This window comes from Burkholderia plantarii, from assembly GCF_001411805.1.
GTDB classification, from domain to species: domain Bacteria; phylum Pseudomonadota; class Gammaproteobacteria; order Burkholderiales; family Burkholderiaceae; genus Burkholderia; species Burkholderia plantarii.
Window position 1 is genome coordinate 1 of sequence record NZ_CP007214.1, and the last position, 57671, is coordinate 57671.

A 57671-nucleotide genomic window follows, 5' to 3' on the forward strand; every position below is an offset into this window, starting at 1 on the left:
TCACATTTCACAAAAAATATCTTATGATGCGGCGTGACAACCAGATTCTCCACGTGGAGAACTCCTGGTTCGACTATGCCAGTTGATTAAGGAGAGCCGAATGGGATTGGTGTTCGCAGTCGCAAATCAGAAAGGTGGCGTCGGTAAAACGACCACGACGATGAATCTTGCCGGGGCGTGCGTGGCGGAGGGCTACAAAGTCTTGGTCGCCGACGCAGACGATCAGAGGTCCTGCATGAGCTGGGCTGCTACTGCAGGCGACGAGCCTCTTCCGTTCGATGTCGTAAGCCTGTCCGACTTGGACAAAATGATAGGGAGGCAGATAGCGTCACTCGCCGAGAAGTACGACATCACGATTGTCGACTGTCCCCCCAATATTGCCGATTTAACGACCGGTCGTGTGCTGGCTGTCGCCGACGTTACGCTCGTTCCAACCGACGTGTCTCCATTGGAAATGTGGAGCAATCAAGGGATGATCAAACTCGTCGAGCAAACACAGACAATCAATCCGAACGGAAAGGTTGCGCTTTTTTTAAATAAATTCCAACCTCGTTCAATGCTCAGTGAGCAGATGGTCCGATTGCTGGAAGAGGGAGGGGTAACACTTTTGTCAGAAAAAGTGCCCTATCGAGAGGTGTATCGACAAGCCGCCGCCCTCGGGAGAACGGTCTTCGACGCGAAAGGACTGAGAAATACGAAAGCAGCGAAAGCCGACTTCAAGAATTTGTTTGAAGCTGTTGTCAATCTCCATCAAGGGAATTCTGAGCCAGAGGAGAAAGCATGAACGCGAAAGGGAAGTTGGATTTGACGAGCAGGGTCCGAGCCGGTATGGACGATCAGCGGAGGTCGGCGACTGCGCGGCTCGACGCGGCGCAGGTCGTTCAGACGGCGCATCTCGAAGTGGCGGCACAACTGCCAAGTGACGTGGCAAGCAGAATTCCAGGGATCGTCTCGCGCGAGGGCATCACCAGGTCCGATCGCCAATCCGTAAAGATCCGGGTCGCGGACACAATTCCTAATCCGTACAACCCGCGGGTGTTTTATGACGAAACGACCATCGGCAATCTGGCCGAGTCGTTCGGATCGCAAGGCCAACTTGAGGCAATCAAGGTTACGCGCTTGCCTCAATTTCCAGACAAGTGGGTGACCATCGACGGCGGCCGTCGGACGCGAGCGGCCGTTCTTCGCGGCGATGAGTTCATTGACGCCGAAATTGTCGACGAATCTCTCGCAGCTAGTGCTTTATATCTGCGGGCCTATCACGCGAACAAGGACCGAGACGAGCAGACCGATTTCGACGACGCGTACGCTTGGAAGAAGTTGCTGGATGACGGTGTATTTCGCGACCAGAACGAACTTGCGGCGGCCGTGGGCAGCGACCCAAAGCACGTAAGCAAGGTGCTCCAACTGACGACGCTTCCGAAAGCACTCCTGGAGGCAATGGCAAAAAGGGCCGACGTCGTCCGTCTGTCACACGCGTACAACCTCAAATTGATCTGTGACCGGGCGGGGGCCGAGGTTGCCGAACGCTGGCTGAAAGAGGTTCTGGACGGTACTGCGAGCGTTCGCAAGCTCGAGCAGGTGGCGGCCGCCGAGCAGACGAAGGAGGCCGGGGCAAAGCGCACGAAGGTTCACTACCAGTCGAAGTTTCCATTCCGATCAAATGGCGGTGACGAAATTGGAATGCTGAAGCAGTTTGCTGATGGACGGACCGAATTGACGCTCACAGGAGTAACGGGAACCGCTCAAGAAGAGCTCGGCGAGAAACTGAAAGAGCTTGTAATGCAGTGGATCGCGGCAAATCCTCTGAGCGAGTCGCCTGAGTAGATAGCCGAGGGCCTCCGGCCACACAACGCATAAGTTGGGGCGCAAACGGACGTTCACAGTCACGCATACCTTGGGGCGCTTTTGGCCGCGCCTCTACGCATATCTTGGGGCAAACAGACGGTCGCCGATCGCGCATAAATTGGGGCGCTTTTTGCCACGTCTCCACGCATATCTTGGGACGAATGGACAGCCGCTAGACGCGCATAAATTGGGGCGGGTCACGTTAGACGTTCAATCCGGAAGTTGCAATCGACATGCAGTAACCACTCGATTTTTCGCGGAAGTAAGCACGAACAAGGGCGAGCTAGTACGATCGATTAAGAGGGCGCATAAGATGGGGCGCATCTATCTGACCTCCAGCGCATATCTTGGGGCGACAGGTTAGCCCGCGGTCACGCATAAGATGGGGCGGGTGACCGGCCTTCGTGACGACTCTCCGCTCGTGTAAGCCTCCACGTTCCCTGGGATACGGGGATCTAGAAGGCAGCCAGGAACGCGCATACGTTGGGGCGGTAGCTGTGATCTGAAGGCCGCATAACTCGGGGCAGAGACTGGGGACGTGCGTCTGCTTTTTGCACACGATCTGCCGTAGCGAGCCAAAGGCATGAATTTGACCTGTCGGGGGGAAGGTTTTCTTTCTTCTTCGTGGTCGAGAGGTCGCGAAGTGTGGGCAACCGAAGGTTGTCCACCGCAGCGAGCTCCTCTACAAGCAAATTAAAAGTAAACGTACCTATAAAAGCAAAGCTAGATGGGAGAATTCCTCTTTCTTATCATATGGTTGGCCGTTCTTTCGCCCCAGGATATGCGTGGACCGCCCCAAGGTATGCGCAAATGGCCCCGATTTATGCGTGATTCGAGCCCCAACTTATGCGAAATCCCGCCCCGAATTATGCGTGGATAACTTGTGTTATCCACAGGGTTTATCCACACCCAGCCCCGGCGCCCCGACATATGCGTGACGGGCGAGGGTGGCTATGTTTTAATCCGCGAAACTGAACGAGCACCATCATGGCTGAACCGACGAAACTCAAGGGCAAGTCGAGCAAGTCTGCAGAGCCGAAGTCGGCCGCGATACGGCCGAATGTCGCGAGCCGACTCTTCGAAGAATCGCTGGCCATCGAGCGTGAGGATGCGTTTCGGGCCGGTATGGCCGGCTTTATGGGGCGTGCGCTCGTGCAAGCGACTTTGCCATACCGCGAGCCTGATCGGGACCTTCCGGTCTGGGGAAGGAGGTCGGGCGAGATGAGCCTGATCATCAAGCCAGGCTACTACCTTGAGCAGAAGTCGAATCAGCTCGCCAGCATGGGGTACCCCTATGGAACGATTCCCCGGCTACTTCTCGCATGGCTAGGTACGGAAGCGGTGCGCACCAAAGAACGGCAGCTTGTTCTCGGGAAATCACTTTCCGCGTTCATGGATGCGCTGGGTATCTCGGCTCACACGGGCGGAAAGAACGGCTCCATCACACGTGTGCGTGAAATGATGAAGCGCCTCTTTGCGTCCGATATGGCTATCGTTCATGGTGGCGGGCCAGCGCCAGGTACGGATTTCGCAACACGCAAATTCAGTATCGCAGACGAAACCTGCCTCTGGTGGGACCCTCAGGCGCCGGAGCAAGCGGGACTTTGGCAGTCGACGGTCACACTATCCGAACGGTTCTTCAGAGAGATCCTCGAGGCTCCGGTGCCGATCGATTTGCGTGCGCTGAAGGCGCTACGTCAGTCGCCGATGGCCATCGATTTGTACTGCTGGCTGACGTATCGAAATTTTTCCCTGCGAGCTCCGACCACGGTTCCTTGGGAAGCGTTGAAACTCCAATTCGGATCGGGCGCCTCTGAGGACAAGAAGTTTCGAGAGACCGTGCGACGAGCATTGGTCCAGGTGCTCGAGGTCTATCCGGCGGCGAACGTCAGTCCCACGAAGGCCGGTCTCTACCTGGAGCCCTCCAGGACGAGCGTCCCGCGGGCGATCAAGATCGCGTAATGCGAAGAGAAAGCAGGCTTCCTCTCCGCATATCTCGGGGCAAACGCCTTTCACCACTACTCCATGAGCACCTGGTGCGGCGCTGGGCAGGCTTCCCACTTGGTCGACGTCGAGATCTACGTGGCACGGCAGGCTGTCAGCGACTCACCTCCTAGTGCCGCAGACAGCCGCCTCGGCCAGGCCAGCGCACGGCTCTGATTGAGCGTGTGCGGTGGGCAGCCACAGCGCATTGAGCGCTGCGGCAGTACCCAGGACCTGATCCACAGCGAGATCAACATGGTGGTGTCAGCTGCCCGCGCTCAAATGCCGCCTGCGGTTGGACCTGGCCCGCGGCTCGCCGAGCGCGCACGTCGCGCAACTGCGGCGACTCGAGTCAGGCTCGCCCCGATAACACCACCACGTCCACATCGAGGTCCGTGAACTGCGGCCGGGTAAGCCAGCCGGGCGAGCGCGCACGGTGCCAGCGCATCCTGGTCGACGGTTAGGGTCCACGCGGTATGTCCTGGCGGCGGCCAGCAGCCTACATTCTTGTGCCGGCGACGGTCACCTCGGCCAGGCCAGCGTGCGGCTCGTCGAGCACGAACGTCATGCACCTGCAGCGTGCCGCATCGACGGTGACTCTGGCGGCGCCGCGGCTGCGACCACGTCCACATCGAGGTTTTCATGGCGCCGCCGGACCGTGGCCAGCTCGGGGCGCCCCCGCGCGTGCAGTGGCCCGACCGGCTGCTTCTCGAGCGCGGGCTACACCGCCGCGGCGCGTCGCCGGCACCGCCACTGGGTGCTTATGCCACCGCCGCCGGCCGGCCGCTCGCCGAGCGCGCGCGTGTTGCACTGTAGCTGGGCTTCGAGTGCGCCACGACGGCGAGTCTGCGGCTGGACGGGCTCGCTGATGAGGCCGACCTGGCTCCTTGATGTCGTGGTGAACGGCTGATAGCCACACCTTGTTGGCTAGGGGTTAGGAGGGCGCGAGGTCGTTTGAGCGTAGGAATGAGTCGAAAGACCGTTAGTTGCGTACACTGCCCTTCCTTGCAAAGCTTGGCTGCGTCCGCGGCGCGTTCAGCGAACAGGCGGTCGGCGCGCACACGCGCGCGTTGAGCCCGGTGCCGGATTTATCCGGTACCGGGTGATTTACGCGCACTTGGCGGTGCGGCGGGCGAAGCCCGTCGCGGCGCTTAGTGCCAGCCGGAGGATGGAGACTGCGTCGCGACGCAGTTTCGTCTGCGGGCTTGCCCGCCCCTCTGAGGCGGAGCCTCAGCTCGATCTAGGGTAGATAGAGATGGGTTCTGACTAAGCTCCGACATTTAACGCCTTCCGACCCCGACATTTAACCGCATTTATCCACAGCGCCGCGCCGGCGACACCGGACTCCAGCGCGGAATTGCGGCCGCCGCGCGCGTTCTTCGGCCGATGAGGGGGCGGCCGCGCTGTCCTGGCCAGCAAGCGGCCGTGCGCCTCCCTCGCGGGGGCGATCGGAAGGCGCTACATAACGTCAGAGGAATTAGCCTGGCGGGGAGAGCTGGCTGCGCGCGACGCGGAAACACTGATCGCGATCCCAATCAGGGTTCGCTTCCTTCAGCTGGCCGACTCGGATCATTACCGCGCGCTCGAATTCGGCATGGTGGTCGGCGCTGGCCAGCGCGTCGCGCGACTTCGCACGTGCTCGTGCGGCCGCGAGTTTGGTCGTGAGCTGCTCGAGCAGCTGGCCAACGCCGGCCGCACCTGCGCCGCTCTTGCGCTCGCGCTTACGGGCGGCGTCGCGCCGGCGCTGCACACGAAGGTGCGCGCGCGTGCGCTCGTGGCGCAGCCACTTGCCCAGGCCGAACTGCTCGAAGAGCGCCGGCGAGAGGTAGCGGATCGCGGCCAGGCCGCGGTAGCGCGGCCCCTGCTTGTCGACCTGAAGCTCGCATTGCGGCCGGCTCTTGACCAGGCGCGCGGTGACCAGGTCGCGCAGCGCGCGCTCGGCGCGCCGAACGGGCAGGCCTGCCTGCTCGGCGAGATAGGGGAGGGTGAAATCGATCCAGGCGCCCTTGGACGGCACCGCGACGCGGAGCGTGGAGAGGTCGCAGAATTTGACCAGTGCGCGCACCAGCTGGACGCACGCGACACGGCGCTCGCTGCGCTGTTGCCGACGGCTGCCGTTGGCCGCGTTGAGCGCTGGCAGCCAGGCCTGCGGCGTGTCGAGATAGCGGCCGAGCCGCAGCTTCAGTTCACGCAGCAGCCGCGGCGAGTTCGCGGGCGCCGGGCAGGGGATGTCCGCAGGCCACACGCGCTCGGGGAGCGCGCCCGTGCGGCTCGGCGCGTGCGCGACCGACGTCGGCGGCACGTGGCCACCGGCGTCTGGCACTGAACATGGCGCGGCGGCCGGGTCTGCCGGCTGCGAGCGAAGGGGGAGACGAGTCACGTGGCGTCTTAGCGCGTGACGTTGCCCCTAGGCGCCCGGCGCCTCTCGTGCGTGATGGCCACCGCCTGCCATTCGCGTGTCCTCGGTGCTGCGGCGGCCTCTCGCTGGCCGCAGTTTCTCTCTGGGGCGTTCACGCCCGCTGTGCTCTCGTATGTCATCTCGTGTGTTTTTGTCAGTCAAATTTGGTCACACAGATGTCGCTTGACAGGGCAGTTTCCCGCTCTAGAATCCGAGCTTGGTCTGATGTGGCGGCTCGTTTTCCGCTCTGTCGCTAACATCTGTTACGCCCCGTCTATCCACGGGGCGTTTTTTTGGTCACGTTCTCTCTCGCCTCCTGTTGATCCGACGGCCAACAACATCCTTCGACGTTGCTTGGCAGTTCAGCGAAACCTTCCAGTTCCACACCGTTGTGCTCACAACCAATTCCTGGGCGAGTCCGCATCATCGAATTCGGGATCGGCGTATGGGCCTGACGGCGGAGCGGGCGGCCGATCGGGCGGTGGGATGTCTCGCGGCGCACGGTTTCGGCGCGCGGCGGCCGCCGCCCGTTCCTCGTAGGCGGTCAACGGCAGCGCCGGCATGGTCCCCGCGCCCACGCGCCAGACCCAGGCGTCGACGTCGCTCTCCTCGATCAAGGTGTCCAGGCTGCTCTGGTAGGACGTCGACGCGTCGGCCGGCACCACGAAGAGGGCCGTCTCCTTCTCGGCGTCGGTCAGCAGCACGTTGGCGATCGGACTGGTCGTGGCCTGGTTGTAGCGCAGGCACTTCAGGAAGCGGCGCTTCGCCAGGCTCTTCAGAAGGGTGTGCTCGGTAAGGTTCTCGAACGGAATCCAGTTTTCGGTCGTCAACATCATCGAGACTTCTTGAACCGTCGCCGTGCCGCTCGCCGACACGCTCGCCGTGGCGATCACGATCAGGTGCGTGCCTTCGGTGCTGGCCGACATTTCCAGCTCGGCCTTGAAGACCTTCTCGAGACGCTTCTTGGTTTTTTCATCGAGCATCAAACCGAAGCGGGGCAGGTGCTTGATGACCAGCTTGAAGCCGAAGCGGGTCTTGGCGATCTCCTTGAGTTCGCCGATTACGAGGATGTAGTGGGGCTTGCCGGCATTGGACGCGCTGATGCGCGCCAAGTGCGCCGCTCGGCGCTGCTCGATCAGATCCTCCTGGTCGAGCACGAACGTCTCAGGGATGTAGAGGAGGTCGATCAAGTCGAGCTTCTTCGACTGCTTGCCGGCCGCGGCCTTCAGCAGTTCGCGTCGCACCAGGCTCCAGCCGCGCTTGCCGGCCATCGCAGGCGACCAGCGATTGAGGCCGGCTTGCTCCCAGAGGTAGTGGAGGAGTCCCCGGAGCGTGAGCTTCTTTCCGTCCGCCTTCACGCTCTCCGGCTCGTTACCGGACGGCTCGGGCATTTCGCGCGAGGCGCCCTTAGCCAGCGAGAACCCGAATTTCAGCGTCACCATGCCGCTTTCCGGATCCTCGATGATGGCGCTGCCGTCGACATCGCCGTAGCCGCTGAGGCCTGCAGGCGGCTCGTAGGAATCGCACAAGGGATCCACCGAGTGCTGGCGGGCGGTGCCGGGCATCCGCTTGACGATAAAACGATCCTCGAAGCGGGCGATGTACATGGGAATGCCTGGGCTGCGGCAAAGGCAGAGCGGACGCTTCTTCTCGTCGTGCGCGGCCGGCAGCAACCCAAGGAAGCTGTTGCTCTCACCGTCGAATTCGCGGCCATCCAGTTCGAATCGTTGCATGGGGGCTCCTGGTCTAGCGCGCGGTGCGCGGCGCCGGGCCGCTGCGCGTGGTCATGGCGAGCGCGCGATGCGTCTCGAGGTCGCGCGTGTAGCCGGACAAGTTGCTCGTGAAGTCAGGCCGAACGCGGGTATCGACGTGGGCGTCCGGCGCGCGGCAGGTGCCGGCGAGCGAGTAGGTGCGCCCCTTTGATTCGGAGTGCATGTCGAAGCGCGCGATCGCGACGTCGGACGACAGAAGCTGGCGCATCGCCGAGATGGGCGCTCCCAACTTCTTCGCGAGTTGGCTCGTCGTGTACTTGACGCCTGGTCGCATCGTCGCAGCCACCTCGGTGACCGTGAGTGTTGCCCGCGTGGTCTTCGTGCTGCGGTTCATCGCGGCCTCCCCGGTATTACGTTTGGCGTGTTGATTGCGGGTCATGGTGGCGGTCCTCATTCCGAGCCCGGCGGCACCGGCCCGTACGTCGAACCGCGCGCGAGGTAGGCGAGGACGCGTCGGGCGTCCGTGACTGTCAGCGGATCCATGCTGACCAACACGTCCGCGCCGTACGGATTCGTGACCCATACGCCCTCATCGCTCACGTAGTCGAAGACGTGCCCGTGGACGTCGACCGACTCGCGGGCTGCCAGTGTTTGAAGGAATTGCTCCGGGGTGGGCAACCCAAGCGCAGCCCAGGCGCCCGCGGCGATCGCCGCCTCGGTTGCCTCTCGCCGCTCAGCCTCGGCACGCTGCTCGCCCAACTCGGCTTGCACCTCCGCGAGTGCGTCCTCCAGTTCAGCCCGTTCGAGCTGCGCCCAGTTGACCGAGTCCTCGAACGCCTCGCGCAAGGCCGGTACGTCGGCGAACAGGTGCGGACAGGACAGGTCGCTGTCATCGATCATCACCAGATCCCAAGCGAGGTCCCTGGCTTCCTCGCGCGCTCGTCTGAGCAGGGCTTGGCGCGCGACGCCCTCGTCGGTCGCAAACATGGCCGTCGCGTAATCGACACGTGCCTGCAGGGCGCGAGCGAACGCCACCGGGACGCCGTCTCGGGGCGGTGCCATCGTGACGCCACTGGTGAAATGCGTGAATCGAATCCGTTCCATATGTCGTCTCCTTCCCTTACCACGTGTAGCCGGCGCCGAAGCCAGCCGCGACGGTGCCGCGCGAATCGGTCGAGCCGCTCGCCTTCAGGATCCAGCGACCCGCATAGGTCGAGATGCCAAGCGCCATGGCCGACTGGCCGGCATAGGTGCCGCCGCCGATAGCGACCATGGTCTTGCCGGGTCCGGGTGCCTGCGGCAGATTCGCGATCGCCACGGCCGCTGCGATCCCGCCGTTCGCGTCCTGTCGGTTGTGCTCGATCTGGTTGGCCAGGCTCGTCACCGAGTCGTTGAGCTGCTGGACGTTGACGGCGTCCGTGGGCGCGACGCCCGGCGAGACGTTGCTGAGCACGCGAGTCATGCCCGTCGCGGCATTGCCGATCGATACCGAGTTGTCCTTGTCGGCGATGGACCCGGCGCCCAGCGCCACGGAGTTCGCCCCCGTGGCCGTCGCGGTATCGCCCAAGGCCACTGCGCTGGCACCGGCGCTCGATGCGCCCACGCCAAGCGACACCGCACGCTCGCCCGAAGCGACCGCCGAGGCGCCGATCGCGACGGCATCCGCACCCGTTGCGACGGCGCCCACGCCGGTGCTGTTGAAGGCGGCGTACTTGATGCTGGCGGGCGCCGCGTTCGCGGTCGTCTGGCTGAAGCTGGACGGCAAAATGGCGCCGAGCTGCGACGAGAGCGAGGTGATCGCGGCCGTGTTGGCCGCGACGGCCTGGTTGGTCGAGAACAGCTGCCCGCCGTTGATGGCATCGAGGCTTCCGGCCGACAGCGCACCGGCGGCAACGTTGCGCAGGGATACCGCCGCGCTCGCACCGAGACCGCCGAGGGTCACGCTGAGCTTGGTCGGATCGTCGTAGGTCAGCGCGCTCGAGGCGATCGCGCCCACGGTGCCGGCGAGTTGCTGCAGTTGGCCCACGTTGGCCGCGTCGGTGGCGTCGACGCCGGCGGCGACCCCGGTGATGCGCCTCGGGCCGGCGGTCCCGCTCACGTCGATGCTCGAGCCGCCGGTGCCGGCGCCGATCGTGAGGACCGCGGCGGAGCCGCCGAGCTGCTGCACCAAGCCGACGGTGCCCGCCTCGAGCTGGCTGGCCAGCGCGGAGACGTTCTGGTTGGTCGCGAAGAGTTGCCGGCCGGTGACCGCATCAGTGCTGGCCGCGGAGAGGGCGGCGTCGGCGACGTTGGTGAGGGCGACAGGGGCCGCCGCACCGGGCGCGCCGAGCGTGATCCGGGTGTGGGAAGCGTCGTCATAGCCGACGGCGTTGGCACCGCCCGTGCCGACGCTGGCGACGACGTCGTCCAGTTGCTGCAGGTTCACCGCGTCGGTGGCGCTGGTGCCTGCCGCGACGCCGGCGAGCCGGCGCGGGCCTGCGGTGCCGGCGATGCTCACGAGCGAGCCGCCAGTGGCCGCCCCAATGGTGATCGCGCCGTTGGATGCCCCGGTTGTTTGCTGCGTGAGTCCCACGGTGCCGGCCGAAAGTGCTGTGGAGAGATTCGCCAGACTGTTAGTTGCGTTTGATATTCCGGTAGAGAGCGAGGTCAGGGACGAGCCCGTGCTGGCGGCCAGATCCGAGAGGGCCGCGGCCGTGGCCGTTGCCGCCGCGTTGGTGGCATAGAGCTGCCGGCCGGATACGGCGTCAGTGCTGACGGGCGAGAGTGCGCCGTCGGCGACATTGGTCAGCGCAACGGGCGAGCCGGCACCACCGAGCGTGACGCGCGTATGGGACGCGTCGTCGTAGCTGATGCCGCTCGCGGCTGCACCGCCGGCCGCGGCCGCCACGGCATCGAGCTGCTGCAGGTTGACGGCATCGGACGCGTCCGTACCGGCCGCGACGCCTTTGAGCTGGCGGGGGCCGGCCGTTCCGGTGAAGTCGATGGCGTCGCCGCCCGCGCCGGCGCCGAATGTCAGGATGCCGCCGCCGGCGGCACCCGCCCATTGCACGAGACCAACGGTTCCCGATGCGAGCCCGGACTCAAGCGCCTGCAGATCGGTATTGGTTGTGGCGACCCCGGTCGAGAGCGACGCAACCGATTGGCCCGTCGACGTCGAGAGCGATGCGAGCGCGGCCGCGCCGGCGGTCGACAGGCTGCTGACCGCGGTGATGTTTCCGGCGAGAGCGCTGGACAGCGAGGTCATCGACTGGGACATGCCCGTCGATAGCGAGGTCAGCGCAGAGCCGGTCGCGCTCGACAGCGCGGAGACCGTGCTGGAGGTACTCGCGAGGCCGGCCGCGGTGCCCGTCGAGAGGCTGGCGATCGCGCTCGCGTTGCCGGCGACCCCGGTGGAGAGCGACGCCAAGCCGGCCGCCGTACCCGTCGAGAGGTTAGCGATTGCGCTCACGTTGCCGGAGACCCCGGTGGAGAGCGACCCCAGGCCAGCCGCCGTACCCGTCGAGAGGTTGGCGATCGCGCTCACGTTGCCGGCGACCCCGGTGGAGAGCGACGCGAGGCCGACCGTGGTACCCGTCGAGAGGCTGGCGATCGCGCTCACGTTGCCGGAGACCCCGGTGGAGAGCGACCCCAGGCCAGCCGCGGTGCCCGTCGAGAGGCTGGCGATTGCGCTCACGTTGCCGGCGACCCCGGTGGAGAGCGACGCGACCGACTGTGTGACGCCGGTCGAGAGCGTGCCGACAGCCTGACCGACCTGGTACAGCTCGGACCCGTTGACGGCGTCGAGACTGGTTGCCGTGACCGCGCCGGCCGAGATATTGGACATCTGGCGAGGCGAAGCCGCGGTACCGAAGCTCACCACACCGTTGGTGCTCGTACCGGCGACTGCATAGTCCTGGCCGGCAACGTTGATGGTCGAGACCGTATGCGGTGCGCTCGTGCTCGAGCCCGAGCCGATCGCGATATCGCGGGGATTGAGGGCGATGGTGTGATTGCCGATCGCGACGCTCTGGAGACCGAGCGCGCTCGCGGCTGTACCTAGGGCGACGGCGTTCGCCGCCGACGCGCTCGCCGTCGTGCCGATCGCGAGCGCGCCCCCTCCGGGGCTGCCGAGCGATGCCGCATTGGCGCTCGTTCCGATCGCGATGTTGTTGCTGGTGACCCCGCCAGCAGAGTCAGTGCCCGCGTTGGCCGCGCTACCAATGGCAATGCCCGCCTGGCCAGTTGCGGCCGCGCCCGGCCCGAGCGCGGTGGCGCCAGTGCCCAAAGCGGTGGCCGCGGCGCCGAGGGCAATGGCACTGACGGCCGTTGCCGATGCAGCTGAGCCGATCGCCAGCGCGTTGCTTGCCGTGTTGGTCTGCGTGACGGCCGCGAAGGCGCCGTTGCCGATCGCGACGTTGCCCATGCTGACGCCGTTGCCGGTGGCCACCCCCGCGTTTGCGCTGTTGCCGATCGCGACGTTCTCGAGGCCGACCGCCGATGCGGTGGATCCGATCGCCGTGGAATTCCCGCCCGCGGCCGTGTTGCTTCCGATGGCGACGCCGCTCGAGTCGGCGCTCACCGCAGCGCCAATCGCGATCGCGTTCGCTGCCGACGCGGTGGCGAGATAGCCGATCGCGGTCGACGCGAGGCCGAGCGAGCTAACTTCGTTACCGATCGCGATGGAGTCGTCGCCGCTTGCCTGCGCGTTCGTGCCAGTCGCGATGGCCTGATTGCCCGTCGCACCGTCTGCGAATGCGGCACCAGAAGTGGAGGCAAGCGTCGCCGCGATCGCTATCGAGATACCCGTCCGTTTGGGTCGTTTCATCACTTTCATTACAATCCCCGCTTACATCGAGATCCCGGCTCACGGGACGTTCACACCTGCGCAAGCAGGCCCTTGGTGCCCTCTGTTCCTGTCCTCCGCCAAGATTCCGGGAACAGAGGGGGTTCTTTTCAGTTCGAGCCCGCCGGCGCCGATCCGCCGGCAGCGGGCGCCGAGACGCTCGCGTCGGCCTGCAGGCTCTGGCCGCGGTCGATGAGCAGCAGCAGCGCGTCCTCGTTACCGGCGGCTGCGGCGCGCCGCACAAAATCCCGTCCGATGGCTTCCTTCTGCGCCCGGGTCATGCCCACCGAACGCGGGTAATCGCGCGGCGCAATCGCGCCCCGCATCAAGGCACGCCCCACCAGGTACATGGCGCCCGGCTCGCCGGCGTCGGCTTGTGAGGCGAGCAGGCCTGGGTAGTCCGTTTCGAAGCGCGCGCCGAGCCAGGTCGCCGCGCCGGGATTGCCTGCCCGCATGGCCGCCTCCATGCTCGGCCGCACCGCGCGGTCGGCGAGATAGCGTGGCAACGGCGATTGGGAGAGCCCCTGCATCAACATGAGGCCCGCGAAGGTGGCAAGGATCACGACGCCCGCGCGATCGCGAACAGAAGGGTTCGGATTCACGAGAAAGAGTGTCTTGGCCGGCCACTGAATCGACGCAGCGGCTTGGCGGCGGGCCAAGGCTCGCGCGCGCGACGCATCAGTACCGTATCGCCAGGCGAAGCAGAGGCGCGTGAAGGTAGCTTTCATCGTGAAGACTCCAGGAGGTGAGGGGTGGGATCGTTGGCGGCAGCGGCGGTGACAGCGGCACTGACGGCCGGAGGCTGTTGACGAACGCTGGCCACCGCCTGTTCAAAGGCGGTGCGCAGCATCGGCACGTCGCTGAACAGCGCGGGGCATTCGCAAAGGTCGGCCGGATCGAGCGCGCGGGTGCGGCCAAGCGCCATGGCGTGCTGGCGTGCCTTGGTCAGGTACTCGTGCCATGCCGCGGAGCCGGCGTCCGTGGTGCAGGTCGCGTAGGCGTAGCTCACGCGCGCCTCGAGGGCACGGGCCAGATGCGAGAGCGGGCGATTCATCGCGGCGCTCCGGACTGGTCAGCGGCGCCACCGAGCAGCGCCGCGGCGATCACCGGAAACGTCCGATGCATCGGCGGGTAACAGATCTCGTTCGTCGCGCACCCCTGGTACGTGACGGTCAGTTCGAACATCTCGCTGGCGTTCACGGGCACGCGCAGCGTTGCAGCGTGCTCGAAGACCTCGACGGGGTGGCCCGCGATCGCATCCGGCACCATGCGGCCGGGGCCGCGCTGGATCGCGCCGAGCCGCGCCAATTCGTCGTCGCTCGTGACGTGGAAGCGATCGCCGTACAGCCGGTAGCCGTCGGCGATCGCGAAATGGAGGACGACCGCGCCCGGCGCCTCGGTCATGCGCACACGGAACGCCTGATCTGGCTGCAGAAATTCGGGCGCATCGGCGCAAGCGGCGCCGGCGAACGCGAGCGCGGCCGCCACGATCATGTGGGGCAGCAGCTTGGGGAGACGGGCGAGCCACGCGATCATCGCGAACCCCGCCGGCGGCATGTTGCGTCGAGCCACGACACAAATCGAACGAACGGGAGCGTGAGGAAGCCCCAGAGGTAGATGAGGCCCGCATGCAACACGGTTTGCACACAGACTTGAGGTCCCATGTGGGTGCCAGCGATCCGCAACGAGGCAAATCGGATGGAATACCAGGCCAGTCCGACCAGAGCGACGCCGTATACGCACAACCCGAAGTTCTTCATGGCTCGGCGAGCGCCGAATAACAGCTCCCAATCCGCGTCGTGACCATTGAGCGCACGCATTGCGGGCGCCCAGAAAGTAAAGGCGATCGCGACCGTAGCGCCGATCGGCAAGATTTCGTCTGAGAACCAGTCACTGTCCGCGCTCGCGATCGGCACGAGCAGAACGCTGGTGGCGATGACAAGCAGCGCGAATGCGATGAGCACGTGGGCGGGCTCGACAGGCCGCGGGACGGGTCGTGATCGCATACGTGGCACTCCTTCAATCCAATAGAAATTCGGGAAAAAGGCCAACCGGCACCGCCGGTTGGCTCGAAAGAAACGCGGGGTAGGTGAGCCGCGTCTCTGGGGTAAACGGATTACTGGCCGATGCCTCCCTTGGCCACGTCGGTGGTCTCGGCAAAGGTGTATTTCTTGACCGTGCCGTTGTCGTCGAAGAGCACGGTGAGGGTCTTCTTGCGCACATCCGCGCCGTGCGCGAACGCACCGACGATCGGCACGAAGTTGATGGCGTGCGGCGTCGCGTGAGCGAGCTCGTAAGTCCAGATCTCGAGCCCGGAATCGGTGAACGTGGTCTTGTTGGGCGAGCCGAACGTGTCCTGCACTTCCTGCTTTGTGGTCTTGCCCTCCTGGATCTGCGCCCGGACGCTCGACTGCGAGGTGGCCTCGAGCCGCTCGTTACCCGTGGTGGCGCAGCCGGCGAGCACGACGGCGGCGCCGATGGTCGTGATCAGAAGCGTTTTCTTGGCGAATTTCATGGTCTGCCTCGTTGCGTTATCGATGGTGGAAAGTTCGTCTGCTGCTCAGTCAAAATGCCCCGCGCGCAGCTGCGCCTCGCGGAACCGGTACTGCCATTCGTTCATGTGCCGGCGCACCTGCAGGTCGATGTAGCTCACGTAGGGCTGCACGCAGGCCCACAGCGCCGTCACGGCAATGCCAGTCAGCACGTACATCCGGATCCAGTCGCCCGGAACGAACGTGATCGGCCGGCCGAGATCCAGGCGGTTGGCGAGCAGCTGCGCCCACAAGAAGAGGGCGGGCGCCCACGCAAGCCAACAGAGCACGACCAGACGCGCCAGATAGCGAAAGGCCCAACTGATCTCGATGCGAAGCAGCCGGGGGCTCGTCCACATGCGCCAGCGCGTGTGGCGCAGCTCGGCGCGGTAGAAGTGCGCCGGGTAGGGCAGAGGGCGAATGCGCGCGCGGCGCCGGAACGGATACACGGGCTGCCTCCTATCGCTCGAGCGAATGCTGGTGTTCGTGGGCGTGTCCGGCGTGCTCGATGTGCTGGTCGTGCTCCTTGACCTGGTGCAGCGCGCTGTCGGCCGAATACTGGATCGCCACCCGCTCGCCCACCTCGACGTCCCGCGAGAGGCGCTCGCGTGGGTAGACGATTCCGACCGTTTCGCCGATCTTGAGCAGAGCGTGGTTGGACGACTGCGCGAGCACCTCGCCCCGGTACGGGCGCGCCAATTCGCCCGCATCGCGCAGGATCAGGTTCTGCCGCGCGCCGGCGAGCCCGATGGCGTGCCGTGAGACTTCGTCCGGCACCGCGTCGCGCGGAAGGTCGCCGCGGCGGATCTGCGCGGACAAGTCGGCGCGCTCCTGCTCTGCGCCCGGCTCGGTCGAGAGGGCGGTACGCTCGGCGAGCCGGTGGTAGGCGGCATCCAGCTCGGGGAAGAGCGCGAGCGCCTGATCCCGGCCGAGCGTATCGAACGCCTCGCCCCGCTCGCGGTCGCGGGCTGGATTGGCCTCGGGCCTGCGCGGCGCGCGCGCCACGCTCACGTCCGGCTCCACGCGTGCCGTGTCGGTGCCGCCAAGCGTCGGCGATTGCCGCATCTTGCCAAGCAGCGCCTGATTGGCGGATTGCGGCTCGCGGGACGCGGAGGCGGACGCTTGCCTATCGACATCCAGCGGTTCGACGCCGCCCGGATCAATCACCACGAGGTGCCCGTCGACCACACCGAGGTTGTCGATCCCCTGGTCGCCCCAGCGGTACCCACGCTTGAGCAGGTCGGCTTCCATTCGCGCGACGTCCTTGGCCTGGACCCCGGCCGTGTCCGCGCGCGGCAGGATCTCGTAGCGCAGCGCCCCCTCGGTGCCGCTCAGAGTCGATTGCAGCACTTCGGGGATGCGCGGCCTCGCGGCAAGGTCGCCGACACCGAGGCGCACCACCTGCTTGCCGTCGTCGGCCGCGAGGACGACCGACGAGGCGCCGGCGCCGATCGGTTCGAGCCGACCGATACCCTGCGCCTGCAGCCGCGCCTCGAGCGCAGCAAGCGAGGGGGACGACGCGATCTGGTGCGCAATGGGATCGGGGACCGGCCCGCCGAGGATGGGCACATCACGAGTCATCGACAGCAGCGCGGCACGCAGATCTAACGGTGCCGCCGTGCGCTCGCGAGACTCCCGCTCCTCGACTCTCCGCTGAGCAGGCGCCGGCTGGCCTTGACCGAGGCCAAGCCGCTCGCCCTCTGGCTCCTGCGCCTGCCGCTGTTCGACTGCGAGTTCTCGGCGCAACCCGACCTCTCGCACATCCTGCGTCGGCGCGCCGCGCGCGATACGCAGCGCCATGACGTCGCCGAGCATCTGGACCAGTTGGCCGGCGTCCTCACGCGACAGCGGGCGATCGCGCTCGGCCCGCACTGTCTCGGCGGCCGCCGGCGCCAGCTGCCAGTCGCCCTGCCGGAGTTCGTTGCGATAGACCTCGCGATGCCGAAGGTCGAGGATCTGGACGCGGTGGACCGCCTTCTCGCGCTCGAGGAGCGCGATCGTCTCGACCATCCCCGCATACGCCTGATCGTGCTGCTCCGGGTTCACGACGCGACCGACGCCCGTCAGGGCGATTTCTCGCTCCGTTCGCAGTTGCGCCCTGGTCAGCGAGACGTCCTTCGGCATCGCGATGCCGCGCACCTCGACCGCATAGCCGCGCTCGGTAAGCCGCCGTGCAAGGTTGCGGATGCTGTCGGGATTGCGCATCGTGCCGTCGACGACGAGATGCCGACGAGCGGTCGATGCCGCGTCGGTCAGCCGGCCCGCCCACGCGCCGGCGGCCGCATGGGTAAGGTCCGCCGCGTGCTGCGGATCGCTCCGTAGCAACTGGCTGTACTGCGGCAGGTTCTCGCGCATGCGATCGGCGTCGATCAGCACTGCGCCGCCGCGGTCACCAAACTCGGCAACCGCCTGGCGCGCGAGCGCCGTCTTGCCGGTGCCCGGCTGTCCACCAAGCAAGACAGCGCGCGGGGCAGCCTGCTCACGGCTTGCGTCCAACGCTTCGCGCTCGACGCGCGCGTACGCCCTCTGGAGGACGAGATCAGGGATGGTTTCCATGTCGCCCCCGATCAGCTGCGGTCCGCGTTCAGCTGGCGCGCACGCGGCCCGAACTCGCTCAGCACGAACTGGATCGCCTGGCTATCGTACGGCTGTAGCGCATCGCGCAAGGTAACCAATGCTTTGCGCTCCGCGTCGGCCGCAGTCGCCCGCTCGATGTCCGGCTGACGCTGCATGTCCTCATGGGCAAGTACGGCCACCTGGTGCGCAATGAGTTGGCCAAGAATTTGACAGGCCACTTCGTAATCGACGGATGTCATCATGGTCTCCAACGTTGTGAGAGGTGCGGAAAGGGGAGTCATGGACGATCCTGATAGGGCTGGGATTCGTCCCAAAGCTTCGTCCACGCCGAGAGCGCCGCCGCGGCCACGGCCGTGTGATGCCAGATGACGAGGACGTTCTCGGCGTTGTGCCGCGCGCCGGCCTCCGTGTAGTTCATGGAGCCGGTCTGCGTGGTATCGCGATCGGCGACGATGAACTTGTCGTGCATGAGCGGAACCGCGAGATCGATCCGCACCGGGATGCCGGCGGCCGCGAGTTCGGGGAGCTTTGAGCCGCGGCCGTCGAGTTGAGAGCGATCGAGAACGACCCGCACCTGCACGCCGGCGCGCGCGCGAGCCAGGAGGTGGCTGACGATGTGGCGATTCGTGAGTTCGTAGGCCGCGACGACGAGTTCGGACTGGGCGCTGTCGATGACGCTGAGCACGAGTGCCTCGCCCTGCCCATCCGGGCAGGTAGCGAACTGAACAGACGCACGATCACCGGCCTGGCTGCCCTCGGAGTGGGCAACGCCACCGACATGGCCGTGCAGTGAGTCGGTGAGGTGAGTGACGGACGACGTGATTCCGCCCAGGCCCGGGCCTGAACCATCGTGCAGGATCAGGTAGCCGGCAACGCAGGCGAAGGCGAGGACGAGCAAGAACTTCATGCCGGCCTCCCCACGAGACCCGACTTTTGGGAGGAAGAGTACGGTGCGCCGCAACCGTAGAAGTCGGCATGACCAGCGCATCCCGCAAGGGAAAGCACCGGAAGCGTGAGCGCAGCAACGAACGCGCGCCTCACCGCTCGTGGCGGGCGATCGGCACTTGCCGGTGCGTCGAACGATTGCTTGATTTTGTTTTCGAAGAATGACTTGCTGCTACGCCTTTTTGGGCGTAGCGTCAACACTATCTTCGCCAGAGGACATCGCGCATGAGCCGCTTCCCCGATTACTTGTTTTTGGTAGCTTTCTTGGTCGCCTTCGGTGGACTGAATCTCATCTTCACGAACATGATCTTTCGGAATTCCGGACGCATTTACGTCCACAGCTCGAGAGTGTTCGTGATCGGGCTTGTCACCGCCGCTGGCTTGGGCGTGGCGATCGGCTTCGAACCGATGTTCGTCGGCTTGGGAAGCGCTTTCGCCAACATCGTTTGCGTCGGAGTCAGTATCGCGCTCGGGTGCCATCGTGGCGATATTCGACTTGTGCCGCGGACGGGCCGATATAGTCGTGCGGACGCAGACGAGTTTTTTGATCACCCCACTAATCGCGAGTTTTTCGCACCCAAGCACGACTTCCTCGCTGGCTCGATCGCCGACCCGAGTAGCCTCAGCTACCGAATGGAACATGAGTATCGAACCCGTCATCACTGATCTCCAGTAGGCCGGCCAGGCCCATTTTTCAATTGGTCTTGGAAGTTATGTTGAGGTGAGGGCGAGGTGGCGGGTGATTTCCCGCTCTCCTGACCGCCAAACGCGGACGGTCTCTGTGCGCCGTCGACAATTGGCAAATTGGCTGAATCCCCGACCCGCTCCGGCGGAGGCATCGCGTCTGTAGACCCGGCCGCCACGACAGGTGACGCCGAGGCGTTCACCTTGTGCGATGCCGCGGACGGCGGCCGGTCGACAACTGCACCGGCTGCCGCAGTTGCCTCGCCTACGTTCCCGCGAGGTGCCTCAGCTTGGCCCACCTCGACAATCTTGATGTCCGCGTCGGATAGTTTCTGCGGATTCATGCCGTGCGCAACGTCCCCGGGTACCTGCTGCGAGCCAGCATTTGGCGCATTGCGCGACCCGCCGCCAGCATTTTCGAGGCTCTCTCTCCTTGCAGCCGCGCGGTATGCATCCGACCTCGCGGGCAAGGCGCGCGCCGCGTCATTTTCCGGCTCCGTTAACCTCTGCATTGCGTCCGGAAGGTCGACCTTCTCACGGACCCGAGTCAATGGACGTTCGGCGTCGTTACCGATGCGGCTTTCCATCGCATCAACACGATCGTGCGCATCCCGTACGACTCGCGGTGCCAGGGTGTTTATCTCTACGGGCGTCGTATCAGTGCTGCCCACATTGGTAGCCATCCTTTCGAAACTCGCTGCGACATCGGAGCGCGGCGTACCTGCTCCCTGACTGACTACGGCGCGTTCTGTCGTGGGCAGGCGGCCGCCATTTAGCGCTCTCGTGGGCACAGCGGAGTTCTGGCGCAGGATCTCCCGCGTAGCCGAGTCGTCCGAGATGAGCTGTCTCAACTGGGTCTCGGGGAGGGTCATCATTCGGCTGTAGCTCATGCCGTTGCGCGTGGCGACGTCACGTAGATGCGCCGGGGTAAGCAGATTCTGTGTTTGCTCGAGACGCGAGACTTGTTGAGTCGAGCCTCTCTGACGAAGATCCGATGAACGGGACGTATCCGCCGAATCGCGCATTCCCGAGGACGCTTGTTCGGTCAGGGAGGCTGACTGCTCGTTCCGCGCATGCTGCCCGGATTCTTCAGCAGTAGCCTCCGAGTGGGTTTGAGAGCCTTCCCGACTGATCTGTTCGCTCGAGGTCTCGCCCTCTTGACTGGTGCGCTGATCGGCGAACCGTTGGGTATCGCTGTTCACGAAGCGCTGCGCGTATCCCCCACCCAGATCGAGGTCAAAGCCGAGCTTGCCGCCGAATCCTCCACGGCCCTCTCCCTCGCCGGCGATAGCGGCCGCGGCGCGAGTCTTGCTTCGATACCCATTACGCAGCGCTTCGATTTCTGTCGGAGACTTGCCGAGTGCCGTCGCGCGACGCACCAAGTCTTCTTCTTTCTGCAGGTCATATACTTCGCTGTTCGTTGATGCACTGCCGGCCCCCGCGGGCGTACTGCTCTGCCGGGTGGTTGGCGTACCGGCACGTCCATTGGAAGTCTGCCCTGGCGTTCCGGCAGTCTCAGCATTCGCCGGATTTCCTTCACCAAAGGACTTATCTGCGCCCAAACCGGCTCGAGCATCAGCTCCAAGGCGCCAGTTCGTCTCTCCTGACGTTGAATGCTCGTAGCTGTCGGTCGCCTGCTGCTCGACCGCCCGTCGACGATCAGTCGCCTCGGTCTGGGAGCCTCTCGTGCCACTACTCGCGTCGTCGCTACTTCTCTGGGTCGTCGCTCTATCAGAGCTATTTCCAACTGTATTGGTCGTAGAGGCTACCCGCTCGGAGCCCGCGAACGTAGAACTCGTTCGGCTGGCCGAGATGCCTGTCGATGTGTCGGTGCCGAGGGAACGTTCCGTCGCGCTCTGCGCCGTCGCGCCGAATCCAAAACTGCTCTGAGAGTCGCTGCGCGTGATAAGCCCGTTGGCGAAGTTCGTGAACGACGAACCCGTGCCCTGCTCGACGGTCACGGACCCGGCCCGATAGAGACCCGAGGTGTCGTATTTGTTCGCCGAGATCACATTGCGCGTCGAGTTGCCCACCGACGAATTGTCCAGGTGGCTATTACCGATGTTCTCGTCACCTTGGGCCTGCTGGCCGCCGATCTGCTGAGCCGGCGTCGTGAAGGCCCCTGTCGCCAGCGAGGCGAGGCGCTCTGCGCTCCAACTCGCGACATTGATGATGCCCCACGCGATGACGGGAGTCGTAACGATCATGTAGCCGAGCAAGGCTTGTTCGTCTAACAACGTGCTGCTGAACTTCGGTGCCATTCCAAACGGAACGCCAGCCTGCAGTGACATTGCCAGCATCTTGCTCCGCAGGTGGATCAACGAAAGCCCGTTGAGCATCGCGAAGATCACCGGCCAGAGCCCAATCCACAGGAGGATCTTGGCGTATGCCCCGAGGGTTCGCTTTGCCGCGTCTCCCCCGCCGATCAGGGAAAGGACGAGCACAATCGGAAACAAGGCATAGAGGATCGCCTCGATGTAATTGCGATACGTGGGCAGCGCTTCCTTCGCAAGAATCATCGTGGTCGTCATCGATCCGTTGGCGGCCACACCGGCCTGCGCCGAGCTGATCAGCGCGTTCACCTCGGCAACGCGGCCCGGGTCATTGAGCATCGCCGGCAGCTCGGCACCGGCTTGACGCCAGACGTTGTTGAACATCGCTTGGCGCAGCGCCGACGAAGCGTTCTGCGACGATTGCAGAATGAAGCCGTACGAGTCGCCAATCGCGTTGACAAATGCCGCCTTGGCGGCCGACGCGTCGCTGATATCGGGATACATCTCCTTGCCGTAGATCTGCTCTGCGTTTTGCTCCGCGTCCGTCACGCGGATCAGCAGCAGCGTTCCGGTGGCCGAGCAGGTGTCCGTCGTCGGACTCGCAGTCAGCGTGTTGGTCGTCACGTAGCGAGCCGGGCTCGTCTGGGTGAAGACGGTGTTGAACGGATCGGTGCCGCTCATGATCGTTTGGGGGTTGATCGCCCCGTCCTGGATGTCGTAGACGGTGCATTCCTTGAAGAATTGCATCAAGTCCGCCTGCAGGCCGGGGTCCACGACCTGCGCCTGGTTCACCTTCTGGAGTACCGAGACCCCGAATCCGAGATCGCCCTTCTGCAGCCCCAACGTGTCCGGCACGCTGAACACCGTCTCGTACGCCTGGGTGAGCGACCTCGACACCGTGGTGCTCGCCTGTGCGATTGCGGCCAGATAGGCGGGCACGTGGTCCACCTCGCGGGTGGGCTCGATACCGGTCACGTCCGTGATGAACACGTTCTCGACCGGCGCGACGACCAGCTGGGTCATGAGCATCGCGCTCGCGAACCACTTCACGATGTCGGTGCTCTTGCGCCCGATGGCCGCGACGAGCGCGATCAACAGGCCGCTCAGCAGCGTGAAGCGCATCAGGCCACTGAACGAGCCGCTGCCCATGAAGGATGCGACGCCGTTCAACACGTAGTAGAGCGTGTCGACGTTCCCGTACGTGTCGATTTCCATGTTCATTGCGTCGTCCCCGAGGTCAGGGTCTGGCCAAAGGCGAGCGAGTTACGCAGCGAGGGCGATATGCTGCTGTGGATCGCGCGCTCCATGGATTGAAGCTCCTCCACCAGCGACCAAGCGTTCGATGTCTGGCGGAAGGCCTCCATGACGACGTCACGTGCCTCGCGCTCGACCGAGTCAATGCTCTCGTTGATGCGCGTGGTCTGGTTCAACAGCGAGGTGCTGGTGCTGACCGTGCTGTAGCGCGCGATCGCCCGGCGCAGATCCTCGGCTGACCCGCGGATATAGGCTTCCGCGTACTTGGCGGCCATCAACGATTGGTAGGTGGCCAGCATCTGATCCGCCACGGCGCTGTTGTTAAGCCGCGTGCCGACCGCGATCATCTTGTAGACCGGCAGGTCGGTCATGCTCAAGAACTGGAACGTGTCGGTAGGGTTGGCCAGCGCCGACCGGTTCGCAACCGCGTCGACAATGCGCTGCAGCTTCGTCTGAACCAGCGATCTGAAGGTGGTGAACTGCACTTCCTGGGTGGAGGGGTTAAGGCACTTCGTCGTCTCGTCGCACTGGTAGAGCTGAATGGTGTCCGTGCTCGCGCTGGCCGGGTCATTGCCCACGAGTTCCTCGACGGTCACGCTGCCAATGCGGGGAAGGAAGACCGGATTGACTTCCGTGCCGTTCGAATCAGAGGGGTTCGGGAAGATCACGGTGCCAACCAGCGACATCAGGAACTCGCGATCGGACGTGCTCAGGTCCGGCAGCTGGAGCAACGCCTGCCACGTCACGTTGCCGTAGGGCTGCTTAGCCGCGAGGTTCGGGTTCTGCGCGGTCGCTGTATTGATCGTCGCGGCGGCTTGCGTGGCGTTGTTGCTGGTGTTCGACCAGGCGTCCGTCATGTCCGAATACAGGTTCATGAACGGCCCCGTTGTGTCCGCGAGGTTCGCCTGCTCCTTCTTCCAGGTGTCCGGCGTCACGGCATTCACGACGCCCTCGGCCGCCTGACACGAGTCGATGTTCATCCGGTTGATGTCCTTGGCGATCGCCTGCAGCGACTGCATGACGTTGTCGCAGGTCGGGCAGAGGTTCTGCAGCGCGAGCTTGAACGCGTAGCCGAGCGCGTTCGAGCCGATGTTGCGCAGTAGGGCGACGAACTGCTCCTTGTTGATGAAGCTGAACCCGCCGGTGAAGAGATCGATCCCGCCGCAGCCAGCGCCCCACGACGGCGCCGTCACACTCGCGAGCTGGTAGGTCTTGTGTGGTGTGCGCATGAAGACGCTGCCGCCGCTGTACATGTTCATCGTCTCGCCCTGCAGGACGCGCGGGCTGGATACGTTGCCCATCGCGTTGATGGAATCGAATACCTGCTGCATCGACATCGCATCGGAGGCGATGGGGCTGAATGCGATCACGCCAGCGGCGAACGCGGCGACCCAACGGGACGGTTTCATCAGAAGAGTTCCCCAGGCTTCGAAGCGGTAAGAACGAAGATGCGATCGACGATGTCCTGGAGCGACAGGACGCCTGAGCCGATCATGGCGTGGTCGCCGGTTTCCTTCGACGCGATGAATAGGGCCGGCACTTGCTGCACGCCCCAGATCGCGGCCTGACCGTGGTCCGCGGTCGGGTTCGGGAAATCCGGAATGCCCTGGCCATCGAGCGACACCGGCAACACGTCGATCCCGTACCGGTCCGCGAGCAAGCGAATGGTGGGCGCGAGAGCGTGGCAGTACGGGCAGTCATGCCGGAAGAAGAAGATCAACCCATGCTTATCGGCCAGCGCGCGCAGCTGCGCGTCCTGATCGTTATCGCGCGCCTGGTCATAGGTGTGGACGGCGACATTGTTGGTCGGCCGTTTGAGCGAGTAGTCGAGGTCCGGGTTCTGCCAGACGACGCGCCGCGACACGTCGGCGTAGGTCGCGCTCTTGGCCATCACATACAGCTCGAGCCGCTTGTACGATTTGACGTTCGTTTCGGTCGGATCCATCGTCGCGATGTCGAGCCGGTGCTTGAGCGCCTCGCGCATCTCGTCGGCGGTCTTGAACCGGGAGAAGTCGTCGGGGTCCGCCGGCGCGGCCGCACTCGCGATCGCCGGCGCGGCCGGCTTGTCGTCGTCATCGCAGTACCAGTTGAACTTCGCCTGACCGTCGCATTGCCACGCGGACGGGTAATCGACGCCGTCGGCAATCCCGAGCGTCGGACAAACCGCCGCACCGGCGAGCGCGGCCGCGATGGCGAGCCTGATGAGTTTTCGCGCCATCACTGGTCCCCTCGGCTCTCGCGCAGCCGGCCGCGCCAGTACAGCCCGAACGGTGTCGGTCTCCAGAGCTTTAAGCCCACGAGAAATCCGACTAATACGAGAAAGAAATACGTCTCGCGAAGCACAGCTGCGGAACGGACGGCGAGAGCAGAGAGCGGGACCTCGATCGTGTGGCTGCGTTCGCAGTGGCCTATCCGTGGTGACGCGTCTTCGCAGATGCGCAGGACAGCAGGCGTGGTTGCGGCCGCCGAACCGATTGCGATCTGCCATGCCGCCTGTGAGGACTCGATGAAAGGCGCAGGGCTGAAAAGAGCCACTAGCAACGACAGTGTCGCCAGCGGTTCGAGGATCACGACAAAGAGCATTCGACTCAGATAAATCGGAAGGCTTGTAAGCAGCGGGCCAAGCCAACGCGAGGAATCTTCGAAAAAACGCTTAGATGGTGTAGACATGGTCTCTTTCTCTCTCGCATAACTAGTGGGCGACAGCGCCAGACGATGCCTGCCTGCCGGCACCGGCACGGTCATCGCCGAGGCCGATCGGCGGGACGCCGTCTCGGCAGTAATTCATCTGCATGTCGAGCCTTCCGGTGGTTTCGCCGGCCGGGGTCTGCACGCCGCGGATGTCGAACACGACGTCCAGCCGCTTACAGCCCGCGCGGGGGAGATCCACGATCGGCCGGGCCGAGACATAGACCGGCCCGTTCGCCGTCAGCTGGCGGGTCAGCGAATCGGCCAACGGCCCACGCAGCGCGCCGTATGACGAGCCGTGGTCGATGGCATCGGCGAGGATCGGCGCCAGCGACGTGTAGCTGCTCGCTGCGGCGAGTTGGCAGAACACCAGCAGCGCGATGCCGCCAGCGAGGTGGTAGCGGCGGCTCATTGGGAAGCTCCCTTGCCGGTGGTCATCTGTTGCTGGATGGTCTGCAGGATCGCGCCCTGATCCACAGCTTTCGACTGGATGGAGTTGACGAACTCAGTGAAGTCGATCTTCGAGAAGTCGAGCTGCTGCAGTTGGTCGGCCGTCAGGCCGCTGCAACCGGCGAAGGGCAGGCCAAGCTGCGCCTTGCCTTGCTGATTCACGATCTTCGCGATCAGCGAGTTGAAGCAGCAGTAGCTTTTCTTCTCCTCAACGCACACGCCAAGCACCTTCGATGAGCAACCTTGGGCGTACTGGACGCAGAGATCCTGGCCACGCTTGAGGCTAAGCACCTGCTCGTCCTGCGTGCAGGTCAGCCACGACTCGATCAGCTGGATAGCGACTGCGGCGGCGAAGGCATAGGGGTTGAAACTGACGAACTGGAAACCGTTCGCGAAAGAGAACGAGAACTGGAACCCGTATGCGCCGAAGGTGCCGGCGGAATTGAGCACGTTGGAGGCCCACGCTCCCATTTGATTGAGGCCCGCATTCACGATCGTGCTGTCGACGGTCTGGTAAAGCTCGTCGTAGACGTACTTTGAGCCGAGCGCGATGCCCTGCTTCACGGTCGTACCCGCGATCGACAGGCCCGCGCTGACCGCGGCGCCCGTGATTGCATTGTTCGTGTAGGCGCCGCCGCCACCATTCGTTGTACAGCAGCTCTTGATCTCGGCGCCCCCAAGGACCTTGATCGAGCAGCTGCTGTCGTAGCCCTTGAAGATGTCGATGTTGCCGGACGCGTCGACCCCGTAGGCACCCGCCTCGCGCCCCGTCTCGAGGCCGGACACGACCTGGCCGAGCGCGTTATCCGAAGGGCTCGACGAGTTGAAGCAGCCGGCACCAGGCGCGCACATCGTGTTCGTGCATTGCGTCACTGTCGTCGTGTGCGCGGGCGTGTCGACGCATTGGTAGGTGTACTGCCAGGTGTCGCAGGTGCTCGGGGACGCGTCGTTGTACGAGAGGCACTGCTGCCCAACCATTCCGCAGCCTTCCTGCCGAAGCGGTGCGCAGTCATCGACGGCATCCGCGGCCTGACACTGGTACGTGTCTTGGTAGTTCCAGCAGTCGGCATAGACCGGTATGCCGTTGATGGTCCGGGTGCCGGCGGGCTCGACGCAGGTCTCGCCGGTAAGCTGGCAGGTTGGGACTGCCTTCGCGGCACCTGGGGCGGCAAGCAAAATCGCCAGCAGCGCGGAACAGAAAAGAGAGCGAAGGGCGATCGTCATTGCGCGGCCCTCTGTTCAAAGGAGGCACACTGGTCGTTCCAACTCGGCGTGCACACGGCAGTGCAGATCTGGTTGATAGTCAGCTGCGCGATCGCCTCACCGCCGCCGACGTCGCCGTAGCCGCCGATCGCCGCCTGGACCTCGATGGTGTTCACGCCTTCGTGCAGGTACGGGCGGATGTCCGTGCTTGGCGTGACGGTCGATGGGTTGCCCTCGTAGTGGCTCTGGAAGGTAAAGAAGCTCTGATACTCGGTAAGCCCGCCATCCGCCTTGAACGCCGTCTTGTCGGAACAAACATTCCTGATGCCACTCGCGCCGAGGTTGCTCACAAAGGTGGCGCCCGCCAACGGTGCGGCAAGATAGCCTTGGCTCCGTGTTCCGGACGTCCCGTCGTTTCCACCGCCGGTGGCGCCGGGCAGAAGCGCCGGCGCGCACTGCAGCACGCGGCCGCCATCGGGGGCGTCCGAATAGACCGTCACGCCGTTGATGTCCACGCTGCGCAGCGTGTTGTTGGCCGTGACCTTGCTGAGCACGGCCGTGCCGATCTGGCTTAGGTTCTGGATCGTGAACGACATCGACGCGTACTGCGTAAAGCCGGTGTAGCCGGTGTTGTCGTGATACCCGGTGTCGGCGCCGAAATTCCACAGTGCCGAGTTTGATGCGAGCCGGGATGCAAACCCGCCACTAAAGCTGCCCTCGAGCACGCCACCCGATGCGCAATCCTGATAGGGCTCGGTGCAGATCGGGTTGTACACGCGCGTGCATGTGTATGTCTGCGTGCCAACCGCCTGCTCGCAGGTCTCCTGCTTGTAGGTGGCTGGAACGTTTGACGTCACGTCGTGGCAATCCTGTGTTCCGGTGGTCGTGCCGGGATTGCTGATGGTTCCCGAACTGCCCGTCACGATCGGGTCGCTCGCGCCGAGGGGCATCTTGTTAGGCGGCTTGTTGGCCAGATAGTTGACCGCATCGCATTCCTGCTGCCAATACGCGCTCGGATTGGCCGGGCGCGTCGCGCAGTCCGCTTCCTTGCCGGTGCCGGCCGGCCCGAGGGTACCTTGACCGTTGCCATACAGCGGCGTGAGGTCCGCGTCCTGATTGGTGTAGTTCGGAACGTTCGATCCACCGGTTGCGATCGTGCCCTTCGCGCTGGTCATGCCCGACGTGCCCACCTGTTGCCCTTCGGCGAACGCGGAGGCCGTCGACGCGCTATCGGCGAGCGCGCGCACGCCGAAGGCGGCCGTGGCCGTGGCGATCACGAGAGGCGCGAAGCGCGCGAGTTGGGCTCGGATGGCCATCACTCGACGTCGCCCAGGGCCGTTAGATAGCGCGCAGCGTCCGATGCAAACGCCGGGCTGTGGTCGACGATCCTGCGCAGCGCATAGGCCGGCGTCACGTCGCCCGACACCGAGACGTAGGTCTGTGGCAGCGCGCAGCCGCTGCTGTCGACCTGGCTATCGGCATCGCCGCCTTGCGTGACGACGAACGCCGGCACGCGCTCAACGCGATACTGCGTGAACGCTTTCGGGTTGACCACGATCCCGCCGGAGGCGAGACCGAGGCGCTGCATTTCCGCCGCCGTCGCCTTCAGCGAGTCGTCCTTGAAGCCTCGAAAGACAACCGTGCCGCCGGCGACGTGCATCTGCTTGATGAGGCGCACGAGCGACGCGTCGGGCATCGAGAAGCTGGCGAAGGCTACGAACGAGTCGGTCACACGACGCTGCACACGGCCTTCGTAGCGTTTGGCGATCGCCAGCGGATCGGCGCTAGCCGTCGGGAGCGCCGGCGTGGGGATGTTGGGGAAGTCATTGCCTTCATGAGCCGCCTTGGCCGCGGCGTCGCGCATCTGCTTGGCGCGTTCGCCCTGGATGCGGGCCATCTCTGCATCGATGGCGCCGGTGGCCGGCATCGCCCCCCGATAGCGCGCGGCGCCGCTCGCGGCCGCATCGAAGGTCGCATGCCGGCCTGCTTCGACGCGTTGCTGCTCCCTCCCGAGCGCGTCCCCCGAAATCGTCTGTGCCGTGGCGAGGACAGGCAGGATCAAGCTCGCGATCGCCGCAGCGCCGAAGAGGCGATAGGTCGTGTTCATTGGGGGAGGTCTCCGAGATTGGCGCCCTGGCAGCAGTTGCGCTTGCGGAAGATCTCGTAGGCGAAGTCCTCGCCGGTGTACGGGATCATCTTGCCGGCGCCCCAGAGGGCAGAGGTGCGGCCGTAGGGTTGGCAGCACTGGCCGTTGATCTGGCTGGTTTGCGCAACGGGGTAGAGCATCGTGTACTTGTATTGGGTCTTGTCCATCACGGGCTGCAGGTAGTAGCCGCACATCGCACCGTCGCCCGTGGTGCCCCACATGAGCCCTTCCCGATGGAGCTTCGCGGTCATGCGCTCGACCAGCAGCGATGACGCCTGCACGGCCGACACGTGCGCCTGCACATGGCCGTTGAAGGGATAAATCGAGCCGTTGCAGCCCGCGCACCAGAAGAGCAGGTTGCTGCCAAAGCCAAGCGACGAGAGCACGCAGTCGCCGGCGCAGGCGGCCTGCGCGACGGGGCTGCCGAAGAGATAGGTCTCCGGCTCGAGGAGCATCGTCAGGTCGTCGTCGCTCCAGGTCGGGTCGACCTCGGTGAGATAGGCGACGTCGAAGCTGCCGGTCTCCATGCAAGGATCATCGAGCAGGATCTCGGTGTAGTACATGACCGGGTCGGTGTACCAGTGGACCTGGTAGAAGCTGTGACGGGTGTTGTCCTGCTGCAGGCGTACCTCACCCTCGGGTGCCGAAATGCCCGGGTCGAGCGAGATCCCGCCGAGCGAAACGAAGCAGTAGGGCGAGCGGGTGACGTCGACGCGCCGCACCGGCTCCCAGAAGCTGAACCGCACGCCGAAGGTGCCATTGCAGAAGCACAGGAATCCGCCCGGGTTGGACGTGTCGTCCTGACCGTCGCTGATCAGCGTGGCGTCACCGATCGCCATCGGAAAGGCGCACTCCCAGCAGATGTCGGTGACCGGGTTGGCGAAGCGGCCCACGCACTGGCCAGCGTCAGCCGGCGCGGAGAGCCCAAGGCCGCCCAGCAGCGCGAATGCGAGCACGATCCGGCGCAGCAGGATAATCACGCGCATTAGCACCTCAAGAAGGATTGGAGGTCGAAGACCGGGTATCCACACGCCAAGGTAGTCCAGCCGTACCACGTGACAAAAAACACGGCCGTGAACACCGCCACTACGACTATTGCGATCCCCATCCAAAGCAACAACCAGAGCGCCTTCTGCAACAGAGATAAGTCATCCCATTTAGGGCTAGGCGGAACAGATGCGTCGCCCAATTCCGCCTGCAGATCGGCTGTCACCTGCCGCTCGACAGGCTCATCCATACTGTCCCGGGCACTCTGCGGCTGCGTAGCCGATGCATCTCCGATGACCGGCATGGCTTCAACGCCGAGATGCACGCGCATGCCACCTTGAATCCGCGCCAGCAGATCCAGTGCGCCTTCCCATGTCAGGTTCTCGACCATGACTTTCTGGCCGTGAGACGGATAGTCCGGATCACCTGCAACGATGCGGAAGCGGTCAGCCGGCTGCTCCGTGGCATCTGAAGCCACACGTTCCACGGAAATTCGCCGCACGAAGGTGCCGTAGGCCTCCGCCCTCCAAACGTAGGTCGTCGCGAAGTCGTCGCCGGTCAGGACCAGCTGGTCCTTCGTCACATCGACAACGATTTGCGCGGTGTCTCGAGGCACGACAACGCTGGACGACGGTGCGTGTCCGACGTCGCCCATCTCCACCGAGGCGACCGCAACCGCATCCTCTCGCCTGCGCGCGGCTATCTGCGCTTGGCGACGAGCATCGGCGCGAAGCAGTTCGTCTGTCTTCGTCCCCGTCTTGAGGTAAATGCCCTGCGCGGACAGCGACTCGAGAATCGCGTCCAGCGTCGTATCGCGCTCCATGGCACCGTCGGCCTCGGGGATCGACCGGGCGAGGGCGGTTTTCAGTTCAAAGGGCACGAATGTCGCGTCACCCTCCTGGACGAAATCGCAATCGAGTCGCCCGGCTTCGAGCTGGATCGCATCCAGCATCGATTGCGTGTGCGATAAGCCCAGATCCTGGCTCACGATGGACACGACATCGTGTTGGGTGATATCCACCCGAGCTGATTCGGTCATTGCTGTTCCCCCGTACATGTTTGATCGGTCGCGCATAAGTTGGGTCCGGTTACCGCAGTTGTGCGGCCGGCTCTTCCTCGAGCAGCAGCTGGTTGCCGCGCTGGCTGATCACAGCCGGCACCCGCGTGATGCCGAACCGCTGGGTGAGACGCCCTTGCTGGTCGAAGTACACCTGTCGTTTCCACGACTTCGTGAGGTCGAGCCACGAGCCGCCGATGAGGATCGGCTTCACGGCCGCACCGTCGCGATCGGCCAGCGCGCGAGCCGCCTTGACCTGCGCTGGGTCACGGCCGTCGAAGAACACCAGGCGCTCGTGCAGCGTGACGATGTCGAGTGGATTGATGTGGGTGCCGGCGGGCACGATCACGGCTCCCTCGTCGTTCAGAACCGGCTTCGAGTACGTGACGGTTGGATCGATGAGGCGCTGGGCGTACTCGGTCACCGTCGAGACGCCCGGCACCGCAGGCATGTCGGTGATGTCCTGCATCGCGCGGCGACGCGCGCGCTGCTCGAGCGCGGCCAGGCCGCCGCTGGCCTGCAGTTGCGCGAGGCGGTGTTTGAGCATGGCCACCGCATCGTGCTCGGCAATCGGATAGGTCGGGCCGACGACGCCGAGGTCCTCGGAGTGCGCGCCGGCGGCCGCGAGTACCATTGCCGCGATGGCAAGCCACAGGCCGGTGCGTGCCATAAGGCCGCCGAATTCAGAAGAGTTCATAGGCTTTCCCCACGATCGCGTCTTGCGCAACGGTGCCGGAGATCGCATAGCGCGAATCGAGGCTGTTCGGATTCGAGGTGGCGACGAAGTAGTGGCCCGGAGGAATGACGCCGCCCTCGGTCGGGAACAGCGCCATGCCGGCCAGTGAGAGCGGCTTGGCGTAGCCGATATAGGTGTTGTTGACCCAGACGTCGCGGCCGCTCACCCGCACGACGTCGCCTGGCAGTCCAGCAACGTGCTTCATGAACGTCACGCCCGCGGGGTACGTGGCGCCACCGTGCCAACGGAACGCGATCGTGTCGCCGAGCCGCGGCACGCGCGTCGTCTTGTCGATGAAGTAGAGGGTGCCGGGCAGGCTCGTCGACAGGTTGAAGCCGAGCGCGTACCACGGTCGGATTCCCCAACCGAAGCCGGCGGCGACCAGCAGAATGGCAAGCGTGCGCAGCAGGCGCCGATATCGCAGGAGACGGATCGCGAGCGCGGTCATTTGCTGAGCCTCGTGGCGATCACGGGTGTCACGTCCTGTGCGGACCCCGAGAGGACCGCGGCCTTGTTCACCACCACGCACCGGCACTCGGCGCCGTATTGCGCGACAGCGTCGGAGAGGTGTTTGGCCCAATCACCGGCCTGCTGGAGCGCAGCGCTCTTGGCTTCAGGCGTCATGTGAGCAGGATCGCCATCACCGAACTGCTTGATCTGCGTGGCCTGCTCGTCGGTCAGCAGCTTCTGCACGTCGACGACGACGATCGGCGCGGCAGCCTCGCTCTGCTGGAAGTAGTCGATCGGTGCATGGATCAACAGGGTGCCGACAGCCGTCAGCAGCCCGGTCAAAATAAGGTCGTAGCGGATGATCATCGCGGTTTCCGTTTGTGCTCGATGAGCGCGCGGATCGCATCCTCGGTGGACATGCCACCGTCGCGCAGCCGCTGCATGAAGTTAAAATCCGGCCCCTTGGTGGTGGCCATCGCAAGGGTGAATTCGTCGGGGATATGGCGCAGCAGGTGTTGCCCCCCGTCCGGGTCGACAAGGACGAACTCGCTGTAGCGACCTGGGACAGGGGAGAGTGACTTGAGCATCTTCTTCAAGCCGGGCGACAGGTCGATGATGTCGCCACGCTCGATCTGTGCCAGCGTGTCATTGCTCTGCTTGAGGTGGAATTTCCAGCCCGAGTTATCGAACGCCGCCTGAGTGGCTTTGTTCATACCCGCGTCGGTAATGCCCTGGGTCGCAAAGAAGAAGCTGCCCTCATATTTCCGGGCGCGTCGGTAGCCCTCTTCGGTAAAGTCCGCCGACTCCTGGTCGTCACCCGCCGTCTGCCATCCCTCGTCCTGAAGAAAGAGCTTCTTGCGCGATCGCTCGAATCGGTACATCTCATTCGTGACCTGATTCGTGAAGCCCAACATGATCACGGTGCGCAGCTGGGGATCACTGTTAAGGTGCTCGAGTTCGAGCCCGACGACGTCATTGTTGAGGTTGACGTTAGTCCGTCCATTGACGTACCGCCCGTACACACCGCCATCGCAGAACGGGTCGAGCCTAATGGAGAGCTCGTACGCAACACGCTCCTTTTGTCCGTTCTGATCTTTCAAACTGAGAAGCGCGTCCCGCACACGTGTCGGGTTACCGTCTGTCCCGTAGTCCTTCCAGACCATTCGCACGGCCTTGTCCAGCAGCCCACGCTCAAGGTCGGTTATCGGCGATGTCGGGGACACCATCCTCGCAATGATCGGTCGGATGAATTTGACTTCGCTGTCGATGCCGTTGTCCGCATCGCTCCCTCCGGTGGAGAACGAATTGACGATGATGTTCGACCCCGGCTTGAAGTCGATGTACTGACCGCCTGCCATGGCTATCTGCTTCTCGTAGGAATAGCCCACATCGGTAAGGCGCACGACACCGCCTACAGCGCGAAATGCGGCGATGATCTCGTTCATCAATACCGACTTGCCGGCTCCGGATGTGCCGTCGACGAAGCCGTTGTAGTTCGTCGAGCTCGAGTAGAGATCGATTGGCGCCGGCGTGCCGCGTCGTCCATAGAACATCAGATTTGGATCGCCGCTCGTGCCCGCCCATTCCGCAATCACTGGAGCCATGTCGGTCGCATTGACCGTTGTCTTGGTCGAGATTAGCCGAAGCTTGTTGAGGTCGTCCCGCAGATCTTGCGTCAACGACATCGGCATCGCCGACAGAAATGTGGTGAGCTGCTGCGTGACCATCGGAAACAGCTTGAACCGCTCAGAGCGCCAGATACCTCGGGCAGCGGCCACGCAGCGCTCGATCTCCGCGCGGGGCGCAAAGAGCGTCAACGTGTGATATAGCTCGCATATCGAGCCACCCGATTCGAGCTGAAGCCCGACTGCTCGCCAGTCCCGCTCCTGTAACGAGAGTTCCGGTTGCAACGAAGCCATCTTCGACTTCGCGTTCTGAGCAGCCCGCGCACCGCGCAGTGCGACACGGGTTTCGACGGCATTCTGGTCGAGTGTCATCACCCCCATGGTGATGAGGTAGGGGCAGGGATATTGTTGGACATCGTTGAACAGCGAGCCAACGATATTGCCCATCTCCCACAACTCTTTCTTCGACGGATACTGCAGCACGCCGAAGCTGCGCGCCGCGATCCGCTTGTCAGCGTCGCCCCTTTCCTCCGGCGGCAGACCGAAGAGCAGGTGCTCCGCCTTGACGCGCGCGTGATGGCCAAAGGGCACCAGCTGGTCCCTGACCGGCCTGTCCGGGTCGTATTTCTGGTCGACGGCTTCGGCTCCATTGCCGAACAGGTACTCGGGGTTGAGGACAGGCCACAGGAAACGGATGAGATCATCCGGCGTCGCGGACCGGCTCGCGAGGCTCGCCGAGCGCAGCGTCGCACCGACGACTTCGCGCAGGTTCTGCATCTCTTCGCGTGCCTTCCCGTCCTCGCTTGAGCCTTTGCGCACGACCGAGAGCATCAAGCGCTTGTCCGTGATCGAATAGTTCTGACCGGGGAAGAGCGGCCGCCCCTGGTTCGCGCGAAGGGCGGCGGCACGACGCTCGGCCTGCTCGAGGTAGAAGGGCGGGGCCTCGCCCCTATTCGCATACGTGCGGCGCAGATCCACGTACCTGTCCAGGTGCTCCTCGATGAGCGGATCAGCCAGCATCATCCACTGCACACCGTGGTTTGCCGGCATGGTGTCGTACAGGCCGAGCAGCGTGCGCGTCAACTCGCTGTCCGCGCCAGTCTGCGGCGCCACGACGAGTAAAAAGCCGATGGAACCCACGTTGTAGTACAACTCCGTCGCAGGGTCGTACTGGTCGTAGGGCAGCAGTTGGTGCAAGCCGACGGTATCGATGCGACGCTGGTCGGCGACGGTCGGCGCCGGCGGCCCGAGATCGTCGTCGGTGCCGAAGACGAACTCCTTCGCCAAGGTCGTCGCGAGGCCGCGCGCGCTATCCACCCACTCCTGGATCGAGCCCATGTGTCGTCCCTGTTCAGCGATCCGCAGCCGGTGACATCGCGGCCGCGCGGTCGATCGCACCGTCGGGCGTCAAGATGCCCTGCATGACACGGTCGGCAGGCGACGCGGGCGTCGTGAACGGATCACGCCGCGCTGCTGCGCCGGCATCCTTGGCGTCGCTCGGGGCAGCGGCCGCGGTCTGGCTCAACACCGGCGGCAACACCGGCTTGAACGCGGCACGGATGCGCGCCTGGTTGTGGGCGATCGACCAGTGGCCAGGGTCGACGACGAGGTACACGTACTCCTGGTCATGCAGATCCGAATCCGCGTCCTGCCAGGGGGCGAACCAGACACGCAATTCACGGGGCGCCGTGCGTACCGGCGCGCCGCTGTCGAGGGCCCGGGGCAAGATTCCCGGGGCGGTGGCGCCGGCCATCGGCTTCGCCGAGCCCGAGGCGCGCTCGGCGGGGCTGTCGTCTGCGTAGCTCCCGAGCGTCAGGTTGGTGGTGGCGCCGCTGCCTGAGTGGACGCGCTGGTCGGGCAGGTTGTGGGCCATGGCGTTGGCGTAGATACCGGACATGCTGTTGCAGAGCACGCCGGCGGGCGCCTTGCACGCGAACGACGAGCTGGCGTCGTAGCCCGTGAAGCTGCAGGCGGACAAGGCGAGCACGGCGGTACCAACAACGGTCGTGGCCCGCGCTGCGGCGAGGTAGGGAATGTCCATGGTCACTTCGCCCCCAGCCACTTGTCGATCGCATCGGCGCTCGCGGCGCCCGGCATCACGCGGCCGTCGAGGCTCACCAGGGACGGCGTGCCGTTGATACCCAGGCTCGCCGCGAGGGCTTCGTTCCGGTCGATCGGGTTCTCGCAGGACGCGAGCTTGGGCTCCACCCGCGCCGGTGCCGGCGTTGCCTTGCGCTGGCCTGCCGCGCCGGTCATGTCGGAGCCGTGGTCACGCATCCAGCGCGAAAGCGCGACCGGAAGCCATGCATGCCAGGCACCGAGGCGGTCGTCGGCACACCAGATGCTGATCGCGTGAGCGCGTGCGCGCGGATGGATCGACTCGAGCGGGTACAGGAACCGGTAGATCGTGATGTCCTTGAGCCCGGCAAGCTCCGCCTCGAGCGAGAGGCAGTACGGGCAGTCCGGATCGTCGAAGATCGCGACCTTTCGGCGGCCGTCGCCATGCACTTCCACGAACGCATCCTGCAGGCGGTCGGCCGGGAACCGGACCTTCTGCAACGCTTGCTCGAGCGGCACCGTCAGGTCCTGCTGCGTGACCATGTCGAAGAGATGACCGAACAAGAAGTAGCGGCCGGTGACGTCGGTGTAGGCCACCTTGCCGCCCATCACCACTTCATAGATGCCGGTCGAGGGGGTCGCCGCCACCTCGCGAAACTGCGTGGCCGGATACCGGGCATGCAGCGATGCCTTGAGCGCCGCCACGCCCGGGTCGAGATTCGGGTCAGCGGGATTGACGGCCGGCGTGAGCGGTGCCGCGAGCGGGGCAAGCGGCGTGCTGGTGCCGGACGGGCCTGCGCCCGCTGGCGCGGTGGCGGGCGATGACGCGCGGTTGAGCGCGGTGGGTGCCGTCGTGCAGCCCCATGCCAGACACGTGGTCATCAAGAGAGCGAAGGTGAGCTTGGCCTGTTTCATTGGAGCGTCGATGATGAAGAGAAGGGAGAGCGACGGCCGGCGGCGGTGCCTTGTGGCGCGGGGATGCGGGAAACCCGCGGAATGGGGAAGGCCTCATGCTTGACGCCATCGAGCGTGTTGCCCGCGTGGCGCTTGCCGACGCGTTGCATCCACACCCCATCGGGGAAGCAATGAAACATCGTGCCGGCCGCGTAGATAATCTCGGGAGCGGGCCGCCATTCGCCCCACTGCTTGAAGAAGAACGGGATGTCGGCGGCTGCACACTGGTCTCGCAGCGCCCGAATCCAGTCCGGGTGAACCGACCGCGCCAGGAGGCCGGTTTCGCCGCCGGCAATGACCCAGTCCACGCCAATGCGGTAGCGGTCGAGCTGCGGCAGGTCGACCCCGTAGTGGTTCGGCCACGCGAGGTAGCGGCGCAGGTCGATGGCGCCCAGCATCGGCTCGATCGACAGGAAGCGAACGCTCGCGCGAATGGAGAGAAGCTTCGGGATGTCGCGGTCGGCTTCGGCCTGATCGACCACGGTCGCACCGAGCCACACGTTCTCGGGAATGCCCAACGGGAACATGTCCTGGAGCATCGCGGCCGCGTTACCGATCCGCTTCGTGAGCAGCTGCCAGTCCAGGTGTGGCGTGGCCAGAATCAGGTCGGCCAGGTCACGACGCCATTCGGCCGGTACCTCGTTGTCGAACACGTCGGACAGTGACGAACAGAACACCCGCCGGCGCCGGCCGTACTTGGCGAAAAACTTGTTGTGGGCGCGGTTCCATCGAACAGGAGCGGCCCATGTCGAGGCTGCAGTGCGCCGCCGCGGCGCGCCCGGCCCCCAGTTCTTGGCGGTGCCGCCACCGAAGCGACGGTTGCGGCGCTCGGCGTAGCAGTTCGCGCAGCCGGGGCTCACGGCCGTGCAGCCTTCCCACGCGCTGAATGTGGCGTCGGTCCAGCCGATGTCGGTTGTCTCGCTCATGCCAGCCCTCCAGGCGAGGGGAGGGAAAGAGCAACAGCGACCGAGCGCACCCACACGGGTGTCGACGACAGCCGGAACGTCTCGCCGCTCTCGGCGAGCAGCAGCGTCGTGCCCATGACCTCGGCTATTGCCTCGGCGGCCTCGGGCGGTACCGCGTTGCCGATTCGCTCGCGCCACGCCTGATCGGATAGGCCGTCGAGTAAAAGGTATTCCTCCGGCTCGACGAGCGACTGCAGGACGGCGAGATCCAGCGTCGTGAAGGGTCGATGCCAGGTGCCATCGAGCGCGCGGATGAACGCGACGAGCTTCGCGTTGAGTGCAGGCAATCTTGGATCGGCAACAGACCATCGGCCGTTGTCGTGGCCCGCAGCCGCCGAAACAGCGCCGCTGGGCTCGCTCCAACCGACCACGCCGTAATGTCCACCGGTCAGGTAGGCATCGCCGCGCTCGCGGCGCATGCCCGGGCGCGGATCGGCGACAGCGAAAGCACCCTGGCCGCTATCGCTGCGCGCGATGACCGTGCCTGCCGGCTCATCGAAGCCGGTGACGCGATACTTGCCTGCGCCCTCGAAGCAGCTGCCCGAGCGTGGGTCGGCTACCGCATAGGCGCCCTGGTCGTCGCCGCCGATGACGGTGCCGGCGTGGCCGGTCCACTCCGTCACCTTGTACTTGCTGAAAAGCGGGCCGGCCGGCGGTCGCGGGTCCGCGACACCACCACCGCCCGAGACCTTGAAATCGCCCGTCACCGTGCCGGAGTGCGTGTCCCACGGCGTGATCCGATAGGCGTTCTTGTGGTATTCAGCCGTGGCGCGCGGATCCTGAACGCACTGGCCGGTACCGTGCGCGCTGGTGACAGCGCCAGCGGCATCGGTCCACGGGATGATGCGAAATTCGTTGTTGTGCTTCGCCGGGCCAGCGTGGCGCGGATCGGCGACGCTGTAATAGCCCTGGCCCGGGGTCTGCTGGCCGGCGATCGTCCCGCTGTGTTCATCCCACGGGAGCACGCCGTAGGCGTGGCCGTCGTTCCACTTGGTGCTCTGCGCAAACCTCGCATCGGCCACGCTGAATGCGCCGTTCGTCGGCAGCGACTTGCCAGCGACGGTGCTGGCCGGCTCGGCCCAATCGACGACACCGAGGTGGCCGCCGCGACGCTCGGGAACGATGAGGTAGTCGCGGAGCTGGCCGTTCTCAACTGCAAGTTTGTTCAGGCTTCGCCAATCGCTGCCAGCTTCGACGAAGGCCAAGCGCACCCAGGTCTTCCACTGCAACGAAGGGATGCGGTGCATGGGGCCGGCCGCCGGATCACCCGGCAGCGGCATGCGGCCGAGCAGGGTGCCCACACCCTGCAGGCGGTTCTGCTCCGGCTCGTACAGGAACGCCGGCACTTTCGCGGCGTGCCGAGCGACCTTCAGATAGCGCTTTCGGCTTTGTGCCATACCGCGCTTGGCGATCTTGCCGCAGTCGTGCGTCGTGTCGGCAGTGACATACCCGTAGTGCTGAAACAGTTGGTCGATCTGGCTGAGAAGGTGGCTGGCGCGCGTCGCGAGCCGCGGGACGTTCTCGAACACGATCAGCTCGACCGGGTCGTCTTTCCAGGCCTCGCACATGAGCCAGACGCAGCGCAGCGTCAGCTCATTGAGCGCCTGGTACTTCGGCGTGCGGCTGAGCGTCTCCGACAGCAGCCCCGACGCGCCCTTGCACGGCGACGAGATGAACACGCAATGCGGATGCTCGTGGCCGGCAGCGGCGCGCACGTCGGCGGCCGTCGCTTCCTTCCAGCCGGTCGGCGGCGGGGCGCCGTGGAATGCGGTGTACTGTTCGCGCGTGAACAGATCCATCACCGTACAATCAGTGCCGACGAGCGTGCGGAAATCGCGCGCCGCAGCCGGATCATTGTCGATGCCGCCGATGCAGCGCCACGTCGCCGTCATCGCGCCGACGCGCGACACCGCCTTCTGGAACCCCTTGGCGCCCCCACCGAGTCCCGCGCAGAAGCTGAACACGTTGTAGATGCGGTTCATGCGGCCGCCCCCTCGCTGCTCGGTACAGCCGCTGCTCTGCCGGCGATCGCCGTCTTCTCGAAGTAGAAGACGACGGGCACACCGGTCTCCACGATCAGGCCATACTGCTTTGCGATGCGGTAGATAGGGTGGTAAGCATTCAACGAGTTGATGTGGCCGGCCAGCCAAGCTCGCCATTGCTCGATTGACATCTGCCCCTTGCTGATATTGCAGGGAGGGCAAGCCGGGTTGTGGTTCTCAATGACGTCGCGCTCGGGATGTCGGGCGGGGCCGCTGACGAGCTTCCACTGGCCGGCAGCGGTCCGCTTCGTCTCAACCGCACGCACTACCGGCTCGACGTGGTCCGCATGCCATCGATCAGCGAGCATCCCGCCACAGTAGGCGCAGCGCCCGTCGTATTTCAGACGGAGCTGCTGGCGTTGGGCGCTCGTGAGGCGGCTCACGCTTTGATTCCCGCGAACAAGCGACCAGCGGCCTGGAAGAACCCTGCGGAACGCGTGTGGCGCGGCTCCGCGACGTGATCCTGACGGGTTACCTTCGAAGCGGCTTCACGCAATTCCCTTGCGTGCCGATGCGCGCGCGCCAGCACGGATGCACACTCCACCATCAACGTGCCGTTTTCGTTACGGCTCTCGACCTCATTGCGGCTTGCCCATCCGCGCACGACGTCGAGATCCACGCCGGTCTGGTGAGCTGCATGGCCCGCCGTGAGCCAGTTCACGGCGTCACCGGAGAGGCCGGATTGCGATTCGCCCCGCGCAGTGTCGCCAGCGTCGTGTGCTGGCGCCGGACGGATCACGAGCTGGACATGCTCGTACAAATAGGCCTTGCACTTCTTCGCTTGCTCGTTGGGAAGGCCGTTGACTCTGACGGAGTGTCTGTCGGTTTGGATTTCGATCTGACTGCCGAGCGTCGTGTCGGTGGCGAGCTTCATCATCTTCCCCTCCACTGCGACCGGCGGCTCCATCTCGGACGCTGGAGATATCTGCGCCCCGTGATACGAGAGCATCATCGAGATGATGGCGACGTCGATCGGGTCGCCCTTGTCGGCGTGCGAACGGAGCATGGCCGAGAGTTCGTCTGCCGAGGCAGTCCACCAGCCTCCGCGCCCGGCCGCGCGGCCCTGCGCCATCTTCGTCTTCATGAGATGCGCGCACATGTCGACTGCGGCATCATCGAATGCCGCCGCGACGATCACGGGACTCACTTCCGGCGCGTGCGCGCTCGCCTGGGCGTCGGGATCCGCGACTTCCAAGTCCAGACGGCGCGCCGCGTGCGCTACGTATTCCGTGAAGCCCGCTTGAAAGGGTGGGTTGGTGGCAAACCGCGCTTCGGCGATGGCCCTCATCTTACGAAGTTCCCCCTGCACGATCTCTCTGGAGCCGAGCCACCCCACAAGCGCTGCGCCCATCTCCGGCTGCGCATATTTACCGTCCACGTTGCGCTCGAACCTTGGTTCGAGTCCGGCGCGCTGCGCGCAACGTTGCATCGCCGCCTCGAACGCAGCCACTGTCGTACCGTTCGCTTCTTCATTCATCGGAGTAGCCTCCATCGGTTTCGCGGCCGCCGTTGGCAAGGCCGTCGTTGATATCGCTGACATCGGAGAGGGCGCCGTTGTATTCCGCGCCTTTCATCACGGCGAACTCGACGACGCGGCCGCCATCGGTTTCAATCACCGGAAAGAGTTTTTCGGCAGCCCGGATGTAGTACTGCTTGAGGGAGTCCGCGCCCTGCGAGACCCCGCTGCCGATTGCGGAACGACCAACCTGGCTTGGATTGACGATCGACGTCGTGCCGAGGGCCGTGGTGTTCAACGTGTTGGCGGATTGGCTGAACGCTTGGCCGATCCCGGACGAGATCCCGGCCAACACCGACATGGCGAGCGCGGAGCCCGACTTCGAGACGAGGCGGCCCCGAACCCCTTCCTTGCCGTCCTCGCCCATCACGGTGCCCTTGATCTCCATCTCGATGGTCCGGCCGTTCTTCAAGATGCAGTCGAGCGTCTGGCCGTGCATGATCGTGCGCTCGCTCGAGACGTCTCCGTAGGCAGAGGTCAAGATGCGGCATCCCGTGATGTCGAGCTTCCGGGCGTTCGGCAAATTGGCGAGATCGAGCACCTCGAGGAAGACGTGCAGCGGGTCGTGCTGCGCCTCCCCACCGGTCGGCGCATCAACGCCGTTCATCATGAATACCCGCACAAACGCCGTGGCGGGGATGAACGTCACGCCCTTTTTGCCCTTTGCGTTCAGGCAATCCTGCTGAGCTTGCTTGGCTTGGTCGATGGGCAACGACGAGAAACGCGGATCGACGCAATCGTCGCCGGCCTTCTTGGGCGTCTCGAAGCTGATGATGTCAAGCTTCGGCGCCGGCACCGGCGCGTCGCCTGCAACACCTCGAGCGGCCTGGCCGAACGGCGGGTTGAGGATCGCCCCGGACTTCGCCTGCTGCCCGTTGAGTGGAATCGGCTTGTTGAGGAGCGCGCGATCGCCTGCCGTAGAAGACGCCGCAGCTGGAGCGCTTGCCGCGCTCGCCGGGCCGGCCTTCTTCTCATCGTCGAACTGCTTCTGCAGGTCAGCTTGCGCCTGGGCGAGCTTCTTCAGTTTTTCCGTCGCGTCATCCGCCTTGCCATTCGCGGCGGCGAGCTGCTTCTTCAGGTCCGCAACCTGCGCCTCGGACTGCGCACGCCAGGCGTTCTTGTCGTTCTGGTCCCCGACGTGTGCGAACGGGACTGCCGTGGTCGTCTGCTGCACCCCGTTGCCGTGGCGCGTGAAGAGAAGACCGACGATGAAAAGGGCCGCCAGAAGACCCATGGCCGCCCAGCTGATGATCTTTTGACGCTTCTTGTTTACCTCGTTCGGGTCAGTCATGCTCGCCTCGCTCCCGAACCACGTAGACAATCGTGCTGGCGCCGGCCGGCAGACTGGTATCCTCGATCGCGACGGCGAGCACCCCGGGCGCGTACAGTTCACGCTCATCGAGCGTCAGGTCGTTGTGCGAGGTGTTCGCGAGGGTGTACGTTTCGCCCACAAGATCGCCGTCGCTGTATTCGCGGACACGAGTAAGCGTCGCCTCCTTCCAGAGCGGCACGGCTGTCTCTACCGATGTGTACGCGACCTGCGGCGCGGACTGCGCCCCGGACATGGCCAGCATCAGCAACTTCACGTGACGCTGGAAAGCGGATGCACGAAGGGCGCGGCTCGTGCGCGACGCCGGCGGCTCGATGCGAACATCTTCGGCCGGCCGCGGTCCCGGCACGAGCGTGAGGCGGTAGCTCACGCCGGCGTCGTCGAAGACGAAGAGCGTGATGGTTTCGTTGAGCGCACTCGGGTTGGATGGCTTGAACCAGAACTGGCTGCCGGCCTGCGTCCAGGAGAGCGAGCCAGGCACGGTCGGCACCACCTTGGTGATTTGCCGGCCGCCCGACATCGTGAGGAGGTTGTACTCCGCCGCGGACACGGCAACCTGTTGGGCCTGGCGATCCGCGCCCTTGACCAACGAAATCGCCTTGGCCGGCCCGGCGACGAGCAGCGCAGCGAGCGGCACGACGAGCGGGAACACTAGCCGCGCGATGCCGCGGCAACGGAGGTGGGATGCTTTCATGATGCCTTCTGCGCGGGAGGTACGAGAGGTTCGATGCCCTTCGTGCCCCGCTGCGCTTCGCGGATATCGAGGAGCGTGAGGCGCCCGAACAGCGAGATGTCGAAATAGACGACGAAGGCTTTTTGCTCGGTGCTCGTGAGCTTGCCGGAGATGTAGGTGGTGATCGTTGCCGGAAACTTGACCGACATGCTGCGGAGGTCGACGTCGGCCGATCCTGCGGGCTCGGCGACGCTGGTGACGCCGTCGTGCTTGAGCTGGAGCGCGTCGGCGTCCCATTGCGTCTTCAACTCGGCGCGACGCCCATCGTTGACCATGGACAGGAGGATTCGCTCGTTGCTTTCGACAGTATTGGGCGACACGCTCTTGGCCAGGGAGAGCACGTAGGCGGCCTGATCGGCGAGATACTCCTCGTTCGCGTAGCGCGCGCCGATCACGTACGTACCACGCACGGCCGGGGGCATGATCACGACGCGCTGCGTCACGACCAACCATGCGCAGACGAGCGCGATCACCACGCTCGACGTTCCGTTGACGAGCAGGAGCTTCCTGAAGAACCGGTTGTCGGCGCGCAGTGCATCTCGCGATTTGGCGGCCTTTTCTGGCGTCATGACGTCACCCGTTCAATTCACGGATCGCGGAGGGAGGCAGCGCCTTGAGCGTGGGCTGACCGAAGACCCAATACCCGATGTGGGCAGACATGCCGGGGTGTCGGCCCGAACTGAACTTCTGCCAACCGTAGGCGAGTGCGACGCCGACCGTGACGCCGAGCAGCACGTGCCCGAGCATGATTCCACCCACGATGCCGACCATGCCGATGAACGCGACGTCCTTTCGGAAAAAGAGGAATTTCTCCGGATCGTCGAGTCGGCTCGGGATGTAATGGTTGAGATCTTCTGACATGGCAGCGCGGCTTAGATCGTCGCCGTGTATTCGCCGTCGATGATGCCGACGATGAGACTCGAGACAATGCCGATGCCCGACGGCTGCACGAACGCCCACGTGTCCTTCTTGAACAACGCCATGGCCGTCCCGAAAATGACGCCCCCGAGTGCAAGGATCTTGGCGGGATTTCCCTTGGCCCAACCTTCGACCGTGGTCGAAGCTTGAGCGTATTCAGCACCGTCCGTTCCGAGCGCGATATGGGCGAACAGAAGAAGGCTCACCGTCGCGAATGCGATGGAAGCCGCGAGGATGTGTTGACGGATCTTCGGATCGCCGAGGCTCGCCTGGATGCGATCCTCGAGCGCAATGAGGCGAAGGGCGAAACGGATTTCGAGCTGCGATACGGCGTTGGCGATCATGTGGTCCTCGCGCGGTGTGGGCTGTTGGCCAGGTACTGTTCTTGTAGTGCTCGTGCCGTTACGGGCGGCACGAGCACGGTTCAGGGGAGAGAAATTCGTAAAAAAAATCCGAAACTTCACAATCAATTTGCAGTCCTTACTTAATAATTTCCTCCTATTGGAAATGACGATTTTGTTAGATGCGCCTTTTATCGATCCGCGAAGCGTTGCGGCCCGAACTTGTCGTCAGGAAGCACGGCACACCGCGGCATTGCTGCGGCAGAATGCGCATGGCGAACGCGACGCACCACCTTCGTGCCACGTTTGCGCGCTTTGCTGCGATGGGGCACCGCCGGCGGTGTAGTGACAGCTACTGCCGCCGCACGGGCGCTCGAATAGACCGGCGCGGGAGCGCGCTGCGGAATCGGATCAGGCAGGTGTTTGATCGTCGGTTCGGGGCAGGTTGCGGGCGAGCAAAAGACATACTGGCCAGCGCCGGGCGCGCCGATCTCGGTCACCGCGTAGTCCGGGAGGCGCGGCGAAGCAGCGCAGGGGTGGGCAAAAGCAGCGGCAACAGCGCAAAGCATTGCGGCGAGCTTCATTTAGCGCCCCCGTTCGCCGAGATCGGGGCAGCGGACTGTGCGCGGTATCCAGCGTAGGCGCGCTGAACAAGCCGCACGTACTTGGCTTGCGCGGCGAGGTTCGAGGAAGCGGGGCCGGCGTTGTAGCAGCCCACGGCGGCCCACGTGGCCCCCTTGCTGCGGATGCAGCTGGCGAGCACCCAAGCGCTCAGCTTCAAGTTGACGCAGGGATCGAGCAGGTCCTGGCGGGTCACGCCATAGGAGACGAGTTCGGGTAGGTGGATATCGTTGATCTGCGCCGCGCCCCAAGCTCGATGGCCGCCGGACAGCTTCGGGCCAACTGCCCCGGGCAACCCGCGCGACTCAACCCACGTGATTGCGCGGAGGAGGTCAGGATCCAGCTGATAGAGTGCGGCCGCGTCAACGAAGGGGTCGCCGTGGCAGGCCGACGCGGCTGCCGGGACTGCGAACATCGCGGCGAGCACCACGGCACCGATGGCTATCACCGGTCGTTTCGAACGTTCCGTTATGTTAAGGCCGCGACGCAGGCGACCCGCATGGCCGACCATCCGCGACAACTGCAGGGAATAAAAAGGGTAGCGCGAGAAGTCTGCGCTGCGCACTACCAGGCCGCCTGCTTCCGAGCATCGAGAGCATATGAGTTTCAGGCGGGACGCGAGAGAGAGGCTCGCGCCGAGAGACGTCGTCCGCGGCGGTTGAGAGTCGCGGCGTTCAAAATGAGAGAAGATGGATTGGGAAAGAAAAACAATCAGCACGCCTCCCGAACGGGCGTGCGTCGACTCGCGTGGCAGTTCCTCGGCAGAAGAGGAGCCGCAAACCGATGCGTGATCGAATCGGAATCCGTAAGCAACGGACGTAGTTAATGAGTCAATCCCATACGATTGACGTACAATACCCTCAGCCACGAGTGGTCTCTCTCAGCTTTAGCCAGCTATGTACTTGTGGTCAGGACACGCCGGGAGCTGCAACTCTCAGCGTGTCCACCGCTACCGCGTTTTATAAATACACACTAAAACTTTTCACTCCGGGAAATTGATCTCGGATGAACGAGGCAAGAAAATTCAACCCCTTCCAATTGCGCGCTCCGCCTCGCGCTGCATTCAATAGGTACTTCTTTTTCCCGTCCGCGGATGAGACCTGTAGTTGCCAGCAGAACTCCCCGTCGATCCGCGTGCGAACCGCTGACAGGTGGTAGGTCGGCTCTGCCTCTAGCAGGACCGTAAGCTCCCGTGACGTTAGCCCTTGCATCTTCCTTCTCGATCTGGAACGCAAAGGGCTAAGTATCGCCATGCCACCTCAATAGTAAATCTCCGCGCAACATATCGCGGATTTATTCTTACAAATCTTTGTTGTGATTATACAGATCGAAGATTTGTTGTCAAAGAACTTCTTTCAGCGACATGCGCAGCATCGACCAGACAATAGAATCGGACTAATTTATTATGCACATTAATAGCTATTGACAATCATGCTGAAACTTGGAATCGCTGCCGAGACCTGCCCTCGGTCTCGCGCCAAGGCTCGCAACGGGCAGCAGCAGATTTCGGACCAGTATAGCCAGATGAATCGGATTGCATAACTAGCAAGACTTCTAGACTTTCGTTGCTTTAAGCGGGATAGTCGCGCGCGAATGTTGCCGTAAGGAACGAAAGCACCGCATTGATCCGCGGCAACCGTTGGAAGTTGACGAGGGTACTCATCCACACCTCTCGCCTGACGTTGATCTCGTCGAGCAATACCGGGTGTAGTCCAAATCGTTCGGGGCGAGAGAACGCCGGCAGCATCACGAGACCCGCGCCTGCAGCTGCCGCAAACATCTGAGAAAGCATGCTGCTCGAGTGAAACGAGTAGGTCGGGTTGGCGACCCCTTCCTCAAGCCATCGGACGATATCCAGCTGGATCAACTCGTCGATATAGCCTGCAAATTGGTGTTTTGAAAGGTCCGCGACAGACGCGGGCGTCCCACATCGAGCAAAGTAGTCGTGGCTCCCGTACAGATGACAGCCGAATTCGCCGATTTTCGTTGCATGTAGATTTTTGCCGGGAGGCTGGAAGAAGCCTAAAAAAACGTCGGCCTCCCGGTGTGTCACACGGACGTCACGGGAGGAAGTCACCAGCTCGATGACGATGTCAGGCGTGGTTCGCTTAAAACGCGCGAATTGCTCGCTGAGGTACAGTGAGGCGATCCCTTCCATCGTTGCGATGCGGACGATCCCTGAGGGGCTGACCTCGCCCCCTCCTAACTGGCTCGCAGCGGCAAGAACGCTCGCCTCCATCGAAGCAACATGCTCGAATATCAATCGACCATGTGCGTTTACGCGGTACCCGGTATGGTCCCTCTCGAAAAGCGGTGTTCCCATGTCATGCTCAAGCGCGCTGATCCGTCGACCTGCCGTGGCATGATCAATGCCGAGCAGGCGCCCCGCTTGCGACAAGCTGCCGGTGCGTGCGAGCACTAGGAACACGCGTAGATGGTTCCAGTTCAATCGATTGATGTTCACGGTCAACTCTCCATCGGCACATGCCACAGTTTCACGCATGTGCAGTTTCGCACAGGCTTGTGCTGTTTTTCTATTTCGTTTATGGGCTCTATGTTTGTAGACTCACGTCGAGCCGCCACCGAGAGAGATGCGGCTAATCGACAAAAACGATATCTGAGAGAGCATGACCGAAATGTCACACGAACATAATGAATGGCGCGACGTTCTCGCGAACTCGCAGTTCCGCACGATCGCTATAAAACGCCGTAATGCGATAGTCGCCGTCGGCGCTTTCGCCGCCGCGTACTACTTCGCAATCCCCGCAGTGATTGCCTGGGCTCCAGCTCTGTTCACGATCCGTTTGACGGGTGGATTCAACCTCGGAGTGGCATTCGCAATATCGCAATACCCTGTCGGCGGGCTGCTATGCTGGGTTTTCATGCGGAGCATGGCGCGACTGGACCGCGAACGCCAAGCGTTCATGAGCGGTCGCGGTACGGGGTCGGACGCTCGGGAGATGAGTCATGCGCAATGATCGCTTTCGCAGCTACGCGGCCGCGCTCGCCTTTGCCTCAGGGCCGGTATACGCCGGCGGGGTATCCGGAATCGTGCAGCATCAGCGGCTCACGGTCTTGGCATTTGCCATGGTGATTCTAGCGACCATCGCAATTACCGTTTTCGCTTCGCGACGCGCAAACACTGCCGGCGACTTTTACACCGCGGGGGGCTCGATAAGCCCGCTCCGAAACGGACTGGCCATCGCTGGAGACTATCTCTCTGCTGCAGCGTTCCTGGGCGCGTCTGGTCTGATAGCGCTCTACGGTTTCGATGGAATGATTTATCTCGTCGGTTTCTTTGCGGCCTTCATCCCTGTCCTTCTGTTCGTCGCCGAGCCGTGTCGCAACCTGGGCCGTTTTACTATCGGTGACGTCTTGGTCGTCCGCAACAGCTACAAAGCTACAAAGGTTGCGTCCGCGCTATCGAGCGTCGTAGTCGCGCTCGCCTACATGATCCCGCAGATCGTCGGTGGAGCGGTAATCGTTAGAGCGCTTGTCGGAATCGACTACACCATCTCTGTATTGGCGGTGGGCATATTGATGCTGGTGTACGTCGGGTGTGGCGGCATGCGAGCCACAACGTGGGTGCAGGTAATCAAGGCCGTGCTCTTGATCGGTGCCTCCTTGATGCTGGTGATCCTTGCATGGATACCCTTTGGCTTCCACGTTCCAACGTTCATGCAAGCAGTTGTCTCGAGCCCCCTCGTGCAGGCACGGGTTGCCGAAATGGCGGCGGGCGCTTCGTTGACCGGCGATGCTCTAGGCTGGCGCTTTCTTGAGCCCGGACTCTTCCTCACGAAACCGATCGAGCTATTTTCGCTCGGGCTCGCGCTTGTGCTCGGCACGGCAGCGATGCCACACGTTCTCATGCGATTCTTTACGGTTCGCGACGCGACGGCGGCTCGCCATTCCGTGCTTTGGGCGATGTTCGGAATCGGGCTGTGCCATCTTTGCATCATTGTCATCGGCTTCGCGGCGGCCTACTACGTCGGTGCTGGCAAGATCATGCTTACCGATAAGGGCGGCAACTTAGCTGCTCCGCTGCTTGCGCAGACCCTGGCAGGCGGCGCCTCGAGCGTCGCTGGCGATTTAATGCTCGCCTTCGTTGCCGCCGTGGCATTCGCCACGATCGTTGCGGTAATTGCCGGGCTTACATTGGCCGCGGCATCCGCCCTCGCTCACGATGTTTACGTGGGGGCCTGGCGAGCCGGCAAGGTAACCGAGGGCGAACAGGTTGCAGCCGCCCGTATCGCCACGGTCCTCGTAGGCGTCGTCGCGGTCTCCGCCAGCGTTATCGCGCAAGGCCAAAACGTCGCCCACCTTGTTGGTTTGGGATACGCGGTTGCTGCATCGGCGAATCTGCCCGCGTTGATGATGACGCTGTATTGGCGACGCTGTACGACCCAAGGGGTCCTCGCCGGAATTATTGGCGGAACGCTCGCAGCCGTGGTCTTGGTTTTGGTGTCTCCCAACATGGGGTATCCCGCGCTCGAGCGTGCAGCAGCCGTTCGGCACATCCAAGAACTGACGGGAAAGCTAACTATAGCGACAAGTAACAGCGCTCGGGCCGCCTTGAATAGTGAAATTATCCGGGCGCAGACCGTTGTGCAGTCAGTTTCTCCTGCCGCCACGAGTATCGTTGGCCTGCGCGCGCCTCTTATCGGGCTGCGCAATCCTGGAATCGTCTCTATCCCTATCGGCTTTCTCCTCGTAATCCTCGTTTCGTTATTCACGCGAGATGGTGCATCCGACCGTCGATGGGGGGAACTCGTTGTTCGGCGGGAGACTGCAATCGGCGCGGCTGTAGCCAGCGAGCATTGACCTATAAAACTTGGAGATATTTCTCGTGTCGAATCTGCCTGTTGTCAAAGTCGCTGCTGCCCACGTTGCGCCTGTCTTTCTTGACCGAGCGGCGACAGTCGCCAAGACGGTCAGCCTCATTCGTGAGGCGCGGAGCAATGGCGCCGAGTTGATTGTGTTTCCCGAATCTTACATCCCCGCTTTCCCGGTTTGGGCGTCCTTTTGGGCGCCGATCGACAACCACCAGTTATTCGAAAAATTCGTCGAGGCAAGCATTTATGCAGACGGCCCGGAGATCGCAGAGATTCGCGCGCAGGCGGAACGCAGTGGCATCTTCGTATCGCTTGGTTTCACCGAACGCTCTCGTGCAAGCGTCGGATGCCTGTGGAACTCCAATCTGCTGATCGACGATCGTGGCTCAGTCTTGAATCATCATCGTAAGCTTGTTCCTACGTTCTTCGAAAAACTGGTCTGGGCTCCCGGTGACGGACATGGCCTTCGGGTTTCCGACACACGTATCGGCCGGATCGGCGGTCTCATATGCGGAGAAAACACAAACCCGCTCGCGCGCTACACCCTTATCGCTCAGGGGGAGCAAATTCACATTAGCAGTTGGCCAGCACTATGGCCGACACGCCGACCGAAAGTTGGCGGAAACTACGACAATGTGGCCGCTAACCGCATTCGCGCAGGCGCGCATTCTTTCGAGGCGAAAGCCTTCGGCATCATGTGCGCCGGTTACATGGATACCTTTATGCGGGATTCCCTTGTAAAGATTGATCCTTCGGTGGGGGACGTCCTCGATGGAAGCCCTCGCGCGGCGACTATGTTCGTCGATCCTACAGGGGCGCCGATCGGCGACACGCTCAGCGCTGACGAGGGTATTGCCTACGCGGAAATGAACCTCGCGAAATGCGTCGAGCCAAAGCAGTTTCATGATGTGGTGGGCTATTACAACCGATACGACGTATTCAGTCTCAACGTAAACAGAGCACGTCAAGAGCCGATCCGTTGGACTGAAGCGGAAGGGTCGGGACGCTCCGATCCGGTAGAAAACCACTTCCCAATTCCGATGGCGTGAACGCTGGCTGCTGCACCTCTCAAGACGATTGTTCTCCCACAATCGGACGAACACGCGACCCGACGTAGCACATCCGTTTGACATGCAGTGAGCGTCACGGCGAGCCCGAAGCAATTTGGGCTCGCGATCAATCGAAAGAAGACATCGGTTTCTTTAGTATTCCTACGTTCCACGGTGGCCCTATGTTTTCACCTATCGATGTTGCCCACGATATCTGCAGTTCCGATAGCTCGGCTGTTGTCTTCGAGAAGCTCGTTGGCTATGCCGAGCAGCTAGGTTTCGAATACTGCTGCTACGGGTTCAAGTCACCCCTGCCTGTCGGAGGCGAGAATGTGAAGGTATTCGACAACTATCCGAATGGTTGGATGGACCACTATCGGCGTATGGGCTACCTGGAAATCGATCCAACCGTAGAACAGGCAATGACATGCCCCCGTACGATTCGATGGCCCAGCTTAGAAGAGTCGAGACTAAGTGCGTTTTGGCAAGATGCGCGGGATCACGGTCTGAAGGTTGGGGTTGCCCAGTCTTCGTGGTCAGCGCGTGGCGCCTTCGGTCTCCTGTCCCTAGCTCGCGGCGAGCGCGAGATCGACAACCAAGAGTTTGAACGTCTATCGCTTACGCTCAGTTGGTTTGCGAACGCGGCACATTCGGCGATGACTGTTCATGTCCTCGACAGCCTCGGCCTCGGGGCTGCGATATCGCTAACGGAGAGAGAGCGCGAGGTATTGCAATGGACTGTTGAAGGGCTGAACGCATCCGACATTTCTGAAAAGCTCAGTATCTCGGCGTCAACCGTCAACTGGCATATCGGCAAGTTGCTTGCGAAGTTTGGGGCTACCAACAAAGTGCAAGCGGCAGCGAGGGCGGTCGCTCTCAACCTTCTTTGAAGGTTTCGAACCTTGGGCAGGACATCGCTATCGAATGACCTCGCCGGAACAGCCAAGCCGAAGGCATCCGCCGCCCACCTAAAATGTCTCGCAACGACGAGATATGTGAAAATAGCCCACTGATAAAACATATCTCGCTCCCATTCTGAATTGGGCCGTCTGAATGCCCGTCGATACGGTTCGACCGGGCGGTGTCTTTCGTGATGGCCCTCAGGGCAGTCGAGGCTCCGGTATAGCCTTGGTTATATTTTCGGCAAGCCAAGGCGACGGAGCGGTATGTTTGTTTTTGGCGCCGATTAATCGAGAGTAGATGTCATCTCGCCATGACCTCATCGACTCAGCTTCAACCGAAGCCCACCGACGTCTTCGTCTCGCCGCTCGACGACATTCATCCTGCTGACATCGATGCCAACCTGAAGGCGCTCGATCGATGGCTCGTGGATGTCAGCGGGGGCGTGCTCACGTTGGATCGCGTCGAAACCATCGCGCGTAACGCTCCCGTCCTCGCGAATATCTTCGCTGCGGTCGACCTGGTCGCCGACATCCGCGCGATGATCGACCACGGCGACCGGCGGATCGACCTGTTCGATTGGGTGAATCTCGGACTGGACCTGATCGGCGTGATCCCGATTCCGATGGGGACCGCTCAGGTCCGCATGGGCGCGCGGCCCATGCTCAAGCTGCTTCGCGAGGAAATCGCGAAGAACGGCAAGGCCATGGGCGACGCCGCGATGCAGATGGTGCGCGATGGCATCATCACCGCGATCGTCGCCAGCCTGCAGGCGCGCTACGCCGGTGAAATCGAGACGTTCCTGACCGCGCTGCGCGCCGAGTTGGCTTCCGTGCTGAATGCCGCCGCCGACTATGTCGGCGAGGTGATGAACGGCCTGGCCGACCTGTTCGCACACGCGGCCGGCGAACCCTTGGACTACGGCAAGGACATCGACCAGGCTGGCGAGCACCTGAGTGCGGCCGGGCGCAACGTCCTCTACAAACCGGGTGAAGCGTTCGACAACATCGGGGCGCTGTTTTACGACGCGGCCAGGGTGGTCGGGAAGGGGACGGTCAACACCGCGACGTCCGTAGCGAAGTACATCGACTCGGATGCAAGCGCGAAGCTCATGAGCGTCGCCAGTTCGCTGCGGCGGAAGGTGCCAACCGTGCAACAGGCGGTGCGTGGCCTCGATGGCAACGAAGTGGGCAAGATCGGTTGGCTGATCCTCGTGTGCGAGGAAGGCGTGATGCGCTGGCGCAAGGCCCATCCCACGCCGCAGGCGGTAGGCGTCCCGTCGAAGGGTACGACGAAAGCGGAGGAACGGCGCGGACAGGGGCCGACCGAGACGCTCGGCGCGACGGCGCCGGCGAAACATCCCGGGCCGAATTGCTGCAATTCGACCGGGCCGGTGCCCACGCCTGCCGCCAGTTCGCCGGGCTCGATCGGCTATGCCTTGGGCGACGAGCGGATCGACCACGACGATTTCGTGATCGACGGGCCGCTGCCGATTGCCTGGACACGAACCTACCGCTCGTTCTTCGATGCGAACGACGAGCAGGGCGAGATCGGGCCGCGGTGGGTCACGCCGTACACGGTGCGCTTCGACGTGCAGGCGACGAAGCTCGTCTATCACGACTCGGAAGGCCGCAGCCTCGATTACCCCTTGCTGGCAGTGGGCGGCGCCCACGATGACCGCGCCGAAAACCTGACGTTGCTGCGCGTCGATGAAACCTGGATAACGCTGACTCGTGGCCACGACGTGCTCGAGGCGTATGAGCGCCATGGCGACCGATATCGCCTCGCCTTCATCAAGGATCGGGCAGGCAATCAGGTCACGGCCGAATACGATGGGGCGGGGCGCCTCCACCGCCTGCTCGTGCCGCATCGACAGGTCGCGTTCAAACACGACGCTCGTGGGCGAATCGCCGAGGTATTCGAGCACGACGCGGATGGCGAGCGCGTCGGGCGGCTCGCGGCATACGAGTATGACGCCGCGGGCGATCTGGTTGCGGCCAGCGACCGGTACGGCAATCGACGTGACTATCGGTACCGTCACCACCTGCTGACGCGCTATACCGACCGCACCGGGCGCGGCATGAACCTGGAATGGGACGGGACGGATCCGAAAGCGCGCTGCGTGCGCGAGTACCGGGACGACGGCAGCGACGAGGTTCGGCTCGCCTGGCACCCGAGCTTCCGGATGGTCGCGATCACTGACGCGCTCGGGGAGGTCACCCGACACTACTACACCATCAAGGGCTATTCGTTCCGGGTCATTCACCCGGACGGCAGCGAGGAGTGGCTCTATCGCGACCGCAACGACAAGCTGGTGCAGTACATCCATCGCGACGGCGGCACCGAGTTCTTCGACTACGACGCTCGCGGCAACCTGACCCGTCATCAGCGCGTGGACGGCTCGGTAATCGAGATGGCCTACGATCAACAGGACCAGTTGGTCCAGACGATCGACCCGCACGGCCATGCCTGGGCTCAGGAATACGACGCCGCCGGCAATGTCGTTCTGGCGAGAGATCCGCTTGGGCACGAGACGAAGTACCAGTACAACGGCCAAGGGCTCCCGACAGCGGTGATCGACGCGAAGGGCGGGAAGAAGTCGCTCGAGTACGACGAGAGCGGCCGCCTGCTGTCGTTCCGGGACTGCTCGGGGAAGACGACGCACTGGACCTACGATGCGGCCGGCCGGCTCGTGGAGATGCGAGATCCGGCCGGCACTACGACAAGCTACCGGTACGGCGCAAACGGGCAGCTGGAGGAGATCGTGTCGCCCGCTGGCGCCGAGCGCATTCAGCACGACGCGGAGGGCCGGCTTCTCGCCGCCACCGATCCCCTGCAGCGCACGACCCGCTACGCCTATGACGCAGGCGGGCGTGTCATCACGCGCGTTGACGCGCTCGGCCAGCGCCTCGCCTACGGCTACGATCGCCTGGGCCGCCTGGTGCGGCTGACCGATGCGAACGATGCGCCCTACACGTTCCGCTACGATCCGGCCGGCCAGCTGGCCGAGGAGACGGAATTCGACGGGAAGACGCGCCTGTATCGGTACGACGAGGCGAGCGGCCGTATGGCGTCAATCGACGACGCGGGGCGCGTCACCGAACTCGGACAGGACCGCGGCGGGCGGATCTCGCGGCGCAGCTGCGGCGATGACACCGAACAGTACGCCTACGACGCGAGCGGCCGCTTGGTCGAGGCCAGCAACCGGTATAGCCGGATCCAGCGCTTCTTCGACCCGGTCGGCAACCTCGTTCGCGAGCATCACGCCTACGACGTGTTCGGCGTGAAGCGCAGCTTTGTGTGGCACCACGGCTACGACGAACTCGGTAACCGCATCAGAACGGTTCGGCCCGATGGTCACGTGGTGGACTGGCTGCGCTACGGTTCCGGGCACGTCCACGGGATGCTCGTCGACGGCGAGGAGCAACTGCAGCTCGAGCGCGATGATCTGCACCGGGAGGTGAAGCGCACGCTGTCGAGCCGAATCCAGCAGCTCACGGCCTACGATCCGGCCGGCCGCCTGGCGCGCCAGACGGTCCAGCGCCATCACGCCCCCTGGGCGCTGAGCGCGCGCCGGTACCGTTACGACGCCGCTGGCCTGCTCACCCAGATCGAGGACAACCGCCGCGGCGCGATCGACTACCGCTACGATCCGGTGGGCCGGCTGATCGAGGCGATTGGGCCTGGCCAGCGCGAGCGCTTCGCGTTCGACCCGGCCAGCAACATCGTCGATCCCGGCCGGCCGGACACCGCGCGCACGCCGGGAGGCAGCGTCGGCCGCCGCGAGACCACGCTGCCGGATTCGGTGCCCAAGGTGCTGGGCAACCTGCTCCGGGAGTATGCCGGGACGCATTTCGAGTATGACGTCCAGGGCAACCTGGTCGAGAAGCGCACGCCGGCCGGCGTTCAGCGGTTCGAATGGGATGGATTCGACCGGATGCGTGCCGCCCACGTGGCGGAGCAGTCACGGCAGGCCGTGGCCACCTATTGCTATGACGCCTTCGGCCGACGCATCGCGAAGGAGGTGAACGGCGCGAGAACCGTCTACGGATGGGATGGCGACACGCTTGCCTACGAGTCGGCCGACGAGCGTAGCACTCACTACCTGTACGAGCCCGAGACGTTTGTGCCGATGGCGCAGTACGCTGCCGCGCCGGTGAACGGAATCGAGACGCCGACCGCCTCGAGCGCCGACCGCTACACGCCGGAGGATGATCCGCTGCAGCGCGTGCCGACGGCCGAGGCGGCGGCACATCTGGTGTTCTATCACTGCGATCAGATCGGCACGCCGCTGATGATGACGGATGAGGCGGGCGAGCTGGTGTGGGAGGCGAGCTACCGGGCGTGGGGCGAGGCGCGGGAGGTGATCGAGCGGGCGTCGGCCGCGGCCGGCATCGACGTCGTGCGGAATCCGCTACGGTTTCAGGGGCAGCAGTTCGATGACGAGACGGGCCTGCACTACAACCGGCATCGGTACTACGATCCGCAGGTGGGGCGCTTCGTTAACAAAGATCCGCTCGGCCTGGCCGGCGGGCCGAACAATTATCAATATGCCCCCAATCCGCTGGGATGGATTGATCCTCTTGGCTTGGCGCGTTGTCCGTGCAACTGTGAGCAGGTGCTCGCAGACATGCAAGCAAAGGGCCGAGCGTATGGCTCAAAGTCAGAAACACCTGCGGACGGACATCACATCATCCAGCATGCTTCGGTGCCAGAGGGTACGGTCGGGTACTCGTATGGTGGGGCTCCAGCAGTTCAACTGGAAGGGCCCTCCACTCGCGTCGGATCGGAGCATTACGCAGCTACAACCGTACAACGACAGGCAGGCGGCGGAACTTACGCCGCTGAGCGCAGAATCGGTTACAAGGCGATTCGGCGAGCTGGCCTATCCTCTCAAGAGGCGAGATGTCTAATCACCAAACATGTTGACCCATATTTCGAAAAACTTGGGTTCACCGGGGATTCACCGATGCGAACCGTAAAGAATCGGCGATAGGAGGAAGTATGGAACGCAAATTGATGGATTATCCGAATTATGCGCCG

Annotated in this window: 52 protein-coding genes (1 of these 52 running past the window's edge); 9 read left to right on the top strand and 43 right to left on the bottom strand. The window is 63.8% G+C overall.

Annotation, left to right across the window (positions count from 1 at the left end):
* The first annotated feature begins 100 nt into the window (after positions 1-100).
* From bpln_RS34795 to bpln_RS32590, 3 genes are all read left to right on the top strand, one after another.
* Complete coding sequence (locus tag bpln_RS34795; protein ID WP_082465551.1) at positions 101-784, top strand: ParA family protein; 684 nt, start codon at positions 101-103, stop codon at positions 782-784.
* Positions 781-1827, top strand: a complete 1047-nt coding sequence (locus bpln_RS32585) for a ParB/RepB/Spo0J family partition protein (protein WP_063891381.1) — start codon at positions 781-783, stop codon at positions 1825-1827. The genes bpln_RS34795 and bpln_RS32585 overlap by 4 nt, the downstream gene beginning before the upstream one ends.
* 1008 nt (positions 1828-2835) lie before the next feature.
* Positions 2836-3810: a replication protein RepA gene (locus bpln_RS32590; RefSeq protein ID WP_055141308.1), complete on the top strand. Its 975-nt coding sequence runs from the start codon at positions 2836-2838 to the stop codon at positions 3808-3810.
* Between the two features lie 1498 nt (positions 3811-5308).
* Here the strand turns inward: bpln_RS32590 and bpln_RS32595 are convergent.
* The 43 genes from bpln_RS32595 to bpln_RS32800 form a co-directional block, all read right to left on the bottom strand.
* A complete protein-coding gene (locus bpln_RS32595) occupies positions 5309-6211 on the bottom strand; it encodes a hypothetical protein (RefSeq protein WP_055141309.1) in 903 nt (300 codons plus the stop codon).
* A 413-nt stretch (positions 6212-6624) separates the two neighbouring features.
* The gene (locus bpln_RS32600) at positions 6625-7962 is read right to left on the bottom strand and encodes a DUF1173 domain-containing protein (RefSeq protein WP_055141310.1); all 1338 of its coding nucleotides are present in this window, start codon (positions 7960-7962) and stop codon (positions 6625-6627) included.
* 13 nt (positions 7963-7975) lie between these two features.
* Positions 7976-8380 (bottom strand): hypothetical protein, encoded by a 405-nt coding sequence (locus bpln_RS32605; RefSeq protein ID WP_082465576.1) that lies wholly within the window; start codon positions 8378-8380, stop codon positions 7976-7978.
* 11 nt (positions 8381-8391) lie between these two features.
* The gene (locus bpln_RS32610) at positions 8392-9045 is read right to left on the bottom strand and encodes a hypothetical protein (RefSeq protein WP_055141312.1); all 654 of its coding nucleotides are present in this window, start codon (positions 9043-9045) and stop codon (positions 8392-8394) included.
* A gap of 16 nt (positions 9046-9061) precedes the next feature.
* The gene (locus tag bpln_RS33420) at positions 9062-12754 is read right to left on the bottom strand and encodes a YadA family autotransporter adhesin (RefSeq protein WP_063891382.1); all 3693 of its coding nucleotides are present in this window, start codon (positions 12752-12754) and stop codon (positions 9062-9064) included.
* A gap of 119 nt (positions 12755-12873) precedes the next feature.
* Positions 12874-13491: a hypothetical protein gene (locus bpln_RS32620; RefSeq protein WP_082465552.1), complete on the bottom strand. Its 618-nt coding sequence runs from the start codon at positions 13489-13491 to the stop codon at positions 12874-12876.
* Positions 13488-13817 (bottom strand): hypothetical protein, encoded by a 330-nt coding sequence (locus bpln_RS32625; RefSeq protein WP_055141314.1) that lies wholly within the window; start codon positions 13815-13817, stop codon positions 13488-13490. The genes bpln_RS32620 and bpln_RS32625 overlap by 4 nt, the downstream gene beginning before the upstream one ends.
* Complete coding sequence (locus bpln_RS32630) at positions 13814-14335, bottom strand: protein-disulfide reductase DsbD N-terminal domain-containing protein (RefSeq protein ID WP_244132000.1); 522 nt, start codon at positions 14333-14335, stop codon at positions 13814-13816. Before bpln_RS32630 ends, bpln_RS32625 begins: the two co-directional genes overlap by 4 nt.
* A complete protein-coding gene (locus bpln_RS32635; protein WP_055141315.1) occupies positions 14296-14727 on the bottom strand; it encodes a hypothetical protein in 432 nt (143 codons plus the stop codon). Before bpln_RS32635 ends, bpln_RS32630 begins: the two co-directional genes overlap by 40 nt.
* A 152-nt stretch (positions 14728-14879) precedes the next feature.
* Positions 14880-15278 (bottom strand): outer membrane protein assembly factor BamE domain-containing protein, encoded by a 399-nt coding sequence (gene bamE / locus bpln_RS32640; protein WP_055141316.1) that lies wholly within the window; start codon positions 15276-15278, stop codon positions 14880-14882.
* 45 nt (positions 15279-15323) lie between these two features.
* The gene (locus bpln_RS32645; protein ID WP_055141317.1) at positions 15324-15743 is read right to left on the bottom strand and encodes a hypothetical protein; all 420 of its coding nucleotides are present in this window, start codon (positions 15741-15743) and stop codon (positions 15324-15326) included.
* A 10-nt stretch (positions 15744-15753) separates the two neighbouring features.
* Positions 15754-17850 carry a zeta toxin family protein gene (locus tag bpln_RS32650; RefSeq protein ID WP_055141318.1) on the bottom strand — a complete coding sequence of 699 codons (2097 nt, stop codon included), beginning with the start codon at positions 17848-17850 and terminating at the stop codon, positions 15754-15756.
* Between the two features lie 11 nt (positions 17851-17861).
* Positions 17862-18152, bottom strand: coding sequence for a hypothetical protein (locus tag bpln_RS32655; protein ID WP_244131999.1), 291 nt, complete (start codon positions 18150-18152; stop codon positions 17862-17864).
* The gene (locus tag bpln_RS32660) at positions 18149-18778 is read right to left on the bottom strand and encodes a phospholipase D family nuclease (RefSeq protein ID WP_055141320.1); all 630 of its coding nucleotides are present in this window, start codon (positions 18776-18778) and stop codon (positions 18149-18151) included. Before bpln_RS32660 ends, bpln_RS32655 begins: the two co-directional genes overlap by 4 nt.
* On the bottom strand, positions 18775-19476 hold the full coding sequence (locus tag bpln_RS36475; protein ID WP_148654281.1) for a hypothetical protein: 702 nt from the start codon (positions 19474-19476) through the stop codon (positions 18775-18777). The genes bpln_RS32660 and bpln_RS36475 overlap by 4 nt, the downstream gene beginning before the upstream one ends.
* Complete coding sequence (locus bpln_RS32670) at positions 19476-22988, bottom strand: conjugal transfer protein TraG N-terminal domain-containing protein (protein WP_055141322.1); 3513 nt, start codon at positions 22986-22988, stop codon at positions 19476-19478. Before bpln_RS32670 ends, bpln_RS36475 begins: the two co-directional genes overlap by 1 nt.
* Positions 22989-22990: 2 nt before the next feature.
* Positions 22991-24436 carry a conjugal transfer protein TraH gene (locus bpln_RS32675; protein ID WP_055141323.1) on the bottom strand — a complete coding sequence of 482 codons (1446 nt, stop codon included), beginning with the start codon at positions 24434-24436 and terminating at the stop codon, positions 22991-22993.
* Positions 24436-25245, bottom strand: coding sequence for a conjugal transfer protein TraF (locus bpln_RS32680; RefSeq protein ID WP_082465555.1), 810 nt, complete (start codon positions 25243-25245; stop codon positions 24436-24438). The genes bpln_RS32675 and bpln_RS32680 overlap by 1 nt, the downstream gene beginning before the upstream one ends.
* Positions 25245-25697 (bottom strand): hypothetical protein, encoded by a 453-nt coding sequence (locus bpln_RS32685; protein WP_148654282.1) that lies wholly within the window; start codon positions 25695-25697, stop codon positions 25245-25247. Before bpln_RS32685 ends, bpln_RS32680 begins: the two co-directional genes overlap by 1 nt.
* Positions 25698-25719: 22 nt before the next feature.
* Positions 25720-26127, bottom strand: a complete 408-nt coding sequence (locus bpln_RS32690) for a hypothetical protein (protein ID WP_055141325.1) — start codon at positions 26125-26127, stop codon at positions 25720-25722.
* Positions 26124-27389 carry a conjugal transfer protein TraN gene (locus bpln_RS32695; protein ID WP_055141326.1) on the bottom strand — a complete coding sequence of 422 codons (1266 nt, stop codon included), beginning with the start codon at positions 27387-27389 and terminating at the stop codon, positions 26124-26126. Before bpln_RS32695 ends, bpln_RS32690 begins: the two co-directional genes overlap by 4 nt.
* Entirely contained in the window at positions 27386-28684 is a 1299-nt protein-coding gene (locus bpln_RS32700) for a hypothetical protein (RefSeq protein WP_055141327.1), read from the bottom strand. The genes bpln_RS32695 and bpln_RS32700 overlap by 4 nt, the downstream gene beginning before the upstream one ends.
* Entirely contained in the window at positions 28684-29475 is a 792-nt protein-coding gene (gene trbC, locus bpln_RS32705) for a type-F conjugative transfer system pilin assembly protein TrbC (RefSeq protein ID WP_055141328.1), read from the bottom strand. Before trbC ends, bpln_RS32700 begins: the two co-directional genes overlap by 1 nt.
* Positions 29472-30500, bottom strand: a complete 1029-nt coding sequence (traU, locus tag bpln_RS32710; RefSeq protein WP_055141329.1) for a conjugal transfer pilus assembly protein TraU — start codon at positions 30498-30500, stop codon at positions 29472-29474. Before traU ends, trbC begins: the two co-directional genes overlap by 4 nt.
* Complete coding sequence (locus bpln_RS32715; RefSeq protein ID WP_055141330.1) at positions 30500-31540, bottom strand: hypothetical protein; 1041 nt, start codon at positions 31538-31540, stop codon at positions 30500-30502. The genes traU and bpln_RS32715 overlap by 1 nt, the downstream gene beginning before the upstream one ends.
* 49 nt (positions 31541-31589) lie before the next feature.
* Positions 31590-32228, bottom strand: coding sequence for a type-F conjugative transfer system protein TraW (traW, locus tag bpln_RS32720; protein WP_055141331.1), 639 nt, complete (start codon positions 32226-32228; stop codon positions 31590-31592).
* Between the two features lie 13 nt (positions 32229-32241).
* Positions 32242-32742 carry a signal peptidase I gene (gene lepB / locus bpln_RS32725; RefSeq protein ID WP_055141332.1) on the bottom strand — a complete coding sequence of 167 codons (501 nt, stop codon included), beginning with the start codon at positions 32740-32742 and terminating at the stop codon, positions 32242-32244.
* Entirely contained in the window at positions 32739-33110 is a 372-nt protein-coding gene (locus bpln_RS32730; protein WP_055141333.1) for a hypothetical protein, read from the bottom strand. The genes lepB and bpln_RS32730 overlap by 4 nt, the downstream gene beginning before the upstream one ends.
* Positions 33107-35707 (bottom strand): type IV secretion system protein TraC, encoded by a 2601-nt coding sequence (traC, locus tag bpln_RS32735; RefSeq protein WP_055141334.1) that lies wholly within the window; start codon positions 35705-35707, stop codon positions 33107-33109. Before traC ends, bpln_RS32730 begins: the two co-directional genes overlap by 4 nt.
* Before the next feature lie 13 nt (positions 35708-35720).
* Positions 35721-36410: a type IV conjugative transfer system lipoprotein TraV gene (gene traV / locus bpln_RS32740; RefSeq protein WP_055141335.1), complete on the bottom strand. Its 690-nt coding sequence runs from the start codon at positions 36408-36410 to the stop codon at positions 35721-35723.
* 2 nt (positions 36411-36412) lie between these two features.
* Positions 36413-37342 carry a DsbC family protein gene (locus tag bpln_RS32745; protein WP_244131998.1) on the bottom strand — a complete coding sequence of 310 codons (930 nt, stop codon included), beginning with the start codon at positions 37340-37342 and terminating at the stop codon, positions 36413-36415.
* The gene (locus tag bpln_RS32750; protein WP_082465556.1) at positions 37339-38307 is read right to left on the bottom strand and encodes a phage Gp37/Gp68 family protein; all 969 of its coding nucleotides are present in this window, start codon (positions 38305-38307) and stop codon (positions 37339-37341) included. The genes bpln_RS32745 and bpln_RS32750 overlap by 4 nt, the downstream gene beginning before the upstream one ends.
* Positions 38304-40328: a DNA cytosine methyltransferase gene (locus bpln_RS32755; RefSeq protein WP_055141336.1), complete on the bottom strand. Its 2025-nt coding sequence runs from the start codon at positions 40326-40328 to the stop codon at positions 38304-38306. Before bpln_RS32755 ends, bpln_RS32750 begins: the two co-directional genes overlap by 4 nt.
* A complete protein-coding gene (locus bpln_RS32760) occupies positions 40325-40771 on the bottom strand; it encodes an HNH endonuclease (RefSeq protein ID WP_055141337.1) in 447 nt (148 codons plus the stop codon). Before bpln_RS32760 ends, bpln_RS32755 begins: the two co-directional genes overlap by 4 nt.
* Positions 40768-41865, bottom strand: a complete 1098-nt coding sequence (locus bpln_RS32765) for a hypothetical protein (RefSeq protein WP_082465578.1) — start codon at positions 41863-41865, stop codon at positions 40768-40770. The genes bpln_RS32760 and bpln_RS32765 overlap by 4 nt, the downstream gene beginning before the upstream one ends.
* Positions 41858-43195, bottom strand: coding sequence for a TraB/VirB10 family protein (locus tag bpln_RS32770; protein ID WP_055141339.1), 1338 nt, complete (start codon positions 43193-43195; stop codon positions 41858-41860). The genes bpln_RS32765 and bpln_RS32770 overlap by 8 nt, the downstream gene beginning before the upstream one ends.
* On the bottom strand, positions 43188-43928 hold the full coding sequence (locus tag bpln_RS32775) for a type-F conjugative transfer system secretin TraK (protein ID WP_055141340.1): 741 nt from the start codon (positions 43926-43928) through the stop codon (positions 43188-43190). The genes bpln_RS32770 and bpln_RS32775 overlap by 8 nt, the downstream gene beginning before the upstream one ends.
* Positions 43925-44536 (bottom strand): type IV conjugative transfer system protein TraE, encoded by a 612-nt coding sequence (locus tag bpln_RS32780; RefSeq protein ID WP_055141341.1) that lies wholly within the window; start codon positions 44534-44536, stop codon positions 43925-43927. The genes bpln_RS32775 and bpln_RS32780 overlap by 4 nt, the downstream gene beginning before the upstream one ends.
* A 4-nt stretch (positions 44537-44540) precedes the next feature.
* Positions 44541-44828 (bottom strand): type IV conjugative transfer system protein TraL, encoded by a 288-nt coding sequence (traL, locus tag bpln_RS32785; RefSeq protein WP_055141342.1) that lies wholly within the window; start codon positions 44826-44828, stop codon positions 44541-44543.
* Positions 44829-44839: 11 nt separating this feature from the next.
* Positions 44840-45229 (bottom strand): hypothetical protein, encoded by a 390-nt coding sequence (locus bpln_RS32790; RefSeq protein ID WP_055141343.1) that lies wholly within the window; start codon positions 45227-45229, stop codon positions 44840-44842.
* Positions 45230-45417: 188 nt separating this feature from the next.
* Positions 45418-45810 carry a hypothetical protein gene (locus tag bpln_RS34800; RefSeq protein WP_082465557.1) on the bottom strand — a complete coding sequence of 131 codons (393 nt, stop codon included), beginning with the start codon at positions 45808-45810 and terminating at the stop codon, positions 45418-45420.
* Positions 45807-46262, bottom strand: a complete 456-nt coding sequence (locus bpln_RS32795) for a lytic transglycosylase domain-containing protein (RefSeq protein ID WP_055141433.1) — start codon at positions 46260-46262, stop codon at positions 45807-45809. Before bpln_RS32795 ends, bpln_RS34800 begins: the two co-directional genes overlap by 4 nt.
* Before the next feature lie 1155 nt (positions 46263-47417).
* Positions 47418-48311, bottom strand: a complete 894-nt coding sequence (locus bpln_RS32800; RefSeq protein WP_055141434.1) for a LysR family transcriptional regulator — start codon at positions 48309-48311, stop codon at positions 47418-47420.
* A gap of 163 nt (positions 48312-48474) precedes the next feature.
* Here bpln_RS32800 and bpln_RS32805 point away from each other — a divergent pair, with 163 nt between their 5' ends.
* The 6 genes from bpln_RS32805 to bpln_RS32820 all read left to right on the top strand — a co-directional run.
* Positions 48475-48825, top strand: coding sequence for a DUF485 domain-containing protein (locus bpln_RS32805; protein ID WP_244131997.1), 351 nt, complete (start codon positions 48475-48477; stop codon positions 48823-48825).
* Entirely contained in the window at positions 48815-50668 is a 1854-nt protein-coding gene (locus tag bpln_RS32810; protein ID WP_055141344.1) for a solute symporter family protein, read from the top strand. The genes bpln_RS32805 and bpln_RS32810 overlap by 11 nt, the downstream gene beginning before the upstream one ends.
* Before the next feature lie 25 nt (positions 50669-50693).
* Complete coding sequence (locus tag bpln_RS34810) at positions 50694-51728, top strand: carbon-nitrogen hydrolase family protein (RefSeq protein WP_082465579.1); 1035 nt, start codon at positions 50694-50696, stop codon at positions 51726-51728.
* 182 nt (positions 51729-51910) lie between these two features.
* Positions 51911-52618 (top strand): LuxR family transcriptional regulator, encoded by a 708-nt coding sequence (locus bpln_RS34815; protein WP_082465559.1) that lies wholly within the window; start codon positions 51911-51913, stop codon positions 52616-52618.
* Positions 52619-52941: 323 nt separating this feature from the next.
* Entirely contained in the window at positions 52942-57624 is a 4683-nt protein-coding gene (locus tag bpln_RS32815; protein WP_055141345.1) for an RHS repeat-associated core domain-containing protein, read from the top strand.
* 8 nt (positions 57625-57632) lie between these two features.
* Positions 57633-57671: the start of a hypothetical protein gene (locus bpln_RS32820; RefSeq protein WP_148654283.1), read on the top strand. It continues 324 nt past the right edge of the window; 39 of the gene's 363 nt are visible here — the first part of the coding sequence; it begins with the start codon at positions 57633-57635; the stop codon falls past the right edge of the window.

Bases quoted from the DNA above. Each gene is read 5' to 3' on its own strand.
- bpln_RS32730 (WP_055141333.1), bottom strand. From the start codon at position 33,110: ATGATCATCCGCTACGACCTTATTTTGACCGGGCTGCTGACGGCTGTC.
- bpln_RS32585 (WP_063891381.1), top strand. From the start codon at position 781: ATGAACGCGAAAGGGAAGTTGGATTTGACGAGCAGGGTCCGAGCCGGT.
- bpln_RS32765 (WP_082465578.1), bottom strand. From the start codon at position 41,865: ATGAATGAAGAAGCGAACGGTACGACAGTGGCTGCGTTCGAGGCGGCG.
- bpln_RS32810 (WP_055141344.1), top strand. From the start codon at position 48,815: ATGCGCAATGATCGCTTTCGCAGCTACGCGGCCGCGCTCGCCTTTGCC.
- bpln_RS32655 (WP_244131999.1), bottom strand. From the start codon at position 18,152: ATGACTCCCCTTTCCGCACCTCTCACAACGTTGGAGACCATGATGACA.
- traC (WP_055141334.1), bottom strand. From the start codon at position 35,707: ATGGGCTCGATCCAGGAGTGGGTGGATAGCGCGCGCGGCCTCGCGACG.
- bpln_RS32650 (WP_055141318.1), bottom strand. From the start codon at position 17,850: ATGGAAACCATCCCTGATCTCGTCCTCCAGAGGGCGTACGCGCGCGTC.
- bpln_RS32770 (WP_055141339.1), bottom strand. From the start codon at position 43,195: ATGACTGACCCGAACGAGGTAAACAAGAAGCGTCAAAAGATCATCAGC.
- bpln_RS32690 (WP_055141325.1), bottom strand. From the start codon at position 26,127: ATGAGCCGCCGCTACCACCTCGCTGGCGGCATCGCGCTGCTGGTGTTC.
- bpln_RS32600 (WP_055141310.1), bottom strand. From the start codon at position 7,962: ATGCAACGATTCGAACTGGATGGCCGCGAATTCGACGGTGAGAGCAAC.
- bpln_RS32610 (WP_055141312.1), bottom strand. From the start codon at position 9,045: ATGGAACGGATTCGATTCACGCATTTCACCAGTGGCGTCACGATGGCA.
- bpln_RS32700 (WP_055141327.1), bottom strand. From the start codon at position 28,684: ATGGCCATCCGAGCCCAACTCGCGCGCTTCGCGCCTCTCGTGATCGCC.
- lepB (WP_055141332.1), bottom strand. From the start codon at position 32,742: ATGACCGCGCTCGCGATCCGTCTCCTGCGATATCGGCGCCTGCTGCGC.
- bpln_RS32620 (WP_082465552.1), bottom strand. From the start codon at position 13,491: ATGAAAGCTACCTTCACGCGCCTCTGCTTCGCCTGGCGATACGGTACT.
- bpln_RS34800 (WP_082465557.1), bottom strand. From the start codon at position 45,810: ATGAAGCTCGCCGCAATGCTTTGCGCTGTTGCCGCTGCTTTTGCCCAC.
- bpln_RS32790 (WP_055141343.1), bottom strand. From the start codon at position 45,229: ATGATCGCCAACGCCGTATCGCAGCTCGAAATCCGTTTCGCCCTTCGC.
- trbC (WP_055141328.1), bottom strand. From the start codon at position 29,475: ATGAACACGACCTATCGCCTCTTCGGCGCTGCGGCGATCGCGAGCTTG.
- bpln_RS32815 (WP_055141345.1), top strand. From the start codon at position 52,942: ATGACCTCATCGACTCAGCTTCAACCGAAGCCCACCGACGTCTTCGTC.
- bpln_RS34795 (WP_082465551.1), top strand. From the start codon at position 101: ATGGGATTGGTGTTCGCAGTCGCAAATCAGAAAGGTGGCGTCGGTAAA.
- bpln_RS34815 (WP_082465559.1), top strand. From the start codon at position 51,911: ATGTTTTCACCTATCGATGTTGCCCACGATATCTGCAGTTCCGATAGC.
- bpln_RS32805 (WP_244131997.1), top strand. From the start codon at position 48,475: ATGACCGAAATGTCACACGAACATAATGAATGGCGCGACGTTCTCGCG.
- bpln_RS32605 (WP_082465576.1), bottom strand. From the start codon at position 8,380: ATGACCCGCAATCAACACGCCAAACGTAATACCGGGGAGGCCGCGATG.
- bpln_RS32680 (WP_082465555.1), bottom strand. From the start codon at position 25,245: ATGGCGCGAAAACTCATCAGGCTCGCCATCGCGGCCGCGCTCGCCGGT.
- bpln_RS32715 (WP_055141330.1), bottom strand. From the start codon at position 31,540: ATGACCGAATCAGCTCGGGTGGATATCACCCAACACGATGTCGTGTCC.
- bamE (WP_055141316.1), bottom strand. From the start codon at position 15,278: ATGAAATTCGCCAAGAAAACGCTTCTGATCACGACCATCGGCGCCGCC.
- bpln_RS32675 (WP_055141323.1), bottom strand. From the start codon at position 24,436: ATGAAACCGTCCCGTTGGGTCGCCGCGTTCGCCGCTGGCGTGATCGCA.
- traL (WP_055141342.1), bottom strand. From the start codon at position 44,828: ATGTCAGAAGATCTCAACCATTACATCCCGAGCCGACTCGACGATCCG.
- bpln_RS32670 (WP_055141322.1), bottom strand. From the start codon at position 22,988: ATGGAAATCGACACGTACGGGAACGTCGACACGCTCTACTACGTGTTG.
- bpln_RS32795 (WP_055141433.1), bottom strand. From the start codon at position 46,262: ATGTTCGCAGTCCCGGCAGCCGCGTCGGCCTGCCACGGCGACCCCTTC.
- bpln_RS32750 (WP_082465556.1), bottom strand. From the start codon at position 38,307: ATGAGCGAGACAACCGACATCGGCTGGACCGACGCCACATTCAGCGCG.
- bpln_RS32660 (WP_055141320.1), bottom strand. From the start codon at position 18,778: ATGAAGTTCTTGCTCGTCCTCGCCTTCGCCTGCGTTGCCGGCTACCTG.
- traU (WP_055141329.1), bottom strand. From the start codon at position 30,500: ATGCGCGTGATTATCCTGCTGCGCCGGATCGTGCTCGCATTCGCGCTG.
- bpln_RS36475 (WP_148654281.1), bottom strand. From the start codon at position 19,476: ATGACGGGTTCGATACTCATGTTCCATTCGGTAGCTGAGGCTACTCGG.
- bpln_RS32590 (WP_055141308.1), top strand. From the start codon at position 2,836: ATGGCTGAACCGACGAAACTCAAGGGCAAGTCGAGCAAGTCTGCAGAG.
- traW (WP_055141331.1), bottom strand. From the start codon at position 32,228: ATGGCACGCACCGGCCTGTGGCTTGCCATCGCGGCAATGGTACTCGCG.
- bpln_RS32745 (WP_244131998.1), bottom strand. From the start codon at position 37,342: ATGAAACAGGCCAAGCTCACCTTCGCTCTCTTGATGACCACGTGTCTG.
- bpln_RS32685 (WP_148654282.1), bottom strand. From the start codon at position 25,697: ATGTCTACACCATCTAAGCGTTTTTTCGAAGATTCCTCGCGTTGGCTT.
- bpln_RS32695 (WP_055141326.1), bottom strand. From the start codon at position 27,389: ATGACGATCGCCCTTCGCTCTCTTTTCTGTTCCGCGCTGCTGGCGATT.
- traV (WP_055141335.1), bottom strand. From the start codon at position 36,410: ATGGACATTCCCTACCTCGCCGCAGCGCGGGCCACGACCGTTGTTGGT.
- bpln_RS32775 (WP_055141340.1), bottom strand. From the start codon at position 43,928: ATGAAAGCATCCCACCTCCGTTGCCGCGGCATCGCGCGGCTAGTGTTC.
- bpln_RS32755 (WP_055141336.1), bottom strand. From the start codon at position 40,328: ATGAACCGCATCTACAACGTGTTCAGCTTCTGCGCGGGACTCGGTGGG.
- bpln_RS32625 (WP_055141314.1), bottom strand. From the start codon at position 13,817: ATGAATCGCCCGCTCTCGCATCTGGCCCGTGCCCTCGAGGCGCGCGTG.
- bpln_RS32780 (WP_055141341.1), bottom strand. From the start codon at position 44,536: ATGACGCCAGAAAAGGCCGCCAAATCGCGAGATGCACTGCGCGCCGAC.
- bpln_RS33420 (WP_063891382.1), bottom strand. From the start codon at position 12,754: ATGAAAGTGATGAAACGACCCAAACGGACGGGTATCTCGATAGCGATC.